Annotated in this window: 49 protein-coding genes; 33 read left to right on the plus strand and 16 right to left on the minus strand. The window is 70.2% G+C overall.

Features of this window, described 5'->3' with window-relative positions:
• A partial coding sequence (locus tag QR77_RS15685; RefSeq protein ID WP_040022408.1) for an FAD-binding oxidoreductase occupies positions 1-924 on the minus strand: 924 nt, incomplete at its 3' end.
• A 269-nt stretch (positions 925-1,193) separates the two neighbouring features.
• Between QR77_RS15685 and QR77_RS15690 the strand changes: the two genes are divergently transcribed.
• The 7 genes from QR77_RS15690 to QR77_RS15720 all read left to right on the plus strand — a co-directional run bounded on the left by QR77_RS15690 (position 1,194) and on the right by QR77_RS15720 (position 7,325).
• On the plus strand, positions 1,194-2,804 hold the full coding sequence (locus tag QR77_RS15690) for an ATP-binding protein (RefSeq protein WP_063798036.1): 1,611 nt from the start codon (positions 1,194-1,196) through the stop codon (positions 2,802-2,804).
• On the plus strand, positions 2,801-3,232 hold the full coding sequence (locus QR77_RS15695) for a roadblock/LC7 domain-containing protein (RefSeq protein ID WP_040022409.1): 432 nt from the start codon (positions 2,801-2,803) through the stop codon (positions 3,230-3,232). The genes QR77_RS15690 and QR77_RS15695 overlap by 4 nt, the downstream gene beginning before the upstream one ends.
• Before the next feature lie 77 nt (positions 3,233-3,309).
• The gene (locus QR77_RS15700; RefSeq protein ID WP_040028040.1) at positions 3,310-3,666 is read left to right on the plus strand and encodes a DUF742 domain-containing protein; all 357 of its coding nucleotides are present in this window, start codon (positions 3,310-3,312) and stop codon (positions 3,664-3,666) included.
• Positions 3,667-3,736: 70 nt separating this feature from the next.
• Positions 3,737-4,285 (plus strand): ATP/GTP-binding protein, encoded by a 549-nt coding sequence (locus QR77_RS15705; protein ID WP_236711115.1) that lies wholly within the window; start codon positions 3,737-3,739, stop codon positions 4,283-4,285.
• Between the two features lie 86 nt (positions 4,286-4,371).
• Positions 4,372-5,568, plus strand: coding sequence for a cytochrome P450 (locus QR77_RS15710; RefSeq protein WP_052488783.1), 1,197 nt, complete (start codon positions 4,372-4,374; stop codon positions 5,566-5,568).
• Between the two features lie 79 nt (positions 5,569-5,647).
• A complete protein-coding gene (gene serC, locus QR77_RS15715) occupies positions 5,648-6,766 on the plus strand; it encodes a phosphoserine transaminase (protein WP_040022413.1) in 1,119 nt (372 codons plus the stop codon).
• A gap of 121 nt (positions 6,767-6,887) precedes the next feature.
• A complete protein-coding gene (locus QR77_RS15720) occupies positions 6,888-7,325 on the plus strand; it encodes a nitroreductase/quinone reductase family protein (protein ID WP_063798037.1) in 438 nt (145 codons plus the stop codon).
• Between the two features lie 30 nt (positions 7,326-7,355).
• Here QR77_RS15720 and QR77_RS15725 read toward each other — a convergent pair whose 3' ends face one another.
• A complete protein-coding gene (locus tag QR77_RS15725; protein WP_040022415.1) occupies positions 7,356-8,381 on the minus strand; it encodes a hypothetical protein in 1,026 nt (341 codons plus the stop codon).
• Positions 8,382-8,527: 146 nt separating this feature from the next.
• Here QR77_RS15725 and QR77_RS15730 point away from each other — a divergent pair, with 146 nt between their 5' ends.
• Together QR77_RS15730 and QR77_RS15735 are read left to right on the plus strand one after the other, a co-directional pair.
• Positions 8,528-8,743, plus strand: a complete 216-nt coding sequence (locus QR77_RS15730; protein WP_040022416.1) for a type II toxin-antitoxin system VapB family antitoxin — start codon at positions 8,528-8,530, stop codon at positions 8,741-8,743.
• Positions 8,740-9,162, plus strand: a complete 423-nt coding sequence (locus tag QR77_RS15735; RefSeq protein WP_040022418.1) for a PIN domain nuclease — start codon at positions 8,740-8,742, stop codon at positions 9,160-9,162. The genes QR77_RS15730 and QR77_RS15735 overlap by 4 nt, the downstream gene beginning before the upstream one ends.
• A gap of 35 nt (positions 9,163-9,197) precedes the next feature.
• Here QR77_RS15735 and hypB read toward each other — a convergent pair whose 3' ends face one another.
• Both hypB and QR77_RS15745 read right to left on the minus strand, forming a co-directional pair.
• Positions 9,198-9,989 carry a hydrogenase nickel incorporation protein HypB gene (gene hypB / locus QR77_RS15740; protein WP_078876717.1) on the minus strand — a complete coding sequence of 264 codons (792 nt, stop codon included), beginning with the start codon at positions 9,987-9,989 and terminating at the stop codon, positions 9,198-9,200.
• Positions 9,990-9,992: 3 nt separating this feature from the next.
• Positions 9,993-10,322, minus strand: coding sequence for a hydrogenase maturation nickel metallochaperone HypA (locus QR77_RS15745; protein WP_040022420.1), 330 nt, complete (start codon positions 10,320-10,322; stop codon positions 9,993-9,995).
• A gap of 161 nt (positions 10,323-10,483) precedes the next feature.
• Here QR77_RS15745 and QR77_RS15750 point away from each other — a divergent pair, with 161 nt between their 5' ends.
• The 13 genes from QR77_RS15750 (at position 10,484) to QR77_RS15810 (ending at position 24,442) form a co-directional block, all read left to right on the plus strand.
• Positions 10,484-11,539, plus strand: a complete 1,056-nt coding sequence (locus tag QR77_RS15750) for a hydrogenase expression protein HypE (protein WP_040022422.1) — start codon at positions 10,484-10,486, stop codon at positions 11,537-11,539.
• Positions 11,540-11,646: 107 nt separating this feature from the next.
• A complete protein-coding gene (locus QR77_RS15755) occupies positions 11,647-13,440 on the plus strand; it encodes a nickel-dependent hydrogenase large subunit (protein WP_040022424.1) in 1,794 nt (597 codons plus the stop codon).
• Between the two features lie 16 nt (positions 13,441-13,456).
• Positions 13,457-14,512, plus strand: coding sequence for a NifU family protein (locus tag QR77_RS15760; protein ID WP_201778807.1), 1,056 nt, complete (start codon positions 13,457-13,459; stop codon positions 14,510-14,512).
• Positions 14,509-15,210 carry a DUF5947 family protein gene (locus QR77_RS15765; RefSeq protein ID WP_052488785.1) on the plus strand — a complete coding sequence of 234 codons (702 nt, stop codon included), beginning with the start codon at positions 14,509-14,511 and terminating at the stop codon, positions 15,208-15,210. The genes QR77_RS15760 and QR77_RS15765 overlap by 4 nt, the downstream gene beginning before the upstream one ends.
• Positions 15,207-15,854 carry a DUF6084 family protein gene (locus QR77_RS15770; RefSeq protein WP_040022426.1) on the plus strand — a complete coding sequence of 216 codons (648 nt, stop codon included), beginning with the start codon at positions 15,207-15,209 and terminating at the stop codon, positions 15,852-15,854. The genes QR77_RS15765 and QR77_RS15770 overlap by 4 nt, the downstream gene beginning before the upstream one ends.
• Positions 15,855-15,895: 41 nt before the next feature.
• Complete coding sequence (locus QR77_RS15775; RefSeq protein ID WP_063798174.1) at positions 15,896-17,353, plus strand: hypothetical protein; 1,458 nt, start codon at positions 15,896-15,898, stop codon at positions 17,351-17,353.
• A gap of 133 nt (positions 17,354-17,486) precedes the next feature.
• On the plus strand, positions 17,487-17,756 hold the full coding sequence (locus tag QR77_RS15780; protein ID WP_150130383.1) for a hypothetical protein: 270 nt from the start codon (positions 17,487-17,489) through the stop codon (positions 17,754-17,756).
• Positions 17,757-17,881: 125 nt separating this feature from the next.
• The gene (locus QR77_RS15785) at positions 17,882-18,502 is read left to right on the plus strand and encodes a hydrogenase maturation protease (RefSeq protein WP_063798038.1); all 621 of its coding nucleotides are present in this window, start codon (positions 17,882-17,884) and stop codon (positions 18,500-18,502) included.
• Positions 18,503-18,504: 2 nt separating this feature from the next.
• Entirely contained in the window at positions 18,505-21,126 is a 2,622-nt protein-coding gene (gene hypF / locus QR77_RS15790; protein WP_078876719.1) for a carbamoyltransferase HypF, read from the plus strand.
• A gap of 48 nt (positions 21,127-21,174) precedes the next feature.
• The gene (locus QR77_RS15795) at positions 21,175-21,489 is read left to right on the plus strand and encodes a HypC/HybG/HupF family hydrogenase formation chaperone (protein WP_040022430.1); all 315 of its coding nucleotides are present in this window, start codon (positions 21,175-21,177) and stop codon (positions 21,487-21,489) included.
• The gene (gene hypD / locus QR77_RS15800) at positions 21,486-22,589 is read left to right on the plus strand and encodes a hydrogenase formation protein HypD (RefSeq protein WP_040022431.1); all 1,104 of its coding nucleotides are present in this window, start codon (positions 21,486-21,488) and stop codon (positions 22,587-22,589) included. Before QR77_RS15795 ends, hypD begins: the two co-directional genes overlap by 4 nt.
• 125 nt (positions 22,590-22,714) lie before the next feature.
• Positions 22,715-23,707: a hydrogenase expression/formation protein HypE gene (gene hypE / locus QR77_RS15805; RefSeq protein ID WP_078877817.1), complete on the plus strand. Its 993-nt coding sequence runs from the start codon at positions 22,715-22,717 to the stop codon at positions 23,705-23,707.
• A complete protein-coding gene (locus QR77_RS15810) occupies positions 23,708-24,442 on the plus strand; it encodes a DUF6390 family protein (protein WP_052488787.1) in 735 nt (244 codons plus the stop codon).
• Positions 24,443-24,452: 10 nt separating this feature from the next.
• Here the strand turns inward: QR77_RS15810 and QR77_RS15815 are convergent, their stop codons facing one another.
• Together QR77_RS15815 and QR77_RS46660 are read right to left on the minus strand one after the other, a co-directional pair.
• Positions 24,453-25,052, minus strand: coding sequence for a hypothetical protein (locus QR77_RS15815; RefSeq protein ID WP_040028053.1), 600 nt, complete (start codon positions 25,050-25,052; stop codon positions 24,453-24,455).
• Between the two features lie 103 nt (positions 25,053-25,155).
• Positions 25,156-26,295, minus strand: coding sequence for a hypothetical protein (locus tag QR77_RS46660; RefSeq protein WP_040022433.1), 1,140 nt, complete (start codon positions 26,293-26,295; stop codon positions 25,156-25,158).
• 98 nt (positions 26,296-26,393) lie between these two features.
• Here QR77_RS46660 and QR77_RS15825 point away from each other — a divergent pair, with 98 nt between their 5' ends.
• Positions 26,394-26,837 (plus strand): MarR family transcriptional regulator, encoded by a 444-nt coding sequence (locus QR77_RS15825; protein WP_040028054.1) that lies wholly within the window; start codon positions 26,394-26,396, stop codon positions 26,835-26,837.
• Positions 26,838-26,908: 71 nt separating this feature from the next.
• On the opposite strand, the gene QR77_RS15830 is transcribed toward QR77_RS15825, so the two are convergent.
• From QR77_RS15830 to QR77_RS15840, 3 genes are all read right to left on the minus strand, one after another.
• A complete protein-coding gene (locus QR77_RS15830) occupies positions 26,909-27,655 on the minus strand; it encodes a Clp protease N-terminal domain-containing protein (RefSeq protein ID WP_236710672.1) in 747 nt (248 codons plus the stop codon).
• 85 nt (positions 27,656-27,740) lie between these two features.
• Complete coding sequence (locus tag QR77_RS15835; RefSeq protein ID WP_040022434.1) at positions 27,741-28,973, minus strand: cytochrome P450; 1,233 nt, start codon at positions 28,971-28,973, stop codon at positions 27,741-27,743.
• A 122-nt stretch (positions 28,974-29,095) separates the two neighbouring features.
• Complete coding sequence (locus tag QR77_RS15840) at positions 29,096-29,683, minus strand: NAD(P)H-dependent oxidoreductase (protein WP_236710673.1); 588 nt, start codon at positions 29,681-29,683, stop codon at positions 29,096-29,098.
• A gap of 165 nt (positions 29,684-29,848) precedes the next feature.
• Between QR77_RS15840 and QR77_RS15845 the strand changes: the two genes are divergently transcribed.
• Positions 29,849-30,517 carry a TetR/AcrR family transcriptional regulator gene (locus QR77_RS15845; RefSeq protein ID WP_052488788.1) on the plus strand — a complete coding sequence of 223 codons (669 nt, stop codon included), beginning with the start codon at positions 29,849-29,851 and terminating at the stop codon, positions 30,515-30,517.
• 38 nt (positions 30,518-30,555) lie between these two features.
• On the opposite strand, the gene QR77_RS15850 is transcribed toward QR77_RS15845, so the two are convergent.
• Together QR77_RS15850 and QR77_RS15855 are read right to left on the minus strand one after the other, a co-directional pair.
• On the minus strand, positions 30,556-30,783 hold the full coding sequence (locus QR77_RS15850) for a ferredoxin (protein ID WP_040028058.1): 228 nt from the start codon (positions 30,781-30,783) through the stop codon (positions 30,556-30,558).
• Positions 30,784-30,883: 100 nt separating this feature from the next.
• The gene (locus tag QR77_RS15855; protein ID WP_052489612.1) at positions 30,884-32,014 is read right to left on the minus strand and encodes a cytochrome P450; all 1,131 of its coding nucleotides are present in this window, start codon (positions 32,012-32,014) and stop codon (positions 30,884-30,886) included.
• A 216-nt stretch (positions 32,015-32,230) separates the two neighbouring features.
• Here QR77_RS15855 and QR77_RS15860 point away from each other — a divergent pair, with 216 nt between their 5' ends.
• The 3 genes from QR77_RS15860 to QR77_RS15870 all read left to right on the plus strand — a co-directional run bounded on the left by QR77_RS15860 (position 32,231) and on the right by QR77_RS15870 (position 33,958).
• Entirely contained in the window at positions 32,231-32,830 is a 600-nt protein-coding gene (locus QR77_RS15860; protein ID WP_040022437.1) for a TetR/AcrR family transcriptional regulator, read from the plus strand.
• Between the two features lie 76 nt (positions 32,831-32,906).
• Positions 32,907-33,566: a GNAT family N-acetyltransferase gene (locus QR77_RS15865; protein ID WP_040022438.1), complete on the plus strand. Its 660-nt coding sequence runs from the start codon at positions 32,907-32,909 to the stop codon at positions 33,564-33,566.
• Positions 33,563-33,958 carry a VOC family protein gene (locus tag QR77_RS15870; protein WP_040022440.1) on the plus strand — a complete coding sequence of 132 codons (396 nt, stop codon included), beginning with the start codon at positions 33,563-33,565 and terminating at the stop codon, positions 33,956-33,958. Before QR77_RS15865 ends, QR77_RS15870 begins: the two co-directional genes overlap by 4 nt.
• Before the next feature lie 28 nt (positions 33,959-33,986).
• Here QR77_RS15870 and QR77_RS15875 read toward each other — a convergent pair whose 3' ends face one another.
• A complete protein-coding gene (locus QR77_RS15875; protein ID WP_063798039.1) occupies positions 33,987-34,652 on the minus strand; it encodes a helix-turn-helix domain-containing protein in 666 nt (221 codons plus the stop codon).
• A gap of 76 nt (positions 34,653-34,728) precedes the next feature.
• On the opposite strand from QR77_RS15875, the gene pip reads away from it, so the two are divergent.
• Both pip and QR77_RS15885 read left to right on the plus strand, forming a co-directional pair.
• A complete protein-coding gene (pip, locus tag QR77_RS15880; RefSeq protein WP_052488789.1) occupies positions 34,729-35,790 on the plus strand; it encodes a prolyl aminopeptidase in 1,062 nt (353 codons plus the stop codon).
• Positions 35,791-35,855: 65 nt separating this feature from the next.
• Positions 35,856-36,839 (plus strand): aldo/keto reductase, encoded by a 984-nt coding sequence (locus QR77_RS15885; protein WP_040022445.1) that lies wholly within the window; start codon positions 35,856-35,858, stop codon positions 36,837-36,839.
• Positions 36,840-37,051: 212 nt separating this feature from the next.
• On the opposite strand, the gene thpR is transcribed toward QR77_RS15885, so the two are convergent.
• Positions 37,052-37,645 carry an RNA 2',3'-cyclic phosphodiesterase gene (thpR, locus tag QR77_RS15890; RefSeq protein WP_040022447.1) on the minus strand — a complete coding sequence of 198 codons (594 nt, stop codon included), beginning with the start codon at positions 37,643-37,645 and terminating at the stop codon, positions 37,052-37,054.
• 110 nt (positions 37,646-37,755) lie between these two features.
• On the opposite strand from thpR, the gene QR77_RS15895 reads away from it, so the two are divergent.
• Entirely contained in the window at positions 37,756-38,355 is a 600-nt protein-coding gene (locus QR77_RS15895) for a Uma2 family endonuclease (RefSeq protein WP_040022449.1), read from the plus strand.
• Positions 38,356-38,438: 83 nt separating this feature from the next.
• Here QR77_RS15895 and QR77_RS15900 read toward each other — a convergent pair whose 3' ends face one another.
• A complete protein-coding gene (locus QR77_RS15900) occupies positions 38,439-39,914 on the minus strand; it encodes an MFS transporter (protein ID WP_347359779.1) in 1,476 nt (491 codons plus the stop codon).
• Positions 39,915-39,943: 29 nt separating this feature from the next.
• A complete protein-coding gene (locus tag QR77_RS15905) occupies positions 39,944-40,384 on the minus strand; it encodes a MarR family transcriptional regulator (RefSeq protein ID WP_040022451.1) in 441 nt (146 codons plus the stop codon).
• Between the two features lie 126 nt (positions 40,385-40,510).
• Between QR77_RS15905 and QR77_RS15910 the strand changes: the two genes are divergently transcribed.
• A complete protein-coding gene (locus tag QR77_RS15910; protein WP_040022452.1) occupies positions 40,511-40,693 on the plus strand; it encodes a hypothetical protein in 183 nt (60 codons plus the stop codon).
• Between the two features lie 106 nt (positions 40,694-40,799).
• On the opposite strand, the gene QR77_RS15915 is transcribed toward QR77_RS15910, so the two are convergent.
• Positions 40,800-42,206, minus strand: coding sequence for an NCS2 family permease (locus tag QR77_RS15915; RefSeq protein WP_052488790.1), 1,407 nt, complete (start codon positions 42,204-42,206; stop codon positions 40,800-40,802).
• A gap of 220 nt (positions 42,207-42,426) precedes the next feature.
• On the opposite strand from QR77_RS15915, the gene QR77_RS15920 reads away from it, so the two are divergent.
• Both QR77_RS15920 and QR77_RS15925 read left to right on the plus strand, forming a co-directional pair.
• The gene (locus QR77_RS15920) at positions 42,427-42,762 is read left to right on the plus strand and encodes a DUF2530 domain-containing protein (RefSeq protein WP_040028065.1); all 336 of its coding nucleotides are present in this window, start codon (positions 42,427-42,429) and stop codon (positions 42,760-42,762) included.
• A gap of 94 nt (positions 42,763-42,856) precedes the next feature.
• The gene (locus tag QR77_RS15925; RefSeq protein WP_040022453.1) at positions 42,857-45,361 is read left to right on the plus strand and encodes an HAD-IC family P-type ATPase; all 2,505 of its coding nucleotides are present in this window, start codon (positions 42,857-42,859) and stop codon (positions 45,359-45,361) included.
• The last annotated feature ends 60 nt before the right edge of the window (positions 45,362-45,421 follow it).

Raw genomic sequence — 45,421 nt, forward strand, 5'->3', positions numbered from 1 at the left:
CGGGCCGTACGGCAGCAGCCCGGCGGCGGCCTCGGCGGCCGCGCTCTCGTCCGCGTACCCGAGGATGGCGAGCGCGCGGGCCGGCGGGGACTCGACCAGCCGTACGGTCGCCTCGGTCAGCACGCCCAGCGTGCCCTCGCTGCCGCAGAAGGCGCGGGCGAGGTCGGTGCCGGACTCGGGGAGCAGCGCGTCCAGCGCGTATCCGGAGATGAGCCGCGGCAGCCCGGCGGGGAAGCCGGTGCGCAGCAACGCGAGGTTCGCGTCGATGAGTTCGCGCAGTCCCCGGGGAGCCTCGCCCCAGCCCCGGCCGAGCCGCAGTGGCGCGCCGCCGCCGTACCTGACGACCGACACCTGCGACACGTTGTCGGCCGTCGTGCCCCACGCCACCGAGTGCGAGCCGCACGAGTTGTTGCCGATCATGCCGCCCATCGTGCAGCGGTTGTGCGTGGAGGGGTCCGGGCCGAAGGTCAGCCCGTGGGGGCGTACGGCGTCGCGCAGGTCGTCCAGTACGACGCCCGGCTGGACGACGGCCGTCCGCGCCTCGGCGTCCACGGAGACGATCGAGCGCATATGGCGCGTGAGATCGAACACAACACCCACACCGGTCGCCTGTCCGGCGATCGACGTCCCGGCGCCGCGCGCCAGCACCGGCACCCGGTGGTCCCGGCACACCGCCAGCCCCGCCGCCACGTCTCTGGCGTCGCGCGGCGCGAAGACACCGACCGGTACGCGCCGGTAGTTGGACGCGTCCATCGTGTTCAGGGCGCGCGCCGCCGCGCTGAAGTCGACCTCACCGCGCACGGCGGTCGCGAGCGCGCGCGCCAGCTCCGTCGTCTCCCGCCGCGTGCCGCCGGGACCGCCACCCCGCGGGCCGCCGGGCCTCTCGCTCCGCACGTCCCGCTTCTGCTCTCGCTGCTCAGCCATACGTCCAGGATGCATCCGCACCACGCGCCGCTCCGGTTCGGCGCGTTCACAACGGATCCTCGTATGAAACGGCGGATTGTGATGTGTGACCGACCTCGGAAAAAAAGGAACAAGAACCTCACAAACGGTTCGCCAACTCTCCTATAGTGTCGACCGTTTGAGTCAGGAAGCAACAAAATTAGCGCGTGTCTGCCATTAACCCTTTCGGGGATATTCGCCCCACTCGTCCACTGTTCCACTCTTCCACTAGTCAGCCTAGGTAGCCGAATTTGCGCCTCTCACTCCGGCCGACCGCACCGGCCCTGCTGATATCGGCCGCCGTGAGCGGTCTCCTGTGCGGCTGGGCGGTGTCCAGCGCCCCGTCCTCCGTACGTACCCCGCTGGCCTGGGGCTCGGGCGCCGGAGCCGTGCTGCTGACGGCGGCCGTCACCCTCGCCGCGAGCGCGCTGTGGAGCAACCGGCAGCTCCGCAGGCAGAACGACCTCCTCACCGAGCGCGCCGGGAAACTCTCCGCCGAGGTACTGCGCGCGGCGGAGAACGTCAGGACCGCCACCACCGAGGCGCAGCGCGCCCACGAGGCCGCCGCCCGCTCCGACATCGTCCGCGCCTCGGCCGCCGCGGCCAACGCCAACGCGGCCGGGCGGATGCAGGCCCTCATGACGGGCATGCTCGCCGACCTGCGTGACATGGAGGACCGGCACGCCGACGAGGAGGTCCTCGGCGACCTGCTGCACCTCGACCACCGCACCGCCCAGGCGGGACGGCTGGCCGACTCCTTCGCCGTACTGACCGGGGCACGTTCGGGCAGGCGCTGGGCGAGGCCGATCGTGATGGAGTCGATCCTGCGCGGCGCGATGGGCCGGATCAGCGGCTACCAGCGCGTACGGCTCCACTCGACCAGCGAGGTCGCGGTGGCCGGCCACGCCGCCGAGGGCGTGATGCACGCGCTCGCCGAACTCCTCGACAACGCCGCGAACTTCTCGCCGCTGACCGCCGAAGTGCATGTGTACGTCGAGGAGGTCCCGGCCGGGGTCGTCATCACCGTCGAGGACAGCGGGCTGGTGATGAGCGAGGTCCAACTGCGCCGCGCCGAGCAGGCGGTGACGGCCGAGGAGGAGGGCTTTGCCTCCGCCTACGGCTCGCGTCTCGGGCTGTCGGTCGTCGGACGCCTCGCGCGGAAGCACGGCCTGACGGTCTCCTTCCGGCCGTCGGCGCGCGGCGGCACCGGCGCGTTGATGATGCTGCCGCAGGAGGTGCTGACGCGGGCGGGCACGGACGTGGCGACACCGGCGGCGGTGCATCCGCCGGTGGCGGAGGTGGCGGTGGCGGTTACGGCAGTGGCGGTTGCCGAGCCTGCCGTTGCCGAAGAGCCGATCTCCGAGCCCGCCGCGCCCGAGCCCGCCGCGGCCGGGGCGGTACGTGAGACAGCCCCGGCGCTCTCCCCCGCACGCGCCGAACTCCCGCCGGAGACGCCCGGGGCCGCCGACGCGGCAGACAGCGCGGACCCCACAGACGGCACAGACAGCGCCGACGGCGCCGACACCACCGCCGAGCACCCCGAGTTCGGCGAGTCCGGGCTTCCCAAGCGCCGCCGTGGCCGTACGCTCGCCGCCGCCCGGCGCCGGATGGGCGAGACCAGGAAACGCAAGGCCGAAGCCACCACAGCGACCGCGACAGCCTCGTCGCCCGCGACCGTGCCCGCCGCTCCCGCCACCCGGCCGCTCAGGTTCGCCGACTTCCGCCAGGCCGTACGCGCCACCTCCCCGCAGGGGGCCGCCTCCACGCAACCGGCAGGCTCCCCGCAAGAGGCCGCCTCCCCGCGACCGGCCGGCCCCGCCGACTCCGCCAACTCCACAGCCCCGGAGGGCAAGACCAGATGACCGGCATTTCCACCGCCACCGACGAGAAGCTGAACTGGCTGCTGGAGAGCCTGCTCCAGCGCACCCCCGGTGCCCGCCACGCGCTCGTGCTGTCCAGGGACGGCCTCAAGCTCTGCCGTACGCCCGAACTCAGCATCGACCAGGCCGACCAACTCGCCGCCATAGCCGCCGGTATCCAGAGCCTCGCGCACGGCGCCTCCGTCGAGTTCGGCGACGGCCGGGGCGGCGTACGGTCCGCCATGGCCGAGTTCTACGGCGGGCTGCTGCTGATCGTCGAGGCGGGCCACGGCGCGCACCTCGCCCTGGTCGCCTCCGAGGACTCCGACGTCGGCCTCGTCGGGCACAACATGACCGAACTCGTCGAGCAGTTGGGAGACCACCTCAGCGCGCCACCCCGTACGCCAGAAGAAGGCGACGTACGGGTATGAGCCTGCCGGGCGGGCCGGGCACCCCCGACCGACCAGGCACCCCCGGCGGGCCGGGCACCCCCGACCGCCCGCACGCCCTGGGCGGCCCCGGCCGCGACGACAGTCCGGACAGGCTGTACACCCTCACCGGCGGCCGCAGCCGGTCCGACTCCGCCACCTTCGACCTGGTGACCCTGATCGTGGCGGAGTGCGACCCCACCCCCGGCATGCAGTCGGAGCACGCGGCGATCCTGCGTATGTGCGTCCGCCCGACGGCCGTGGTCGAGATCGCCGCCGAGCTGGGGCTGCCCGGCAGCATCGTGCGCATCATGCTCGGCGACCTGCTCGACACCGGCCGGATCAGCGCCCGCCACCCCCGTACGGCCCGCGCGGCCGACGGGCTTCCCCATCCCGACATCCTGGAGCAGGTGCTCGTTGGACTCCGTAACCTTTGAACGGCGGGCCGCACCGCACCCCCGCCCCGGCTCCGGCGGGCCGTCGCTCGCCAGTACGGCCGACAACGGCCTGAAGATCGTCATCGTCGGCGGCTTCGGCGTCGGCAAGACGACCATGGTCCGCTCCGTCAGCGAGATCCGTCCCCTCAACACCGAGGAGACGATGACCCAGGCCGGCGAGGGCATCGACGAACTCGGCGACCACGACGGGCTCCGTACGAAGACGTCGACGACCGTCGCGTTCGACTTCGGCCGAATCTCGCTCGACGAGCGCTCGGTGCTCTACCTGTTCGGGGCGCCCGGCCAGGAGCGCTTCTGGTTCCTCTGGGAGCGGCTCTTCTCCGGCACGCTCGGCGCCGTCGTCCTGGTCGACACCCGGCGGCTCTCCGACTCCTGGTACGCCATCGACCGGCTCGAGCAGCACGGCACCCCGTTCATCGTGGCCTGCAACGACTTCGGCGGGCCCGTCCACACCGAGCAGCAGATCCGCGAGGCGCTCGACCTGTCACCGGAGGTCCCGCTGATGGAGTGCGACGCGCGGGACCGGTCGTCCAGCAAGTACGTACTGATCACGCTGGTCGAGTACCTCCACACCCTGTCCTCGGAGAGCACACAGTGACACCGCCGATTCCCACACCCGCCCCCGCACCCACGCCGGTCCCCGCACCCGGTGAGCAGAACGGCTGCCCGGTGGGCGCCATATCCATGGCAGGCCCGTACTTCAGGGGCGAGCCCCACCAGCTCTACCGGGACATCCGGCGCGACCACGGCGCCGTGGCCCCCGTACTCCTCGACGGTGACATCCCGGCCTGGCTGGTCGTCGGCTACCGCGAGGTGCTCCAGATCACCGCCGACCCGGCGCTCTTCAGCCGCGACCCCGACATCTGGAACCAGTGGGACTCCATCCCCGACGACTGGCCGCTGCTGCCGATGTTCCCGCACCGGCAGCAGTGCATCCTCAACACCGTCGGCGAGCGGCACCGGGAGCGCGCCGCGATGGTCAGTGACGCGCTGGAGGTCATGGAGCCGTTCACGATCAAGCAGTACGCCGAGCGATACGCGGACGAGCTGATCGACGCGTTCTGCACCCAGGGCGGCACGGACATCGTCGGCGAGTACGCGATGCGTCTCCCCGTACGGGTCCTCGCCAGGCTCTTCGGCTTCCCCGACGCGCAGGGCCCCGGCATCGTCGCCGCGCTCAACGACATCGTCGACGGCGGTGAGCCGGCCCTCGCCGGTCTCGGCCACCTCGCCGGCATGCGGAGCCTGCTCGCCGAGCGGCGCGCCGTACCCGGCCAGGACGTCGTCTCCCGGATGCTGCGGAACACCGCGGGCTTCTCGGACGAGGAGGTCTTCCAGGACATGATGGTGATCGTGGCTGCGGGGCACGGCTCCACCGCCGACTGGATCGGCAATTCGCTGCGGCTGATGCTCACCGACGAACGGTTCGCCGCCTCCCTGTCCGGCGGCCGGCACAGCGTCGCCGAGGCGATGAACGAGGTCCTCTGGGAGGACACCCCCAACCAGAACGTGGCGGGCCGCTGGGCCACCCGCGACACCCGGCTCGGCGACCGCGACATCCGGGCCGGGGACCTGCTCGTACTGAGCCTCGCCGGTGCCAACTACGACCCCCAGGTCCGTACGGACGGCTCGGCGCTCACCGGCGGCAACCACGCCCACCTCTCCTTCGGCCACGGCGAGCACCGCTGCCCCTTCCCCGCCCAGGAGATCGCCGAGATCATCGCCCGCGCCGCCATCGAGGTGCTGCTCGACCGGCTGCCCGACCTCGATCTGGCCGTGCCCGCCGATCAGCTCACCAGGCGCCCGTCCCCCTGGCTGCGCGGCCTCTCGGAACTGCCGGTGGTCTTCACGCCGACGCCCGCGCTGGGCACCGCGGGCTGAGATTCCGGCCGTCCGCCCGGGCATCTCATCCGACGGACGCGCTTCCGCCGAACTCCATGGAACGGATAGGCTCCGCTCCGTGGCCGATATCCAGATTCCTCTCGACATCAAGCCCGCCGACGGCCGTTTCGGCGCGGGCCCCTCCAAGGTTCGTACGGAGGCGGTGGACGCCCTCGCGGCGACCGGCACGTCTCTCCTCGGTACGTCGCACCGCCAGGCCCCGGTCAAGAACCTGGTCGGCGCCGTACGTGACGGCGTACGGGACCTCTTCCAGCTCCCCGAGGGTTACGAGGTGATTCTCGGCAACGGCGGCTCCACCGCCTTCTGGGACGTCGCGACCCACGGTCTGATCGAGAACAAGTCGCAGCACCTCACCTTCGGTGAGTTCTCGTCGAAGTTCGCCAAGGCCGCGAAGCTCGCCCCCTGGCTGGCCGACCCGACCGTGATCTCCGCCGACCCGGGCTCGCACCCCGACCCGGTGGCCGAGTCAGGCGTCGACGTCTACGCGCTCACCCACAACGAGACGTCGACGGGCGTGGCCGCGCCGGTCAAGCGCGTCGCGGGCGCCGACGAAGGCTCCCTGGTCGTCGTGGACGCCACCTCCGGCGCCGGCGGCCTGCCGGTCGACATCGCCGAGACGGACGTCTACTACTTCGCCCCGCAGAAGTCCTTCGCCTCCGACGGCGGCCTGTGGGTGGCGGTCTTCTCGCCGACCGCGCTCGAACGCGCGGCGCGCGTGCACGCCTCGGGGCGCCACGTACCCGAGTTCTTCTCGCTGCCGACCGCGATCGACAACTCGGTGAAGAACCAGACGTACAACACCCCCGCGCTGGCCACGCTGTTCCTGCTGAACGAGCAGCTCACCTGGTTCAACTCGCAGGGCGGCCTGGACTGGGCGGTACAGCGTACGGCCACCTCGTCCGGGACGCTGTACGGCTGGGCCGAGGCGTCCAAGCACGCGACGCCGTTCGTCACCGACCCGGCGAAGCGCTCGCAGGTCATCGGGACGATCGACTTCTCGGACGAGATCGACGCGGCGGCCGTCGCCAAGGTGCTGCGCGCGAACGGCATCGTGGACACCGAGCCGTACCGCAAGCTGGGCCGCAACCAGCTCCGTGTCGCGATGTTCCCGGCGGTCGACCCGGCGGACATCGAGGCGCTGACGGCGTGCGTCGACTACGTGATCGATCACCTCTGACAGATTCAGGGATTTCAGAGGCTTCAAGAACTTCTTGATCTCACCGCGGGCCCGGAGCGCACTGCGCTCCGGGCCCGCGCGAGCGCGCGCAGCCATCGCCGGCGCGGCTTAGCATGGCCATATGAGTGATATGAACGCACCTGTCATCGCGGAGTTCCGCGCGAACGGCGGAGTCGTCGGCGGTCACTTCGAAGGCAAGCACCTGCTGCTCCTGCACACCGTCGGCAGGCGCTCGGGCAAGGAGTACATCAATCCGATGGTGTACACGACCGACAGCGGCAGCTTCCTCACGAGCGCATCGAACGGCGGCGCCGACAAGGAACCGCTGCTCGTGTCGAACCTGGAGGCCATGTCCGAGGTCACCATCGAGGTCGGCGAACGCACACTGAGGGCGAAGCCCACGGTGTGGCGCGAAGGCCCGGAGCGGGACCGGCTGTACGCCGTGATGGTGGACTACTGGCCGGACTTCCGGGAGTACGAGACACACACGTCCCGCGCCTTCCCGGTCATCCAACTGGACGCCACAGAAGCCACGGCCACCACCCGCACCGGCGAATAGGCGTGCGCGGCGCCCTACTTGCGGGCGGGGTCACTTCTTCTTGCGCAGCCCCTTGAAGCCGAAGAACAGCACGGCGGCGCCGACCAGTACGACGGCACCGAGCGACATGCCCCCGTTCCCGCCACTGTCCCCGCCGTCGGCCGACCCACTCGCCCCGGACGCCGAACTCCCTTTGTCCGACGGGGCTTTGGCACCCGGTTCCGGCTCCACGTCCAGCCGCTCGACCTGGCTCTCCTTGCCCTCGGAGCCGAACATCAGCGCCCTGCCGTCCGCCGTGTACGTCACCGACTCGGACTGCCCCTGGAACGGCGCGCCCACCGCCTCGCTCGCCCCCAGCTCGCCGTTCTTCCACACGTACGACGTGGCGCCCAAGTACGAGCGCAGGACGAGGTGCTTGCCGTCCGGCGAGAACGCGCCGTCGGTCACCCACGGCACGTCCCCGATCCGCCGGAAGACGTTCGTCCCTGACGAGGTGAGCGTCGCCGGGCCTTCGTAGAGCCCGCCGCCGTCCTCGTTCTTCGAGGCGATGTAGACCCGCCCGGTCTTCGGGTCGACCATCAACGACTCGGCGTTACGCGGCCCGTCGGCGTACTTCACCGTGTACTGCGTCGCCCGCACCGTCGCGTCCTTGAGCCGCGCGGGCTCGGGGAACCGGTAGATCCACACGTGGTCCCAGCTACCGCCGAGGTTGTCGCCGATGTCACCGACGTACACATCACCGTCGGGCCCGATGGAGATGGCCTCCACGTCCCGGGGCTCGCCGACGCCCGTCATGGTGATCGTCGCGACGGTCTCACCGGTACGCGAGTCGACGGCGTAGACGTACGGCCCGTCGTCGCTGTCGTTGTGCGTCCAGTAGATCCCCGGATGCAGATGGCTGGCGGCCAGCCCACTGGACTCCGTTATCCGGGGGTCCTTGATGGTGAAGGTCTGATCGGCCTTGCCCCCGTCGGCGAAAGCGCCGGAGACAGGCCCGGCCACCGCGAGAAACGCGGCGCCGACCACCGCGAGGACACCGAGGGAACGCGAACCAGGATGACGCGAAGACAAACGCATCCCCCCACCCTGCCAGCCCGCGCCGCTCCCGTGTCCCGGAGGCTGAACAGTCCGCCGGCGCCGGACGGAGTCCCCGTCGACGGTGAGCCAGGTCCCGTAGCCGAGATATACTTTCTACACGAGTTGATATCATCGGAGGTGCATGCATGAGCCGGACCGTGATCGATCTTGACGACGAACTGCTCGCCGACGTGGCACAGGCGCTCGGCACGGGCACGAAGAAGGAGACGGTCAACACCGCGCTGCGCGAGGTTCTGGACAACCGGCGCCGCGCAATGGCACTGACTCGTCTGCGGGCCACGGCCAACGACGGCGCGTTCGATCTTGAACTGCTTGAAGACAAGAGGAACTACCGTCGGTGAGTGCCGCACAATTTCTGATCGACACCAGCGCACTCGCGCGATTCATGCATCCTGGCGCCGAGCAGTATGGCTGGGACCAGGCGGCAACGGCGGGGCTCATCGCGACATGCCCCGTCACCGAACTCGAATTCTTCTACAGCGCGCGCTCCTCAGAAGACCGCGAGCGCGGCATCGACGACATGCGGATGCTCTTCGGATGGGTGCCTGTGGACGACCGCGCCTACGACCAGGCATGGCGCGTCCAGGAAGCACTGACCGCACGGGGCCTGCACCGGAGCGCCGGTCCTGTTGATCTCGTCGTCGCGGCGACGGCCGAACTACAGGGCCTGACCCTGCTGCATCACGATCACGACTTCGAATGCATCGCGGCTGTGACCGGGCAGGCCCTCCAGTGGTACGGACCCGAGACCGGGAAGTGACCGCGCCGGTAGGCCGGTGATCCGGACGGGATGAGTCAGTACTGGTCGGCCACCCAGTCGTACCAGTCGTTCATGCCCTCGCCCGTCGTCGCCGATACGGTCAGGACCCGGACGTCCGGGTTCACCGAGCGTGCGTACTTCTCGCAGCCGTCGGGGTCGAAGTCGACGTACGGCAGCAGGTCGATCTTGTTGATGACCACCAGGTCGGCCGCGGCGAACATGTAGGGGTACTTCAGCGGCTTGTCCGTGCCCTCGGTGACCGAGATGATCACTACCTTGCTGCGCTCCCCCAGGTCGAAGAGGGCCGGGCACACCAGGTTGCCGACGTTCTCGACCAGGATCAGCGAGCCCGGCTCCGGGGACAGGGTGGTGAGGGCGCCCTGCATCATCTCCGCGTCCAGATGGCAGCCCGCACCGGTGTTCACCTGTACCACCGCGCAGCCGGCCCGCTTGATCCGCTCGGCGTCGAGCATCGTCTCCTGGTCGCCCTCGATGACCGCGACCGGGCGGCGGCCGCCGAGGTCTCTGATGGTGCGTTCGAGCAGCGTGGTCTTGCCAGCGCCCGGGGAGCTCATCATGTTCACCGCGACGATGCCCCGGTCGGCCAGCCAGACGCGGTTGTGCGCGGCCACGGTCTCGTTCTTGGCCAGCACTCGCTGTTCCAGCGTGATCGTCTCGGTGGCTTCGCCCGGGCGCGCGTGCGGGTGCGGGTGCGTATGGGGGTGGGGGTGGCCCTCCGTTAGCCCGGACGGCGGCTTCGCGATCCTCGTTCCCGCGCCCGCTCCGCCCGCGCCGCCCGCTTCGTCACAACCGCACGTACCGCACATACGTCAACCCACTCTCATCGAAATGATCTGTAGCTCCCGTCCCGACGTGATGTCCACGTCGGCGCTGCCGCACGGACACAGCAATACGGGATCGGTCAGGGTGAAATCGGTGTCGCATTCACGGCAGTGACCGTTTCCCGGCGGCTGGTCGATTTCGAGTCGTGCGCCCTCGGCCACCGTTCCCTCGGTGATCAGGTCGAAGCAGAATCGCATGGAGTCGGCCACTACCGCCGTAAGCATGCCGACCCGCACGCTGACCGTATGAACCGGCCGTCCCGCGGCACGTTCGCACACCGCGTCCACGACGCTCTGCGTGATCGACAATTCATGCATCACTGCCTCGTTCCCACATCGGTTTCCGCTCCGCCGAATCACCCGGCCGGTCCAGTGCGCACCTGTCAGCGCACACCTTTTCCTCGTGTTGACAGAGCACTGAGGCGGCGCCTAGATGGTAGCAATGTGAGCGACACCACACTCATGAAGGCGGCGGCGCTATGCCGACAAAGGAAGCAGTAAAGGCCGAGGACACGCTTATCCACGTGCTGTGGATCAATGCGGGTCTCAGTTGTGACGGCGATTCGGTCTCACTGACCGCAGCCACCCAGCCCAGCATCGAGGAGATCGCGCTCGGCGCGTTGCCCGGACTTCCCCAGGTGGCCGTGCATTGGCCCCTCATCGATTTCGAGTGCGGCCCGAACGGCGGCGCCGACGACTTCCTTGAGTGGTTCTTCAAGGCGGACAGAGGCGAACTGGAACCGTTCGTCCTCGTCGTCGAGGGGTCGATCCCCAACGAGAAACTGCACGAAGAGGGCTACTGGTGCGGCTTCGGGAACGACCCGGCCACCGGCCAGCCGATGACCACCAGCGAGTGGCTCGACCGGCTCGCGCCCAAGGCCACCGCGGTCGTCGCGGTCGGCACCTGTGCCACGTACGGCGGTATCCACGCCATGGCCGGCAACCCGACCGGCGCCATGGGTGTGCCCGACTACCTGGGCTGGGACTGGAAGTCCAAGGCCGGCATCCCGATCGTGTGCGTCCCCGGCTGCCCGATCCAGCCCGACAACCTGTCGGAGACCCTCACGTACCTGCTCTACATGGCCACCGACCAGGCCCCGATGATCCCGCTCGACGACGCGCTGCGGCCGACCTGGCTGTTCGGCCAGACCGTCCACGAGGGCTGCGACCGGGCCGGCTACTACGAGCAGGGCGACTTCGCGACGGAGTACGGCTCGCCCAAATGCATCGTCAAACTGGGCTGCTGGGGTCCCACCGTCAAATGCAATGTGCCGAAACGCGGCTGGATGAACGGAATCGGCGGCTGCCCCAACGTCGGCGGAATCTGTATCGGCTGCACCATGCCCGGATTCCCGGACAAGTTCATGCCCTTCATGGACGAGCCCCCCGGCGGGAAACTCTCCACCAACTCGGTCGGCGTGTACGGATCGACGATGCGGCGGCTGCGCCACATCACCACGCACACTCTCGACCGCGAGCCCAAGTGGCGTAAACCCGGAAATCGTCTCACCACCGGCGCCGCCCGCACCTGGTAGACCGGCGCGCGACTCACCGCGTATCTCTACGCGCGACTCACCGCGTATCTCGACGCGCACTCGACGAGCAACTCACGGCGACAAAAGAAAGATGAGGGAGCGGCGCAATGACCGCGACGCAGCACAAGGGTGCCGGCGGGAAACAGGGCAAAGACGAACTGGTGGAGATGGCCTGGGACCCCATCACCCGTATCGTCGGCAGCCTCGGCATCTACACAAAGATCGACTTCAAGCAGAAGGTGGTCGCCGAGTGCCACAGCACCAGCTCCATCTTCCGCGGCTATTCGGTCTTCATGAAGGGCAAGGACCCGCGGGACGCGCACTTCATCACCAGCCGGATCTGCGGTATCTGCGGTGACAACCACGCCACCTGTTCCTGCTACGCGCAGAACATGGCCTACGGTGTGAAGCCGCCGCACCTCGGCGAATGGATCGTCAATCTCGGTGAGGCCGCCGAGTACATGTTCGACCACAACATCTTCCAGGAGAATCTGGTCGGGGTCGACTACTGCGAGAAAATGGTCGCCGAGACCAATCCCGGGGTGCTGGAGCAGGCCAACCGGACGTCCTCCCCGCACGCCGAGGCCCATGGGTACAAGACCATCGGCGACATCATGCGCTCGCTGAACCCCTTCACCGGTGAGTTCTACCGTGAGGCGCTCCAGGTCAGCCGTATGACGCGGGAGATGTTCTGCCTGATGGAGGGGCGCCATGTGCACCCCTCCACGCTCTACCCGGGCGGCGTCGGCACCGTGGCCACCATCCAGCTCATGACCGACTACATCACCCGGCTCCAGCGCTACGTGGAGTTCATGAAGAAGGTCGTGCCGATGCACGACGACCTCTTCGACTTCTTCTACGAGGCGCTGCCCGGCTACGAGCAGGTCGGCAACCGGCGCATCCTGCTGGGCTGTTGGGGCTCGTTCCAGGACCCCGAGCACTGCAACTTCGAGTACAAGGACATGACCGACTGGGGTCGGAAGATGTACGTGACCCCCGGCGTGGTCGTGGACGGGAAACTCGTCACCACCGACCTCGTGAAGATCAACCTCGGCATCCGCATCCTGCTCGGCTCGTCGTACTACAACGACTGGGACGAGCAGGAGATGTTCGTGACCCACGACCCGCTCGGCAACCCGGTCGACCGGCGGCACCCGTGGAACCAGCACACGAACCCGCAGCCGCAGAAGCGCGACCTGGACGACAAATACAGCTGGGTGATGTCCCCCCGCTGGTTCGACGGCAAGGACTACCTGGCCCTCGACACCGGCGGCGGCCCGCTGGCCCGGCTCTGGGTCACGGCGCTGGCCGGTCTGGTCGACATCGGCTACATCCAGGCCACCGGCAACAGCGTGAAGATCAACCTCCCCAAGACCGCCCTCAAGGGCCCGGTCGAGCTGGAGTGGCACGTCCCTCAGTGGAGCAACACCATCGAACGCAACCGGGCACGCACCTACTTCCAGGCCTACGCCGCCGCCTGCGCGCTGCACTTCGCCGAGAAGGCGCTCGTGGAGATCCGGGCCGGGCGGACCAAGACCTGGGAGAAGTTCGAGGTCCCCGAGGAGGGCGTGGGCTGCGGCTTCACCGAGGCCGTACGCGGTGTCCTCTCGCACCACATGGTGATCAGGGACGGCAAGATCGCCAACTACCACCCGTACCCGCCGACCCCGTGGAACGCGAGCCCGCGCGACACGTACGGGACGCCGGGGCCCTACGAGGACGCGGTGCAGGGCCAGCCGATCTTCGAGGAGAACGACCGGGAGCACTTCAAGGGCATCGACATCATGCGTACGGTGCGCAGCTTCGACCCCTGTCTGCCCTGCGGCGTGCACATGTATCTCGGCGAGGGCAAGAAGCTGGAACTGCTCCACTCGCCCACTCAGTCCGCCGGCAGTGAATGACGTGGCGGAGAGTGATGTGGCAATCAGCGAGACAGTCATGGACACGGCAGGACGTACGGCGGGCGCTGCGGCCGGCGGGTCCGACTGGCGTGCGACCGGGGAGCGTATCGACACCCTGATCGCCGCCAGCGCCTCGGGCGGCGCGATCGCCCGCGAGCGGAGCGAGGAGCTGGTCAGGCTCGTCACCGATTTCTACGGTGCCGGTCTCGAACGGCTGCTGGACCTCCTCTACGAGCAGGGCCGCCTGGGCGACGACCTGCTCGCCGCCATCGCCGCCGACGACCTGGTCGCCAGCCTGCTGCTGGTGCACGGGCTGCATCCGTACAGCGTCGAGACCCGGGTCGAGAAGGCGCTGGAGAGCGTCCGGCCCTACCTCGGCTCGCACGGCGGCGATGTGGAGCTGCTCGGCGTCAGCGACGACGGTGTCGTCGGGCTACGGCTGCTGGGGAGCTGCGACGGCTGCCCCTCGTCGTCGGCCACGCTCAAGCTCGCCGTCCAGGGCGCCGTCGAGGCGGCGGCCCCGGAGATCACCACGATCGAGGTCGAGACCCCGGGCGAGGACGCGTCGGGGACGGCGGGGGCGTCCGGGCCGATGGTCCCGGTGGACGCGCTGTTCTCGCGGCTTCATGAGACCGCGCAAGCCGCCGGCGCCGGCGATGGCGTCGGCGACGGCCCGGCGGGCTCCTCCTGGCAGCCGTTCCCCGACCCCGCGGGCCTGGAGTCCGGCGCCGTCACGCACTTCACCGCGGGTGAAGTGCCGGTGCTGGCCTGCCGGATCGGCGCCGACCTGTTCGCCTTCCTGGACCGGTGCGCCCGCTGCGACCGTTCGCTGAAGGGCGCGGCGCTTGCCAGGCGGCTCGGCGGCGCCTCCGGTGACGCGGTGCTGCGGTGCCCCGGTTGCCACGCGCACTACGACGTACGTCGGGCGGGCGCCTGCCTCGACGAGGACGGGCTGCACCTGGATCCGCTGCCCGTGCTCGCCGACGGGGTCACGGCCTCGGTCGCCGTACCCACCCCGGCGACGGCGACGGCGACGGCGACCGCTGCGGCAGCGGTGGCGGTGGCGACATGAGCACCGGTCGGCATGCGGCCTCCCCGGTGGCGGCGCTGCTGCGGGTCACCCGTAACCGTCCGGCGCCGGTCGTCGGGGAGCGCTGCGAGATGTGCGCCGAGCAGATCGGCGGCGAGCACGCGCATGTGGTGAATCTGGACAGCCGCGCCCTGATGTGCAGTTGCCGGGCCTGCTATCTGCTGTTCACCGACGAGGGCGCGAACCTCCACTACCGGGCGGTCCCGGAGCGGTATCTGCACTTCTCGGGCCTCGCCCTCGACGAACGGACCTGGGACGAGTTGCAGATCCCGGTGGGACTCGCTTTCCTGTTCCGCAACTCGGTGCAGGACCGCACCATCGCGTTCTATCCGGGCCCGGCCGGTGCCACCGAGTCCGAACTGCCTCTTGATGCCTGGGACACCATCGTCACCGCCCACCCCGAACTCGGCGTCCTGCGGGCCGATGTGGAGGCGCTGCTCGTACGGCGTACTCGGGAGGCCGGAGCCACCGAGAGCACGGACGAGGTGTGTCACCTGGTTCCCATCGACGCCTGTTACGAACTGGTGGGCAGGCTACGGACGTTGTGGCGCGGCTTCGACGGCGGCCGGGAGGCGCACGCCGCGATGGACGCCTTCTTCGCGCAGGTCAAGGAGCGCAGCCGGCCGGCGGCGAAGGTTGCCGGCGTGGGTGGCGTAAGCGGCGTGGGCGGGTCCTGGTGAGCGACGACCTCAGCTTCTCCGTACTCGACGTGTTCGCCGAGCCGTACACCGTGGCACCGCAGTTGACCGCCCGGCTGCGGATCGAGGACGGCTCCGGCGAACGCGTCCACGCGATCGTGCTGCGCTGTCAGGTCCGTATCGAACCGCAGCGCAGACACTACGACGACACCGAACGGGACGGCCTGCGCGGCCTGTTCGGCGAGCGCGACCGGTGGTCCGACACCCTGAAGCCGTTCCTCTGGATGCAGTGCAACGCCACGGTCCAGGGCTTCACCGGTGCCACCGAGGTGAGCCTCGCGCTGCCCTGCACCTACGACTTCGACGTGATTGGCTCCCGCTATCTGCACGCGCTCGGCGACGGCCATGTGCCGCTCACACTGCTGTTCTCGGGGACGGTGTTCACCAAGGGCAGCGCGGGCTTCGGGGTGCGCCAGGTGCCCTGGGACTGCGAGGCCCGGCATCTGATGCCGGTCGCCGTCTGGCGACGGATGATCGAGTCCCACTTCCCCAACTCCGGCTGGATCAGGCTGGATCAGGACGTGCTCGACCAGATCGCCGACTTCCGGTCGCGGCGCGGGCTGATCGGCTGGGACGAGACGGTACGTACCCTGCTGGCCGACATCGGTGAGGTGGTGGTCCCGTGAGTTCCGTCGATTCGGTGGGTTCGGTGGGTTCGGTGGGTTCCGTGAGTCCCATCGACCACGTCCGTACGATCGCCGACGCCGTGCTGTACGAGGGGTACCTGCTCTACCCCTACCGGGCCAGCTCGCACAAGAACCAGTCACGCTGGCAGTTCGGCGTCCTCGGTCCGCCCGCCGCCTCGCCCGCGAGCTTCGGCGAGGAGCCCGGCATGGCGATGCGGTGCCTGCTCACGGCCACCCCGTCCGACACCCCGGCGGCGGTCACGATCCATCTGCGCTTCCTCCAGCTCCAGGTCCGCGAGGTACGGCGGCGGAACGAGGACGGCACCGACACCCCGGTCGACAGCCTCACCGTGTCCGGCGTATCCGTGCTGAGCTGGGACGAGGCGGTGGAGCAGGAGATCGTGCTGCCCTCCGTCTCGCTGGCCGGGCCGACCGACACACTGCACCACATCCCCGGCAGCGAGGAGATCGAGCCGCTGACGGACGCGGAGGGCGCCCCGGTGGGCCGTATCGTGCGCCGCCGCGAGCCGCTGGCGGCGCGTATCCGTACGCGTACGGACCTCGACGACGGCTTCCTCCGGCTGACCGTGTCCGTCGACAACGAACACGCCGGGACGGCCGCCGACAAGGACGCGGCGATCCGCGTCTCGCTGATCGGCTCGCACCTCATCCTCCAGGCGCACGGGGCGGACTTCGTCTCGCTCCTCGACCCTCCCGAGGGCGCGGAGGGAGCGGCCGGCCGCTGCCGGCAGCGGCGCTGCTGGCCCGTACTGGCCGGTGCGAAGGGGACGACCGACACCGTGCTCGGCGCGCCGATCATCCTGTACGACCATCCGGAGATCTCCGAGCAGAGCCCGGGCGCCCTCTTCGACTCCACCGAGATCGACGAGATCCTGACGCTGCGGGTGATGACGATGACGGAGGAGGAGAAGGCGGAGGCGCGGGCCACCGATCCACGGGCCCGGGAGATCATCGACCGCTGCGACCAGATGTCGGCCGCCGATCTGCAACAGCTCCACGGCCTCCTCCGCGACCCGCACGCGCCGTCGCCGTCGCCGTCACTCTCGCCACCCATGACCGCGCCACTGCCGTCGGCCGCTCCCGGTTACGCCGATCTGCGCGACGCCGAGCCCCCCGCCTTCGACACGGGCGGCGCGCCCTGGTGGGACCCGGCGGCAGACGCGAGTGTGCGCCCGGAGTCCGACGCCGTCGTGATCGGCGGTGTCAGCGTGTCCAAGGGAAGCCTGGTCCGCGTACATCCGTCCCGCCGCGCCGACGCGCAGGACATCTTCTTCGCCGGCCAGGTGGCGCGGGTGACGGCCGTGCTCTCGGACGTCGACGGCGGGACACATGTGGCGCTGGTCCTCGTCGACGACCCGGCGTCCGACATGCACGACTGGTACGGCCGCTACTTCTACTTCGCGCCCGACGAGCTGGAACCCCTGCCCGTCGAGGACCCCCGACCCCCGGAACAGCACCGAGAGGAGAACCCATCGTGAGGACTCTGGGAATGATCACCACAGGAGTCGCAGCGGCAGTGGCGGCGGTCGCCGTGGTCGTCGGCGTGATGTCGATCCCCGACATCCGCCGGTATCTGAAGATCCGTTCGATGTGAGCGAGGGAGTCAATCACATGTCCAGCAGACCAGATAAGTCAGACAGGTCAGGGGCGTCACGCGTATCGGGCTCCTCGGGCATGCGGGCCCGCTCGGGCGACGACATCGAGGAGGAGCCGCAGGCGGTACGGGGTCCCAAGGGCTCCCGCGACACCGGCTCGGACAAGCCCTCGGGCGGCCCGGCCGGCCGCCCCGCCGGCGGTGCCCATCCCACGTCCGACACCTCGATCAAGCCCGGCAAGCCCCAGGACCCGGACGCGCCCGACCTCCAGTCCGGCGGCGGCTGAGCCGCACCCGGCGCCCGCCATCCCCACCTCCCCACTTCTCCACTTCCCCACCGCAGGAGCACGATGACGAACGCCCCGAACCGGCGCCACGCCGGCGCCCCCACGCGCCGAGGACCAGTCCTGACGTGACCGCTGAAGTGACCGCCGGCCCGCCGGCTGACGTGACCGGTCGCGTGCTCGTGGCGGGCATCGGCAATCTCTTCCTCGGCGACGACGGCTTCGGCCCCGAAGTCGTCCGCCGGCTCGCCGCGTCCGGCGACCTGCCACCGCCGGTCCGGCTGACCGACTACGGCATCCGGGGCATGCACCTCGCGTACGACCTGCTCGACGGGTACGAGGCGCTGGTGCTGGTCGACGCGTACCCCGGCGGCGGCCCGCCCGGTGAGCTGACCGTGCTCGAAGTCGGCGCCGACGACCTCGGCACGGGTGAATTCGACGCACACGGGATGAATCCGGTGGCAGTACTCGCAAATCTGGACCAACTGGGCGGTACTCTTCCGCTCACCTACGTCGTCGGCTGCACCCCGGCCGACGTCGAGGAGGGCATCGGGCTCAGCGAAGCGGTTCTGGCCGCCGTACCTGAGGCGATGGAAGCGGTGCGCGCGCTGGTCCGGCGAATCCTGCCGGAGGGGCCGCCCCGGCCCGTGGGCCCTCAGCCCGTACAGCACGAACAGCCCGAACAGCCCGTAGAACCAAGACCGGTAGAACCACACCCCGTACAGCCCGCCCGCATCCGGAGGACCTGACCATGTGCCTTGGCATTCCGGGGCGAGTCGTGGAGATCGTGGACGGGTACGCCGGCCAGCTCGCCCTCGTCGATGTCGAGGGCGCGCGGCGGCGCGTCAACATCGGCATGCTCGACGCGCCGCCCGCCCCGGACGACTGGGTGCTGCTCCATATGGGCTTCGCCGTGGAGATCATCGACGCGGCCAAGGCGCGCGAGGCGCTGTCGGGTCTGGAGATGATGGGGCGCGGGCGCCCGGAGCGTATCCGGCGGCGGTACGAGGTGTCCGGCGTCGTCCAGGGCGTGGGGTTCCGCCCGTTCGTCTATGTCACTGCCTCGGAGCTGGCGCTCACGGGGTCGGTCGTGAACACCGGCGCCGGTGTGATCGCCGAGGTCGAGGGCGAGAGCGACGCCGTCGAGGAGTTCGGACGGCGGCTGCGCGCCGAGGCCCCGCCGCTCGCGGTGCTGGAAGACGTGCGGGAGAGCGACCGGCCGACCCTGGGCGGTACGGAGTTCACCATCGAGGTCTCCAGCGCCGGGGGCCGGGCCCGTACGCTCGTCTCGCCCGACGTCGCGACCTGCGCGGACTGCCTGGCCGAGATGTGCGACCCGGGCGACCGCCGCTATCGCCACCCCTTCATCACCTGCACCCACTGCGGCCCGCGCTTCACCATCGTCACCGGTATGCCCTACGACAGGGCGGCCACCACCATGGCGGCGTTCGAGATGTGCGACGCGTGCCGGGCGGAGTACGAGGATCCGCGCGACCGGCGCTTCCACGCCCAGCCGATCGCCTGTCACGCCTGTGGACCGCGGCTCGAACTGATCCTGGCCGGGACGGACGCGGGGACGGCCGCCGCCCCTGCGAGCGGCGCCGAGGCGCTGCGTGCGGCGCGCGAGATGCTCGCCGAAGGACGCATCCTCGCCGTCAAGGGGCTCGGCGGCTACCACCTGATGTGCGACGCCCGTAACCTCGCCGCCGTCGCCGAGCTGCGGCGGCGCAAGCGGCGCGGTGGGAAACCCTTCGCCGTGATGGTCTCCGACCTCGGTGTGGCCAGGGAACTCGTGACGATGACCGCCGACGAGGAGGCGCTGCTCACCGGCGCCCGTAAGCCGATCGTGCTCCTGCCGCGCCGCGCGGGAGCACCGGCCGGAGCACCGGCCGTGGCATCGGCCGTCGCGTCGGCCGTCGCGCCCGGGAACCCCGATCTCGGGGTGATGCTCCCCTACACCCCGCTGCACGTCCTGCTCTTCGGGATCGGGGACGATCTGCCGGGGCCCGACGCGCTGGTGGCGACCTCTGCCAACGCGTCCGGTGAGCCGATCGTGACCGACGACGCCCTCGCCCTGACCGAGTTGGCGCCGCTGGTCGACGGCTGGCTGCGGCACGACCGTACGATCCAGGTGCCGTGCGACGACTCGGTCAGCCGGTTCGTCGCGGGCGCCGAGCTGCCGATCCGCAGGTCACGCGGGTACGCGCCGCTGCCGCTCGCGCTGCCCTTCGACGTACCGCCGATGCTCGCAGTCGGCGCCGATCTGAAGAACACCTTCGCGCTGGGCGAGGGCCGGTACGCCTGGCTCAGCCAGCACATCGGCGACATGGACGGCCTGTCCACCGTCGAGGCGCTGACCCGGACCGAGGAACACCTTGAGCGCCTCACCGGCGTCGAGCCCGCCCAGTTGGTGGGAGACAGGCACCCCGGCTACCGCTCGGCCGGCTGGGCCCGTACCCATGCGCGCGGACGCGCGGTGCGGACCGTGCAGCACCACCACGCCCATATCGCCTCGGTCATGGGGGAGCACGGGCTCGCCCCCGGCGAGAGCGTGATCGGGGTCGCCTTCGACGGCACCGGTTACGGCGCCGACGGCGCGGCGTGGGGCGGCGAGGTGCTGATCGCCGGGTACAAGTCCTTCGAGCGGGCCGCGCATCTCGGGTACGTGCCGCTGGCCGGCGGCGACGCGAGTGTGCTCCGTCCGTACCGGATGGCGCTCGCCCATCTCCACGCGGCCGGGGTCGCCTGGGACGACGACCTGCCGCCGGTGCGGGCCTGCCCGCCCAAGGAACAGGGCGTGCTGCGCCACCAGTTCGGGACGGGGTTCGGCTGTGTGCCGACGTCCAGCATGGGACGGCTCTTCGACGCGGTCGCCTCGCTGATCGGGGTCCGGCACCAGGTGGACTACGAGGCGGAGGCGGCCATCGAACTGGAGGGGCTGGCCCGGTCGGCGGCGCCGGCGGGAGCCGCGGAGTCCGCGGGGCCGGAAGGCGCTGACGGCGGCGCGTACGCCTTCGGTGTGCGACTGCCGGACGAGCGGGGCGACGTGGAGGCACCCGTGGTCGCCGATCCCGGTCCTGTCATCCGCGCCGTGGTGGCCGATCTGCGCGCGGGTGTCGTCAAGGAAGTGATCGCCGCCCGCTTCCACGCCTGCGTCGCCGCGCTCGTCGCCGACCTCGCCGAGATCGCCAGGGGGCGGACCGGCCTCGACGTGGTCGCGCTCGGCGGCGGCGTCTTCCAGAACGCCGTACTGCTCGGGGCCGGCCAACGCGCCCTGACCGAGCGCGGTTTCACCGTCCTGCGGCCGAGGCTGCTCCCGCCGAACGACGGCGGGATCGCCCTCGGCCAGCTCCTGATCGCCGCCTCGGGCTGACCGTCCGGGGATGCACCGAGAAGGAACCCGAAAAAAGGAAGAGGGACCATGTGTCTGGCAGTTCCGGGACGTGTCCTCAGCACCGTCGCAGTCGACGGCACCTTGATGGCCGATGTGGACTTCGGCGGAGTGCGCAAGGAGGTGTGCCTCCAGTACATCCCCGACGTGAGAAAAGGTGAATACGTCGTCGTGCACGTCGGATTCGCCATCCAGCGGCTCGACGAACGGTCGGCGCTGGAGACACTGGCCAACTTCGAGAAGCTCGGCATCCTGGAGGAGGAGTTCGGGGACGGGTTCGAGCGCGCGGCCAAGGCCAAGCAGGAAGATCACGCCGACGAGTTGCCCGAAGGAGCCACACGATGAAGTACCTCGACGAGTTCAGCGACCCCGACCTGGCGAAGAAGCTGATCGACCAGATCCACGCCGCCACCACCCGGCCGTGGGCCATGATGGAGGTCTGCGGCGGTCAGACGCATTCGATCATCCGGCACGGCATCGACCAACTGCTGCCCGACGGCGTGGAGATGATCCACGGTCCCGGGTGTCCGGTCTGTGTGACACCGCTGGAGATCATCGACCGCGCGCTGGCGATCGCGGCCCGTCCCGGGGTGATCTTCTGCTCCTTCGGGGACATGCTGCGGGTGCCCGGCAGCAGCCAGGACCTGTTCTCCGTCAAGAGCGCCGGCGGCGATGTGCGGGTGGTGTACTCGCCGCTCGACGCGCTGAAGGTGGCAAGGCAGAACCCGGACAAGGAAGTTGTCTTCTTCGGCATCGGGTTCGAGACGACGGCGCCCGCCAACGCGATGACCGTCCACCAGGCCAAGCGCCTCGGCGTACGGAACTTCTCCCTGCTGGTGTCGCACGTCCTGGTGCCGCCCGCGATGGCCGCCATCATGGAGTCGTCCACCTGCCGGGTGCAGGCGTTCCTCGCCGCCGGGCATGTGTGCAGCGTGATGGGCACCTCCGAATACCCGCCGCTGGCCGAGAAGTACAAGGTGCCGATCGTTGTCACCGGCTTCGAGCCGCTGGACATCCTGGAGGGCGTGCGCCGGACGGTCATCCAACTCGAAGAGGGGCGCCACGAGTTGGAGAACGCCTATCCGCGCGCCGTACGCGACGAGGGCAACGTCCCCGCCATGGAGATGCTGCGCGACGTCTTCGAGGTGACCGACCGGACCTGGCGCGGCATCGGGATGATCCCGCTGAGCGGCTGGCGGCTCTCCGAGGCGTACGCGGAGTTCGACGCCGAGCTGCGGTTCGACGTGACCGGCATCCGGACGGCGGAATCGGCGCTGTGCAGATCGGGCGAGGTGCTCCAGGGGCTGATCAAGCCGCACGAGTGCGCCGCGTTCGGCAAGGAGTGCACGCCGCGCAATCCGCTGGGCGCGACGATGGTGTCCTCCGAGGGCGCGTGCGCCGCATACCACACGTATCGACGGCTCGAACTGGTCGGTGCGAAGTGACCGACCTGACTCATGCGACTGATGTGACCGACACGGTCCCCGCGACCCGCGCCGCCGGCCTGGCCGGTCTCGACTTCGAGAGCTGGGTCTGTCCGGTGCCGCTGCGGGAGACCCCGTCCATCGTGATGGGCCACGGCGGCGGCGGCGCGATGTCCGGTGAACTCGTCGAGCATCTCTTCCTGCCCGCTTACGGCGCCGCCGCGTCGGCCGAGTTGGGCGATTCGGCGGTACTCACCGTCGGTGAGGGGACCCGGCTCGCCTTCTCCACCGACTCGTTCGTGGTGAAGCCGATGTTCTTCCCCGGCGGGTCGATCGGCGATCTGGCGGTGAACGGAACGGTCAACGACCTCGCGATGTCCGGCGCGGCGCCGCTCTTCCTCTCCACCGCCTTCATCCTTCAGGAAGGCACCGAGCTTTCCCAACTCGGCCGGATCGCGGAGGCGTTGGGTGCCGCTGCGCGGGCCGCCGGCGTACGGCTGGTCACCGGGGACACCAAGGTCGTCGACCGTGAGAGCGGCGACGGCGTCTACATCAACACCTCCGGCATCGGGGTGATCCCCGACGGCGTCGACATCGGCCCGCGCCGCGCCCGCCCCGGTGACGCCGTGCTGATCAGCGGCGACATCGGGGTGCACGGGGTCGCCGTGATGAGCTGCCGGGAAGGCCTGGAGTTCGGCACGACGGTCGAGAGCGACACGGCCCCCCTCCATGGGCTGGTCGCCGGCATGCTCGCCACCGGCGCCGACGTGCGCGTCCTGCGCGACCCGACCCGAGGCGGGGTCTCGGCGTCGCTCAACGAGATCGCCCGCGCCTCCGACGTCGGGATCGAGCTGGTGGAGCGGGAGTTGCCGGTGCCCGAGACCGTACGGGACGCGTGCAGCCTGCTCGGGCTCGATCCCCTCCAGGTGGCGAACGAGGGCAAGCTGCTCGCGATCGTGCCGGAGGAAGCGGCTGACCAGGTGCTGGCCGCCCTCCAGGCCCATCCGCTCGGGCGGGCGGCGCGCAGGATCGGCACCTGCGTACCCGACCACCGAGGAATGGTCGTCGCCAGGACCGGACTTGGCGGGACCCGGGTGGTCGGCCTCCCCATCGGCGAACAACTACCGAGGATCTGCTGAGTGAGCGAACAAGGCGCCCTCCTCTTCGCGCGCTACGCCTACCCGCCCAACGAACTGGGTTACTGCGGCCCCGCCGACGCCTCCGCGCTGCTCACGGCCGGCACGGCGGACGGCGTCGAGCGCCGGGCCCGGCAGTTTGAGGGCGCCTGGTGCTACCTCGAATTCCTCGCGGAGTCGGCCGGGCTCCCCGACCCGCTCGACGAGCGGGTGGTCGAGGCGTACTGGATCGGCAGCGACCTCCTGGACCGGGTCGATCCCGCCGCCCTGCTGGACAGGATGCGGGACCGCTTCCGGGGCCAGCTCGGCGGCACCTGGCGGGAGGCGGGGAGCAGGGCGGTCGCCCACCACAGCTTCCAGGTCTTCGACGTGTACCCGTGGGCCGCGATGCTGCGGACGACCGGCAACCCGACGGCCCTGTCGGTGCTCGACCGGTGCCGTATCCGGACGGGCCTGGTCCTCGGGGTCGACGGGGAGTCTGCGACGGTCGAATCCCGTCCGCTGCGGTGGGACGGGCGGGAGATGGTGCCCGGGGAGCCCGGCCAGGAGTTGGTCCGCTGGTCGACCGGCGGCAGGTCGCTGATCGACGGGGTACGGCCGGGTGACCGGGTGGCGCTGCACTGGGACTGGGTCTGTGACGTGCTGACCGAGGACCAGGCGGCGCGCGTGGAGTCGCTGGAGGCACGGCAGCGGGCCGGGGCGGGCGGCCTCGTACCCGCAGCCGCTCCCCCGGCTTGACCGGTCGGGATCAGGCGGACGCGGAGACGGGACCAGAGGGGGAGGCGGAGGCAGAACCGGCGACGGCGGCGAGGCGGGCCTGCACGCGGGCCGGGTAGCGCGCGGTGAAGACCATCGGGGCGGCGAGGCCGACGACATGGCAGGCGATGGTGAGCCAGACCGGTGCGCCGGTCAGGACGCAGACGGCGAGCGCGAGGCCGAGCAGGGTGAACGAACTCGCCCAGGCGGCCGTGATGATGGCGTTGATCCGCAGGAACTCGGGCCGTTCCCAGTACTCGGGCGGGGTCCGGCGCCGCGCTATCCCGAGCGTGAAGGGCCTGCCCCCGGCGAGGCTCCCCCAGGCGGTCAGTGCGAGCCAGCCGAAGGACGCGACGTCGTCGTACGTCTTCAGCGGCGACTGCGGGAAGGCGAAGGCGAGGACGGCGAGCCCGGCGAAGTACACCACGGTGCTGACCTCAAGGACCTGGGCGTCGGCGGGGATTCCGGCTCTGCGGTCCTGGAGCAGCAGAGCGGCACCGGTCAGGAGCGCGGCGACGGCAGCCCAACGCCAGTCCCAGGACCCGGCGACCGCGAAAACGATCCAGGGGATGAAGCCACGCAGATAGCTCACGCCGATCTCCTCCACAGGAGCCTGGACACGCACCAGGCTCGACATGTCGAAGTTAGAACCTCCGGGCAAGACATGTCAACAATGGAATGTCGCGGGAACGTAGTCAGACGCCGGCCATGTCCAGGAGTTCCAGCCACAGTTCCAGCTCGGGCGCCTTCGCCTTGTACGAACGGTCGCCCTTGCCGTCCTTGGGGCGGCCGAGGCGGTAGTACTCCACCAGACGCTCTGCCATGCGCACGGTCTCGCCCGGGAGTTGGTGGCGGATGACCTGGTCCCACGCGTAGCCGGACCGCTGATCGTGCAGTTCGGCGAGGGGGAAGAGCTTCCGGCAGGCCGCCCAGCAGATCAACTCGGGTGCGTACGCGATGAGATGGCCGTGCCGCTCACTGCACCGCTTCGGCATGGCGGACAGGGCGTCGCGGGCCGCCCGCCACGCCTCCAGCGCGCGCATCACACCGACGGGAGCCATCGTGCCGTGGAAGAGGCCCTTGTAGTGCGGGGAGCTGAAATCGCTCCACAGGGCGTCCAACCCCTCCTCCGTGGAAGCGAGATGGGCGGCGTACGGGCGGGGTGCGACCGACAGACAGGCGAGCGCGCGCGTCACGTCGGCCATGGAGAAGAGCGGTCCGCCCGGCCCCGTCGCCATCCCCCGGCGCGGGCAGAAGAAGCCGTCCCCCTCCCAGTCGCAGTCCATGAGCCGGACGATGTGGCGGCACCGGATGAGCTTGTCCTGCGCCGTGGACGCGTTGACGTAGCGCTCGGCGACGTCGTACACGCGGCGCGCCCGCTCGCGCTCAGGACCACAGACGATCTCCAGCCGTACGACGGAGCGGTCGAGGTGCTCGCGCGACAGTTCCCCCGCGACATGGGCGATGACCTTCAGGCGCTGCATGCCGTCGATGCATTCGGGGCCGATGATGTGCACGAGATCGGCGAACGTGCCCGGTTCCGTGAAGAGTTCCACCTCGTCGGCGCCGAGGACGATATGGCTCGCGGCGCCGAAGTCCTCGGGCCGCTCCCGCAGCATCCGGGCGAGCCCGTGGTTCTGCTCGCTGTCGTGGAGGTATCCCCGGCCGGCCCCGAGGTGGCGCGCGGCGTCGGCCGAAGCGGCGAGCGGCGCGAGGTCGGAGGCGCGCACATCGACGGCCCAGCCACGGGAGAGCTGTGCGACGTGGAGGGGACGGAAGCTGAACACCGGCTCGGCCGACAGAGCCAGCTCGGCGGAGGAGAAATTCGCATGCATGGCTGTCCAACGCGTAAGGGGACGAAGCGTGACGGTCCACGAGCCGCCAATGATCAATCCCCGGGAGGAACCGCCCCGCACGACCTAAGGTGAAGACGATGGCTGACGACACAGGGCACACGGCCGGCTACGAGCTGCCGCTGCTCCTCTTCGCGGGGTTCCGGTCCCTCATGGACCAGTCGTGCGCCGAGCTGGCGCGGCTCGGCCATCCCGGCATCCGCCCCCTGTACGGCTTCGCCCTGCGGGCCATCGGCCCCGGCGGCGCGACAGCGGCCGGCATCGCGCGGCGCCTCGGGGTCTCCCATCAGGCGGCGGCCAAGGCGGTCGGCCGCCTGGAGTCCCTGGGGTACGTGGAACGCACCGCGGACCCCGCCGACGCCCGCCGCAAACTGGTCCTCCTCACGCCCAGGGGGCTGGACGCGCTCGACCGTTCAACGGCGGTCTTCGAGCAGGCGCGCGCCGGCTGGGCCTCCGCGCTGGGGGCGGAGCGCCTGCACGCCCTGGAGTCGGACCTGCGGACGATGGCACCGCCCGGCCGCTGATCACAGGTGGCAGGAACGGCAAGCGTGGTACGGCAGGCACCGCACCACCCCCCGGAGGCCCCCCTCGCCGGCTACTTCCCCTGGTGTTCGGCGACCAGTTCAGCGATCAGGACGCTGATGTGCGCCTCGGCGGCCGCCTTGTCGATGCCGAGGCCGGTCAGCACCCCCGTACCGTCCTCCAACTCCAGGAGCGCGAGAAGCAGATGCTCCGTCCCGACGTAGTTGTGGCCGAGCCGCAGCGCCTCCCGGAAGGTCAGCTCCAGCGCCTTCTTCGCCGCCGCGTCGAAGGGGATGAGGTCTGCGACCGAGTCGGCGGCGGGCGGCAGGACCGCCGTCGCCGCCTGCCTGACGGCCGCCAACTCCACTCCCTGCGCGACGATTTCCTTGGCCGCCAGGCCCTCGGGCTCGGAGAGGAGTCCGAGCACCAGGTGCTCGGGGCGGATCTCGGCGTTGCTCGCCGCGCGGGCCTCGTTCTGCGCGGACATGACGACGTTGCGGGCCCGGTGCGTGTAGCGGCTGAACCCCTGGTTGGGATCGAGGTCGGGCTGCTGCCCGTCCTTGATGACGAAGCGTTTCTGGGCCGCCTGCTTGCTGACGCCCATGCTCTTGCCGATGTCCGTCCAGGAGGCGCCGGAGCGCCTCGCCTGGTCCACGAAGTGGCCGATGAGATGGTCGGCGACGTCGCCCAGGTGGTCGGCGGCGAGCATCGCGTCGGTGAGCTGGTCGAGGGCGTCCGTATGGGCCTTCTTGATGGCCTCGATCAGGTCGTCGAGGCGTACGGGATTGGTCATGCGCGTCGGTTCGGTCGCGTCACTCATGCGTCAACCATAGGTTGACGATAGGGAATCGTCAACCCGTCGTTGACGATCAACGCGGCCTCATCGGACCTCGCTCAGCCCTCGCTCAGACCTCGACCCGCAGTTCGCGCGGCCCCCTGATCACGTACCCCTCGTTCCACTCCGGCTCCTCCGTCAGCCGCAGCTCCGGCGCACGGCGCAGCAACGCCCCGAAGGACGCGCCGAGTTCGAGCCGGGCGAGCGGTGCGCCCAGGCAGTAGTGGATGCCCGCGCCGAACGCCAGATGCGGGTTCTCCGGGCGCCCGAGGTCCAGCAGGTCGGGACGGTCGAAGCGGGCCGGGTCCCGGTGCGCCGAGCCGAAGAGCAGGGCCACCTCGCTGCCGCGCGGGATGACCGTACCGCCGACCTCGATGTCGTCGAGCACCCAGCGCTCGAACATCTGGAGCGGGGTGTCGAAGCGCAGCAACTCCTCGACGGCCGTGGGCAGAAGCGCCTCGGGCGCGGCGCGCAGCCTCGCCAGTTCGGCGGGGTGGCGGAAGAGGGTCAGCCAGCCGTTGGAGGTGGTGTTGACGGTGGCCTCGTGCCCCGCGTTGAGCAGCAGCACGCAGGTGGAGATCATCTCCTGCTCGGTCAGCCGGTCCTCGTCGTCGTGGGCGATCGTCAGCGCGGTGATCAGGTCGTCGCCCGGCGACCGGCGGCGCTCCTCGATCAGCCCGCGCAGATACGCGCTGAACTCCACCGAGGCCTCGACCGCACGGCGGGCCGCCTCCTCCCCCGGGTTCAGCTCGAACATCCCGACGATCGCCGACGACCAGGGCCGCAGCAGCGCGCGGTCCGCCTCGGGGACACCCAGCATCTCGGCGATCACGGCGACGGGCAGCGGCTCGGCCACCGAGGCGACGAGGTCGCCGCCCCCGTCGGCGACGAAGCGCTCCACCAGGTCCTCGGCGAGCCGGGTGACCGTCGGGGCCAGCCGCTCGACCGTGCGCGGCGTGAACGCCATGGAGACCAGGCGGCGGATACGGGTGTGGTCGGGCGCTTCGAGGTCGAGCAGACCGTGACCGTTGAGGGTGGTGAACGGCTCGTGCGCGGGCGGCGGCGCCGGGCGCCCGAACTCCTCGTGGCTGAAGCGGTGCAGGTACGTACGGCCGAGGCGGCGGTCGCGCAGCAGGGCGCGGACGTCCTCGTAGTGCGGGACGAGCCACTGGTCGGACCGGTCGAAATAGAGCGCGCGCCCGTGCGAGCGCAGCTCCGCGTAGGCCGGGTACGGGTCGGCCACGAAGGACGGCAGCCACGGGTCGAAGGCGTCGGTGGGGAGGGGAACGGGCGCGGGGCTCATACCTGCGAGCGTAACGGGGCCCCGCGAGCCGCCCTCCGTGCGTACCGGCGTACGGGCTTGCTCAGCGCGTAGCGGCTTGCCTCAGCGCGACCGGCCCCCGGCGTACGGGCTTACCGGCTTGCTCAGCCCTTCAGCTCCGCACCCTTCGCCACCAGCTCGTCCAGCATGACGACAACGCTCTTCTCCTGGGAGTCGCGCGGGGTGAACCGGGTCATCTCCTCGAAGTCGCCGTTGAAGTTCAGCTCGACCGCCGAGGGCACGCCCGTGATCTCGACACTGGTCAGGACCTGCCGGAGGTGCGCGACGGAGCGGGCGCCGCCGCCGAAGCCGTAACCGACGAAGCCCGCGGCCTTGCCGCTCCACTCGGTGAAGAGGAAGTCCACGGCGTCCTTGAGCACACCGGGGAACGATCCGTTGTACTCCGGGGTGACGAAGACGTACGCGTCGAACGAGCCGATCTTCTCGGCCCACGCGCGGGTGTGCGGCTGGCTGTACCCCTGGGCGCCGCGCGGCGGTACGGGCTCGTCCATGTGGGGCAGCGCGTAGTCGGCGATGTCCACGACCTCGAAGGCCGCGTCCGTGCGCGCTTCGGCTATGCCCTTGACCCACTGGGCCACGGCGTCGGCCTTCCGGCCGGGACGTGTGGTGCCCACGATGATCGCCACCTTCAACACGGCGGTGCTGGTGGCCTGTTCGGCTGCGAGACTCATGCGAGTGGTGCCTTTCGGGAAGCGCCTACGTCAGGGAGGCCGGGCGGCGTCGCCGACGGACGGCGTGGTCACAGCGGGGGGACTGACCGGCGTGGGGACCGCGTCATTCGCGGAGTCAGCCTGTATTTCAGACTTCAGTCTGTCAAACGAAATAGGATGCGACGCATGGCCCCCCGTAAATACGAGCAGAGGCGCCGCGCCGAAGCGGCGGGAGAGACCCGGCGCCGCATTCTCGACGCGGTCTACGACCGGATCGGCGAGGCGCCGTCGGAGCCGGTCAGCATCGACCACATCGCCCGGCAGGCCTGCGTGGCCCGCCCCACCGTCTACCTGGTCTTCGGCTCACGCGCCGGGCTGTTCGACGCGGTCGGGGCCGATCTCCTGGATCGCGGCGGCTTCGCACGCGTGCTGGAGTCGGCGTACGCCTCCGACGCCCGGGACAGCCTGCGCCGCGGCATCCGGGGAGTGGTCGAGATGTACGCGGCGCACCGGGACGTGCTGCGCGTACTGACCTCGATGGCGCTCCTCGACGCGGCCGCGGTGGGAGGGGCGGTCCAGCGGATGGAGGAGGGCAGGTCGTGCGGGATGACCGGGCTCGCCCAACGCCTCGCCGACCAGGGCCTGTTGCTCCCGGAGGTCAGCAAGGGGCAAGCGGCGGACCTGCTCTGGCTGCTGACGAGCTTCGACAGCTTCGACCTGCTGTACACGGGGAAGGCCCGGCCGGCCGACAGCGTCGCGCTGACGCTGATCACGACCGCCGAGCGGACTCTGTGCCGGGGTGCCGACGGTGATGCCCCGGAGAAGAACGGCGGTACGGACGCGGCGCGGCCCTGACCCCGGCGTGCGCCGGGGTCAGGGCCGCTGCCGGGTGGTCAGGGGCGGGGCCCCAGCACCTTCCCCGATGACGCGTCCGTCACCGTGATGGCCTCGGCGGGACACGAGTCGGCGGCGTCGAGCAGTACCTCCTGAGGCTCGGAGTCCTCCGCCCCCGGGACCACGTTCGCCGTGGCGCGGTCGAGCGCGAACCGCTCGGGCGCCAGCGCGACGCACATGCCGGAGCCGATACAGGCGTGCTCGTCCACTTCCAGATGCCAGGTCATACCGTTGATCCCCATTCGCCGTTCACGGAACGTCGTTCACGAACGCCGTTCACCGTGCGTCACTCGTCACTCGTCACCCGCCGGGCCGTCGCGCACCCGTTCACCAGGTGACGGGCATCCTGCTGGGCGCCCGTACGAGCATCTCGTCCTTCCACTCGACCTCTCCGGCGACCCGCAGCTCCGGCATCTTCGTCACCAGAGCGCGCAGCGCCTCATGCAGTTCGAGCCGGGCCAACTGCGCGCCCAGACAGTGGTGTACACCATGCCCGAAGCCGAGATGCTGGTTGGCCTCGCGGTCGAAACGGATCTCGTCCGGGTCGTCGAACTTGCGCGGGTCCCGGTTGGCGGCTCCGACGGCGACGAGCACCGGCTCGCCCTTCTTGACGAGTACGCCGCCGACCTCCACGTCCTCCGTGGCGTACCGGGCGAATCCGCCGCCCACGCCCAGCGGGACGAACCGCGTCAACTCCTCGACCGCGCTGGGGATCAGCTCGGGGTCGTCCACCAACCGCTGCCACTCGTCGGGGTGTTCGAGGAGGACCGTGACGAAGTTCGGGATCTGGGAGGCCGTTGTCTCGTGTCCGGCGATGAGGATGGCGATGCACAGGTTCACGAGCTCCAGCTCGGTGAGCCTGTCCTTGGCGTCCCTGGCCTCGATCAGCGCCGACATCAGGTCGTCCTGCGGCTCGGCCCTGCGTACGGCGACATGCTCCGCGATGTACGAGCGCAGCCCCTCGACGTTGTCCCGCTGCTGCTCCGGGGTGAGGTTGCTGGTCGACATGGCCGCGTCGCTCCAGACCCGGAACTTCGGCCGGTCGCCGGCCGGGACACCGAGCAGTTCGCAGATGACGGCGACGGGGAGCGGCAGCGCGAAGTCCTCGACGAGGTCGGCCGGACCGCCCTTCGCGATCAGCCCGTCGACCAGATCCTCGGTCAACTTCCGTACCCAGGGCTGCAATCCGTTCACCTGGTGCTTGGTGAACGCGCGCGAGACCAGCGTGCGCAGCCGGGTGTGGTGGGGCGGGTCCATGGAGAGGATGCTCTCGCTGTTGGGCATCGACCGGTGGCGGGGTTCGTCCTTCTGCAACGCCATCGCCCGGGAGAAGCGGAGGTCGCCGAGGACGAGGCGGACATCGGCGTAGCGCGTGGCGAGCCAGGCGGGTTCGCCGTGCGGCATCTGGACGCGGATCATGCCTTCGGCGTCCTGTGAGGCCGCGTACGCCTCGTGCATGTCGAGGCCGACCTGGTTGTTGAAGGGGTAGGCGACGGGTGCGGGGGGTGTGGTGCTCGTCAAGGTGACTCCCACTCAGATGGTGCGTGTGGTGCGCGCGGGGAAGCAGCGCCCGGAGTATGCAAGCAGGCGCTTACAACGCTAGGCAGAGCCTCAGAAGGCGTCAAGACGGCCGGGTCCCCGGCTCCGGGCGCTACGGTGTGCGCGGGAGGGAACATGGCCGAAATCCGTCAGCCGCACGAGCCCCGCCGCGCCGGGGAACCCCGGCGCAGGGACTCGGCCGCGACGAGGCTGGCGCTGCTCGACGCCGCCGCTGATCTGTTCGCCGAGCGCGGCTTCGCTCGTACCACCGTGCGGGACATCGCCGACCGGGCCGGGGCGAACCAGTCGTTGCTTTTCCGCTACTTCGGCTCGAAAGCGGCCGTCTTCGAAGCGGTCGCGGCCCGGGAGGGGCGCGAGCAGCTCGACTGCACCCCGATGGAGAAACTGCTGGACTCCTCGCTGCGCGCGATACTCCGCGAGGAGCCGGGGCACCGCCGCGACCACACGATGGTGACCCTGCTGCGCTCGCTGGGCAGCGAGGGGCCCGCCGCCGACATCGCCCATCAGCTCGGCGACGAGTACGCGAGCGCGCTCGCCACGCTCACGGACTCGCCCGACGCCGCGCTCCGCGCGCAACTGGTCCTGGCGTGGCTGGTCGGGATCGGTGTCGTACGCGATGTGAGCCGGATGGAACCGCTCGCGGGAGCGGCGGCCGACGACGTCTGCGCACTATTCTTGACGGCGGCCCGCACGCTCCTCGAGCGTACGGAGTGATCACGGCAAGGCCATGGCGGGACCACGCCGGAACGTCGGCGCGTCCATGGCGGGACCACGGACAGCGGGGACGCGGATGACGGCTGTACCGACCACAACTCTGCGCGCGGAGGCGACAGCCGCCGAGCCCGCTCTGCTGCTACGGCCCTGGGAGCGGCGGGACGCCGAGGCGCTGATCGAGGTGTACCGCGATCCGCTGCTGCGCGAGCAGACCAGGATGCCGGTGGCCAGCCCCGAGGACGCCGCGCGGTGGGTGGATGTGCACGAGCGCGGATGGGCGAGCGGGGACCGGGTGTCCTTCGCGGTCTTCGAGGAGCCGGCGGAGATCCGTTCGGCGGGCGGTTCGGGGACCGGCTCGGGGAACGCTTCGGCGGACGGCTCGGGGAAGGCTTCGACCGACGGCGGGCTGGTGGGTCATGTCGTGCTCAAGCGCGACGACCCCGGGGCGCCGACGGCCGAGGTCGGCTACTGGACGGCTGCCGCCGCGCGCGGCCACGGGGTGGCACCGCGCGCCCTGGAGGTGCTCACGACGTGGGCCTTCGAGACGTTCGGCGGCTCCGGCGGTGTCGGCCGTGTCGGCGGTGTCGACCGGCTGGAACTGCTGCACCAGGTGGACAACCCCGCCTCGTGCCGGGTCGCCGAGAAGACCGGCTACGTCTTCGAGGCGCTGCTGCCCGCGGCGCCGCCCTCGTACCCCGTGGACGGACACCTCCACGTACGAAGGAGCCACCGATGAGCGTCCGGCGCGTCGTCCCCAACATCCGGACGGGCACGGCCGAACAGAGCGGGCGGAGCGCCGAGTTCTACGGCCTGCTGGGTTTCGAGGAGGTCATGAACCTCGGCTGGATCACCACCGTCGCCTCGCCCTCCCACCCCGCGTCCGCGCAGGTCAGCTTTCTGACCGCCGACCTGACCGCGCCCGTCGTCGCCGACATCAGCGTGGAGGTGGACGACGTGGACGCGGTCCACGCTGCCGTCCTGGCGAGCGGTGCGCAGATCGTGTATCCGCTGCGGGACGAGGAGTGGGGCGTACGGCGCTTCTTCGTACGCGACCCGAACGGCCGCGTGGTCAATGTCCTCAGCCACCGCGCCGGCGAGTCCGGTACCGGCGCTCAGGAGACCCGCTGAGGCCCCGGCGCCGCCCGGCCGGCGCCACTCACGCGGCGGGAAACGCCTCGCCGCAGTGCCCGCAGCGCGCGGGATCCTGGCTCTCGCCGATACGGCCGCAGGCCGGGCAGACCTGGTCCAGCATGCAGGGCGGTTCGCCACCCTCGTCCCGCCCCCGCGCGGGCGCCACCACCCGCGACTCGGGGGCCACATCCGCGATGCGCTGCCGCATCGGACGGCGGTCCAGCGCGGCCAGCGTCTCGCCGACCAGCCGGCTCAGCGAGTACGGCAGCTCAGCCTCCAGCGCCCGCGCCGCCGCCAGCGTCGCCCGCCACTCGGTGTCGACCGCCGGGAGCAGCTCCTCCGCCTTCGGGGTCAGGCGCACCACCCGACGCCGCGCGTCGTCCTCGTCGGGGGCCAGGACGACCAGGCCGTCCCTGGTCATCCGGGCCACGGTCTGGCTCGCCGCCGAGTGCGTGACCCCGGTCGCCAGCGCCAGGTCGCTGATCGAGGCGCGGCGGCCCGGGGCGGCGGCGATCTCCCGTACGACCGGGGCGTAGCGGGGGCGGAAACCGGTCAGGCCGAGGTCCGCGTAGACAGCGGCGACGTCCGTGTCCAGCCGGTCGAGGAGATGGCGCAGCCGCGTACCGAGCAGTTCGGGGCCGGGCGCCGCCGCCGCGTCCCCGCCCGCGTCCTCGCCCTCATCAGATGTCATGCGATCCAATGTAACAGCGCTGTTGTATTGCTAGGGTCGGGCCTCCCGCATCCCTCAACTCACCCCAGGGGCCCCGATGAACCACGCGACCACCGCCGCCACGAGCGCCGCGCCGCGCACCTCGTACCCGCCCGTCGAGCCGTACGAGCAGGGCATGCTCGACGTCGGGGACGGCGATCTCGTCCACTGGGAGGTCTGCGGCAATCCGGACGGCAAACCCGCCCTCGTCGTCCACGGCGGTCCAGGATCCGGGTGCCATCCGCGCATGCGGGAGGCCTTCGACCCGGCGCGCTACCGCACCGTCCTCTTCGACCAGCGCAACTGCGGGCGCAGCACCCCGCACGCGAGCGACCCGGCCGTCGACCTACGGCACAACACCACCCACCACCTCATCGCCGACATGGAGCGGCTGCGCGTCCATCTCGGCATCGACCGCTGGCTGCTGTACGGCGGGTCCTGGGGCTCGACGCTGATCCTCGCGTACGCCGAGACCCATCCGGAGCGGGTCTCCGAGATCGTCGTCCCGTCCGTCACCATGACCCGGCGCTCGGAGACCGACTGGCTCTACCGAGGCGTCGGCCGGATCTTCCCCGAGGAGTGGGAGCGCTTCCGCGACGGCGTTCCCGTAGCCGAGCGCCCGGCCGAACTGAACAGCGCCGAGGACCTGTTGGCGCTGCTGGCGGCCTACTCCCGGCTGACGGAGAGCCCCGATCCCGCCGTACGGGAACGGGCCACGGCCGACTGGTGCGCGTGGGAGGACGCCGTACTCTCCGCCGAACCGAACGGCTCGGCCCATCCGTACGGCGACCGCCCCTCGGCCGCCCGCCGGGCGCTCGTACGCATCTGCGCGCACTACTTCTCGCACGGTGCCTGGCTGGAGGAGGGCGCGCTGCTGCGGGACGCGGGGCGGCTGGCCGGGATCCCGGCGGTCCTGATCCACGGCCGGCACGACCTGGGCGGCCCGCTCATCACCCCCTGGGAGCTCGCGCGCGTCTGGAAGGCCGCCCGGCTGGTCGTGGTCGAGGACGCGGGCCACAAGGGCAGCGCGACGGTGAGTGCGGAGGTGGTCGCGGCCCTGGACGGTTTCGCCGCCGCCCACACCGGCACCGAAGCCCAGCCCGGCCGACAGGACGGCTGATAACACCGGTCGGCCGCCGAGGGGGGCTTGCTTCGAGTGCGCTCCAACGCGTTGGGTGGGGAGTCATGAAGTACACACAGCTCGGACGCACCGGACTCAAGGTCAGCCGAATCGTGCTCGGGACGATGAACTTCGGTCCCCTCACCAACGAGGCCGACAGCCACACCATCATGGACGCCGCGCTCGACGCGGGAGTCAACTTCTTCGACACGGCGAATGTGTACGGCCGTGACGCGGGCAAGGGCCGTACCGAGGAGATCCTCGGCACCTGGTTCGCGAAGGGCGGCGAGCGGCGCGACAAGGTCGTCCTCGCCACCAAGGTCAACGGAAACATGGGCGGCGACGGCCAGGCGTGGCCCAACCACGACAAGCTGTCCGCACTCAACATCCGCCGTGGGGTCGAGGCCAGCCTCAAGCGCCTCCAGACGGACTACATCGACCTCTACCAGTTCCACCACATCGACCGCGCCACCCCGGTCGAGGAGATCTGGCAGGCGATCGACACCCTGATCGCACAGGGCAAGATCCTTTACGCGGGCTCGTCCAACTTCCCCGGCTGGAAGATCGCCCAGACCAACGAGAACGCGCGCCGCGTCGGCTCGTACGGCCTGGTCAGCGAGCAGTGCCTGTACAACCTGGCCGAGCGCCGGGCCGAGATGGAGGTCATCCCTGCCGCGCAGGAGTACGGCCTCGGTGTGATCCCGTGGTCGCCGCTCCAGGGCGGTCTGCTGGGCGGCGCGATCCGCAAGGAGCGCGAGGGCGCGACCGGCGGCCGCACCACCGAGCGCCTCGCCAACACGGCGCTCCGGACGCAGATCCAGTCGTACGAGGACCTGCTCGACAAGCACGGCATCGACCCGGGCGAGGCAGCGCTCGCCTGGCTGCTCACCCGCCCCGGGGTGACCGGCCCGATCACCGGACCCCGGACGATCGAGCAGCTCGAATCGGCGCTGCGGGCGGTGGAGCTGGAGCTCTCGGACGAGGTTCTGGCGTCGCTCGACGAGATCTTCCCGGGCACGGGTCCCTCGCCGGAGGCTTTCGCCTGGTGACCAGGTGACCGGGTGACCGGGTGACCGGGTTACATCGGCCCGAGCCGCTGTCCCCGCCGCTGCCGGGGGCGCGATCCGCGCCTCCGGCGGCCGGCCGGGGCCTGTCGCCGGCCGGCCTATCCGACCGCGGCCGCCACGGCCACGATCACGAACATCAGCACAAGCACACCGGCCATGATCCGGTTCCGGGTCTTAGGGTCCACCTCTGGAGGTTAACGGCCGGGCTTGGGGTGGCCCGGCGCGGGGCCGCCCAGCGGGGAGCGGGCGATCACCTCGTAGCGGGGCTGTTCGGCGGGGACACCGTCCACCGGCAGGTTGCTGCGTACGAGCGCCAGATCGGCCACCTCCCACGGCGTACCGACGAAGCCGTCCAGCGCCTTCACATACGGACTGAGGTCCATCCGGGGGCGCGCGCCGCTGCGGGCGAGCGTGAGATGCGCCTGATACGGGTGGTGCTGGTCGAGCGGCACCCCGGCACGGCGCACGGTGGCGTTGACGCGCTCGGCGAAGATCCGCAGCTCGTCCACCCCGCCGGCGGCCCCCGCCCACAGCGCGGCGCCGGCGAACTGCCCGGCGCTCTGGATCCGGAGCGGAAACGGTTCCGTACGGTGAGCGGCCTGATCCAGCCGTTCGGTCAGCTCCGGAAGCAGCGCTTCCTCGACCTCGCCCATGAAGGCGAGGGTGAAATGCCACCCGTCGCGGTCGGTCCAGCGCAGGTCACGGGACCCGTCGCGCAGCCCGACGACGGCCCGGCTCAGTTCATCGGCGGCTTGCTCGGGCGGCAGAACGGCGGCGAACAGTCTCATACTCATGCTGTGGAGTCTGCCCCAGATACCCAGCGTGACCGGGGCGCCGTGCGTATCGTTGTACCGCTTCGGCCGCCGAAATGACCACGGCGGCGGGGAGGAGCGCCACGATGACCGTCATGGAGACCGACGGGATCGACATGGCCGGCGAGAGCGACGAGAGCCTAGAGCTGACTCTGGACAGGATGTTCGAGTGGCTTGAGGAGTTGCCCGTCCCCGAGGGGTTCAAGGCTGAGATCGTCGGGGGGAACGTCTTCATGTCGCCGCAACGGGACACGCACTGGGAGATCATCCGGCGGATCGTACGAGCGCTGCAAGACAGGTTCGGCATGGACGTACGGGTCCTGTCAGATGTGAGGATCGACTTTCCCGGCCAGTTGAACGGGTTCGCGCCGGATGTGGTCAAGTTGAGCGCCAACGCCAACAAGGCCGACGGGCGCTGGCGGTACGAGGACGTGGAGTTCATCGCCGAGGTGATCGCCAAGACCACGGCCACCAACGACTACGGCCCGAAGAAGGCCGCCTACGCGATCGCCGACGTTCCCGTCTACCTGATCGTGGACCCGTACACCGGCCGGTGCCGCGTCTTCTCCGAACCGAAGAACGGCGAGTACACGGTCGACCGGACCGTCGCCTTCGGCGAGGAGATCGATCTGACCGGTACCGAGGCAGGGCTGACCATCAAGACCGACGAGTTCCCCCGCGGCTGACGCGGCACGCGGCATACCGCACACACCGGTGGCCCCGCCCCGCGGTCTCCGCCGCCGGGCAGGGCCACCGCCCCCGCAGTCGCTTACGCGGCCGTCGTGAGCTGTGCCTCTCGCGGCACGAACTCCATCCGGGGCCGCCCGTCACGTATCCCGATCCTGAGCCGTACGCCGACCACCCGGGACAGGACGAACGCGATCACCGCCGCGGCGATCAGCGACACGGCGCCTCCCGCCGCGAAGCCGATCCGGGCCCCGAAGGTGTCGGTGACCCAGCCGAGCAGTGGGCCGCCGACCGGGGTGCCGCCGACGAAGACCATCATGTAGAGGCTCATCACCCGGCCGCGCATGGCCGGTTCCGCCCCCATCTGGACGCTCGTGTTCGCGCTGATGTTGGTCGTCATGCCCAGCACGCCGATCGGCAGGAGCAGCAGCGAGAACAGCCAGACGGACGGTGCGAACGACACCAGCACCTCCAGCAGACCGAACCCCATCGCCGCGACGAGCAGCAGCCGCAGCCGCGTGGAGCGGCGCCGGGCGGCGAGCAGCGCGCCCGCCAGGGAGCCGGCCGCCATCAGGATGTTGAAGAAGGCGTACATCCCGGCGCCGCCGTGGAAGACGCCGTTCGCGAAGGCCGTCAGCCAGATCGGGAAGTTGAACCCGAACGTGCCGATGAAGCCGACCAGGACGATCGGGCCGATCAGCTCGGGCTTGCCGCGTACGTACCGCAGCCCCTCCCTGAGCTGGCCCTTGGCGCGCGGCACGAGCACACCCTTGTGCAGGTCGCTGACGCGCACCATCAACAGGCCGGTGAGCGGCGCCAGGAACGACAGACCGTTCAGCAGGAACGCCCAGCCGCTGCCGACCGAGGTGATCAGAACACCCGCGACGGCGGGGCCGACGAGCCGGGCGGTCTGGAAGTTGGCCGAGTTGAGGCTGACCGCGTTGCGGAGCTGGTCGCGTCCGACGATCTCGGAGACGAAGGACTGACGGGTCGGGTTGTCGACGACCGTCACCATGCCGAGCAGGAAGGCGATCAGGTAGACGTGCCAGACCTCCACGTGCCCGCTGAGCGTCAGCACGGCGAGGGCCAGCCCGCACATGCCCATCAGGCTCTGGCTGATCAGCAGGATCTGCCGCTTGGGATAGCGGTCGGCTATGACTCCGCCGTACAGCCCGAAGAGCAGCATGGGCAGGAACTGGAGGGCCGTCGTGATGCCGACGGCCGCCGAAGAGTGGGTGAGGCTGAGGACCAGCCAGTCCTGGGTGACCCGGGACATCCACGTACCGATGTTGGAGACGACGGCACCCGTCGCGAACAACCGGTAGTTGCGGATCTTCAGCGACGCGAACATCCCGCCGCCGGTGGTTTCTGTCTTGTCAGACTTGTCGATCCCGTTACGTGTCGTGTCTTCCGGTATGGCTTCCGGTACGACTTCGGACATGGCCTCCGGTATGACGTCCGGGGCCTCTGGCTCATCCGCTGTGCCGGTGTCGCCGGCCGTGCTGTCGTGGGTGGATATAGGTGCGGGGGCGGAGTCTGCTCCGGATCCCGTACTCAAAGTGGGTTCGCCTCCTTACGGCGCGCGGATTACAGGTGGGCGAGCTTCTCCAGCACGGGGGCGGCAGCGCGCAGCTTCGCCCACTCGTCCTCGTCCAGGCCCTCGGCGAGGGACGTCAGCCAGACGTTGCGCTTGCGGCGGCTCTCTTCGAGCATCGCCTCCGCTTGTTCTGTCTGGCTGACCACCTTCTGCCGACGGTCGTCGGGGTGCGGCTCGAGTCTGACCAGCCCCTTGGCTTCGAGCAGCGCCACGATGCGGGTCATCGACGGCGGCTGCACATGCTCCTTGCGCGCGAGTTCGCCCGGGGTGGCGTGGCCACAGCGGGCGAGCGTGCCCAGCACCGACATCTCGGTGGGGCTCAGCGACTCGTCGACACGTTGGTGCTTCAGACGCCGGCCCAGCCGCATGACGGCGGATCGGAGAGCATTCACGGCGGCGTCGTTCTCGTCGCCGTGGGACAGGTCAGGCATGTATTTAGCGTAACTCATTACTCTACCTAAATACACCAGGTAGCGAGACGGATAGATCACTCGTACGAGTGAGAATGCCCCGAAAAGCCTTCCGGCGCGCGGCGTACGCCCGCGACCCTGAACGGCATGGGATCGACAGTGCTCAGCCTGCGGATAGACGGTGAGCTGCTCGACCGGCTCAGGCGGCATGCCGCCATACGAGGGATGAGCGTCCAGGACTACGTCGTCCAGACGCTCGTACGCGACGACTTCGACGAGCGGTTCAAGTCGGCGGTGGACGCCACGGAGAAGTTCTACGGCGTGCAGTAGGCGCGGAGCCCGCGCGCGGGGGCGCGTACCCGTACCGCACGCGTCCGCGTACGTGCGTACGTGCGTACGTGCTGCGTGCGTACGTGCTGCGTGCGTACCGCGTCGCCTACCTGGCGAGGCCCAGCGCCGGCATCGCGTAGTAGAAGACGAACACCGCCGACACCGCGTACATCGGCACCGGGACCTGGCGGCCCCTCCCCGCCGCCAGCCGCAGCACGCAGAAGCTGATGAAGCCGATGCCGATGCCGTTCGTGATCGAGTAGGTGAAGGGCATCAGCACCATCGCCAGGAAGGCCGGCACGGCGACGGTGTAGTCGCTCCAGTCGATGTCACGCACCGAGCCCGCCAGGATCATGAAGCCGACCGCGAGCAGCGCCGGCGTCGCGGCCTGGGACGGGACCATCGTCGCGAGCGGCGTGAGGAACAGCGCCACAGCGAAGAGGACGCCCGTCACGATCGAGGCCAGACCGGTCCTCGCGCCCTCGCCGACGCCGGCCGTGGACTCCACGAAGCACGTGCTCGCGGACGACGAGCTGGCGCCGCCCGCCGCCACCGCTATGCCGTCGACGAAGAGGACCTTGTTGATCCCGGGGAACTTGCCCTCGGCGTCCATCAGCCCGGCCTCGTCGCCGACGCCGAGGATCGTGCCCATCGCGTCGAAGAAGCAGGACAGCAGCACGGTGAAGACGAAGAGGACCCCGGTCAGTATCCCGACCTTGTGGAAGCCGCCGAAGAGACTGAAGTGGCCGATGAGCCCGAAGTCGGGGGTCGCGACCGGGTTGCCGGGCCACTTCGGGGTGGTCAGGCCCCAGCTCGGCACGTGCGCCACCAGGTTGATGATGATCGCGACGACCGTCATCACCACGATGGAGATCAGGATCGCGCCCGGCACCTTACGTATGATCAGTATGAGCGTGAGAAGGGCGCCGAGGGCGAAGACCAGGACCGGCCAGCCGTCGAGATGGCCGTTCGCGCCGAGCTGGAGCGGCACCGTGGTCTGGGCCGCGTCCGGGATGCGCGAGACAAAGCCCGAGTCGACCAGGCCGATCAGCAGGATGAAGAGGCCGATCCCGATGGCGATGCCCTTGCGGAGACCGGTCGGCACCGCGTTCATCACCCGCTCCCGCAGCCCCGTCGCCACCAGCAGCATCACCACGAGCCCGGCGAGTACGACCATGCCCATCGCGTCGGGCCAGCTCATCCTGGGGGCGAGCTGGAGCGCGACGACGCTGTTGACACCGAGGCCGGCCGCCAGCGCGATCGGCACATTGCCGATGACGCCCATCAGGAGGGTGGTGAAGGCGGCGCTCAGCACGGTGGCGGTGACGAGCTGGCCACTGTTGAGGTGGTGACCGTAGATGTCCTTCGCGCTGCCGAGGATGATCGGGTTCAGCACGATGATGTAGGCCATCGCGAAGAAGGTGGCGAAGCCGCCGCGCACCTCACGGGCGACCGAGGAGCCGCGCTCCGAGATCTTGAAGTAGCGGTCCAGGCCGGTGGCCGAGGAGGGCATGCGGAACCTCAGTCGTCGTACGAGGGGTGAGGTCCGGTCAGATTCGGACCCTTGATCGAACAAAACCAGTCAGACAGAAACCGTTTCAGTATGAACAGATCGGTCCGAGAACGCTATCTCCGCGCGTAGACCCCTGGGCGGACTGCCCTCGCGCACTCCCGGGACCTCTCACCCGTCCCCCTCACCGCCCCCGCATAGACTGAGCCCCATGACCGGATCCCTGACGAAAACCCCCCAGCGAGAGGCGCCCCAGCCCCTGGAGGGGCCGGTCGTCGGCACCATCGTGGGCGGCACCATCCTCTGGTTCGTCCTCTTCTTCGTACAGCTTCCGTTCTACGGCTGGTTCAGCGACCACGGACACACCTGGTGGATCTGGACCTGCCTGGCCGGCGGCGGACTCGGTCTGATCGGCATCTGGTACGTACGGGGCAGGGACGCGGCACTCAAGCGCGCGGCCGCGGCGAAGGAGGCCGGGACCGACGGCGGGGACGACACCGGCAGCGGAACTGGCACCGGCAGCGGCAGCGGCTCGTCGGGCGACGCGCCCACCGTCTGATCCCGCCGCCCCTCCCCCTCGGCCATCCGCCCGACCACTCGCTCAACCGCCTGCTCAGCGGGTGAAGTCGCCCTGCCGCGCTTACCGTCGGACCATGACTCAGTGGCCGAAGCTCGACGCCGCCGGTCGGGCCGAGGCCGGCCGTGGCCGTGCCACCGGGCTGACCGCCACCGAGGTGGCGGAACGGGTCGCGCGCGGTGAGGTCAACGACGTACCCGTCCGCAGCAGCCGCTCCGGCGCCGAGATCGTCCGCAGCAACGTCTTCACCCGCTTCAACGCGATCATCGGAATCCTCTGGCTGATCGTGCTCTTCGTCGCCCCGGTCCAGGACAGCCTCTTCGGCTACGTGATCATCGCCAACACCGGCATCGGCATCGTCCAGGAGCTGCGCGCCAAGAGGACCCTCGACGGTCTCGCCGTGATCGGGGAGGCGAGGCCGACCGTACGGCGGGACGGCGCCGCCACCGCCGTCCCCACCGCCGAGATCGTCCTCGGCGACCTCATCGAACTCGGCCCCGGCGACAAGGTCGTGGTCGACGGCGAGATGGTCGAGGCCGAGAACCTGGAGATGGACGAGTCGCTGCTCACCGGCGAGGCCGACCCGGTGCTGAAGCACCCCGGCGACGCGCTGATGTCGGGGAGCTTCGTGGTCGCGGGCAGCGGCGCGTTCCGGGCGACGAAGGTCGGCCGCGAGGCGTACGCCGCGCGGCTCGCCGAGGAGGCGGCACGCTTCACGCTCGTCGACTCGGAGCTGCGCAACGGCATCAGCACCATCCTCAAGTACGTGACCTGGATGATGATCCCGACCGCTGTCGGCCTGATCATCAGCCAGCTCGTCGTCAAGAACAACGACTTCAAGGACTCGGTCGCCCGGACCATCGGCGGCATCACCCCGATGATCCCCGAGGGCCTGGTGCTGCTGACGTCCGTCGCCTTCGCGATCGGTGTCATCAGGCTCGGGAGCCGGCAGTGTCTGGTGCAGGAGCTGCCGGCCATCGAGGGCCTCGCCCGGGTGGATGTGGTCTGCCTCGACAAGACGGGCACGCTGACGGAGGGCGGGATGGACGTCAGCGAGCTGCGGACGCTGGGCGGTGCTGACGAGCCGTACGTACGGAGGGTCCTCGCCGCGATCGGGTCGTCGGACCCGCGCCCGAACGCGAGCCTCCGGGCGGTCATCGACGCGTACGGCACCGGCGCGACAGGGCCGGGTGCGGAAGCCGCCCCCGCCGCCGGGGCCTGGCGGATCACGGACGCGCTCCCCTTCTCCTCGGCGCGCAAGTACAGCGGCGCGGCGTTCGCCGAGGACGGCGGCGAGGTCGCAGGCGAAGTCGCAGGCAAGGACGCCGGCAAGGGGGAAGCCGGCGGGGGCGAGGGCGGTCGGACCAGCTCCTCCGGCTGGCTGCTCGGAGCGCCGGACGTGCTGCTGCCGGAGGATCATCCGGTGCTCGCCGAGATCGACCGGCTCAACGAGCAGGGCCTGCGCGTCCTGCTGCTCGCGCGGGTGAGCGGTGCTCTCGGCGCGCCCGACGCCGCTGAGGGAGCGGAGGCCACGGCCCTCGTCGTCCTGGAACAGCGGCTGCGGCCAGACGCCGCCGACACCCTCGCGTACTTCGCCGCCCAGGGCGTCGCCGCCAAGGTCATCTCCGGCGACAACGCCGTATCGGTCGGTGCCGTCGCCGCGAAACTGGGCCTCGCCGGAGCCGACCGTACGATCGACGCGCGCCGGCTCCCCACCGACCCCGGCGAGCTGGCTGAAGCACTCGACAACGGCTCCGTCTTCGGCCGGGTCACCCCCCGGCAGAAGCGCCAGATGGTCGCAGCGCTCCAGTCGCGCGGGCACACGGTCGCGATGACGGGGGACGGCGTCAACGACGTACTGGCGCTGAAGGACGCCGACATCGGCGTCTCGATGGGCTCAGGCTCGGAGGCGACCCGGGCCGTCGCCCAGATCGTCCTGCTCGACAACAGCTTCGCCACCCTGCCGTACGTGGTGGCCGAGGGCCGCAGGGTCATCGGCAACATCACGCGCGTGGCGACGCTCTTCCTGACGAAGACGGTCTACTCGGTGCTGCTGGCGATCCTGGTGGTGTGCTTCCAGGTGGAGTACCCGTTCCTGCCGAGGCACCTCACGCTGCTGTCGACGCTGACGATCGGCATCCCGGCGTTCTTCCTGGCCCTCGCGCCGAACAAGGAGCGCGCCCGCCCGCACTTCGTGCACCGGGTGATGCGCTACTCGATCCCGAGCGGGATCATCGCGGGCGCCGCGACGTTCGTCACGTATCTGCTCGCCCGCCACCACTACAGCGGCCCGGGGGCGCTGGGCGCGGAGACGAGCGCGGCGACGCTGACCCTGTTCCTGGTCTCGATCTGGGTCCTGGCGATCATCGCCCGCCCCTACACCTGGTGGCGTCTTCTGCTGGTCGTGGCGATGGCGGCGGCGTTCCTGGTCGTGCTGGGGGTGCCCGCGCTCCAGACCTTCTTCGCGCTGCGGCTGGAGGGCACGATGATGCCGTGGACGGCGGTGGCGATCGCCGCGGCCGCCTCGGTGCTGGTGGAGGTGGCGTGGCGGTGGGTGGACCGGCACGTCGCGAGGACGTGACGGCCCGACTCCGCCCGACTCGACCCGACCAAGCCGCCCGACCAGCCGCGCGCCCAGCCG

The organism is Streptomyces sp. 150FB (genome assembly GCF_000818195.1).
GTDB lineage: Bacteria > Actinomycetota > Actinomycetes > Streptomycetales > Streptomycetaceae > Streptomyces.

Coding starts and splice junctions, on each gene's coding strand:
- QR77_RS15905 (WP_040022451.1), bottom strand. CDS start 40,384: ATGCCTGACCTGTCCCACGGCGACGAGAACGACGCCGCCGTGAATGCT.
- QR77_RS15835 (WP_040022434.1), bottom strand. CDS start 28,973: ATGAGCCCCGCGCCCGTTCCCCTCCCCACCGACGCCTTCGACCCGTGG.
- QR77_RS15875 (WP_063798039.1), bottom strand. CDS start 34,652: ATGACATCTGATGAGGGCGAGGACGCGGGCGGGGACGCGGCGGCGGCG.
- QR77_RS15860 (WP_040022437.1), top strand. CDS start 32,231: ATGGCCGAAATCCGTCAGCCGCACGAGCCCCGCCGCGCCGGGGAACCC.
- QR77_RS15695 (WP_040022409.1), top strand. CDS start 2,801: ATGACCGGCATTTCCACCGCCACCGACGAGAAGCTGAACTGGCTGCTG.
- pip (WP_052488789.1), top strand. CDS start 34,729: ATGAACCACGCGACCACCGCCGCCACGAGCGCCGCGCCGCGCACCTCG.
- QR77_RS15915 (WP_052488790.1), bottom strand. CDS start 42,206: ATGCCCTCCTCGGCCACCGGCCTGGACCGCTACTTCAAGATCTCGGAG.
- QR77_RS46660 (WP_040022433.1), bottom strand. CDS start 26,295: ATGCATGCGAATTTCTCCTCCGCCGAGCTGGCTCTGTCGGCCGAGCCG.
- QR77_RS15855 (WP_052489612.1), bottom strand. CDS start 32,014: ATGCACGAGGCGTACGCGGCCTCACAGGACGCCGAAGGCATGATCCGC.
- QR77_RS15720 (WP_063798037.1), top strand. CDS start 6,888: ATGAGTGATATGAACGCACCTGTCATCGCGGAGTTCCGCGCGAACGGC.
- QR77_RS15865 (WP_040022438.1), top strand. CDS start 32,907: ATGACGGCTGTACCGACCACAACTCTGCGCGCGGAGGCGACAGCCGCC.
- QR77_RS15750 (WP_040022422.1), top strand. CDS start 10,484: ATGCCGACAAAGGAAGCAGTAAAGGCCGAGGACACGCTTATCCACGTG.
- hypB (WP_078876717.1), bottom strand. CDS start 9,989: ATGTGCGGTACGTGCGGTTGTGACGAAGCGGGCGGCGCGGGCGGAGCG.
- QR77_RS15755 (WP_040022424.1), top strand. CDS start 11,647: ATGACCGCGACGCAGCACAAGGGTGCCGGCGGGAAACAGGGCAAAGAC.
- QR77_RS15725 (WP_040022415.1), bottom strand. CDS start 8,381: ATGCGTTTGTCTTCGCGTCATCCTGGTTCGCGTTCCCTCGGTGTCCTC.
- thpR (WP_040022447.1), bottom strand. CDS start 37,645: ATGAGACTGTTCGCCGCCGTTCTGCCGCCCGAGCAAGCCGCCGATGAA.
- QR77_RS15840 (WP_236710673.1), bottom strand. CDS start 29,683: ATGAGTCTCGCAGCCGAACAGGCCACCAGCACCGCCGTGTTGAAGGTG.
- QR77_RS15795 (WP_040022430.1), top strand. CDS start 21,175: ATGTGTCTGGCAGTTCCGGGACGTGTCCTCAGCACCGTCGCAGTCGAC.
- QR77_RS15825 (WP_040028054.1), top strand. CDS start 26,394: ATGGCTGACGACACAGGGCACACGGCCGGCTACGAGCTGCCGCTGCTC.
- QR77_RS15780 (WP_150130383.1), top strand. CDS start 17,487: ATGTCCAGCAGACCAGATAAGTCAGACAGGTCAGGGGCGTCACGCGTA.
- QR77_RS15765 (WP_052488785.1), top strand. CDS start 14,509: ATGAGCACCGGTCGGCATGCGGCCTCCCCGGTGGCGGCGCTGCTGCGG.
- hypD (WP_040022431.1), top strand. CDS start 21,486: ATGAAGTACCTCGACGAGTTCAGCGACCCCGACCTGGCGAAGAAGCTG.
- QR77_RS15830 (WP_236710672.1), bottom strand. CDS start 27,655: ATGAGTGACGCGACCGAACCGACGCGCATGACCAATCCCGTACGCCTC.
- QR77_RS15910 (WP_040022452.1), top strand. CDS start 40,511: ATGGGATCGACAGTGCTCAGCCTGCGGATAGACGGTGAGCTGCTCGAC.
- QR77_RS15730 (WP_040022416.1), top strand. CDS start 8,528: ATGAGCCGGACCGTGATCGATCTTGACGACGAACTGCTCGCCGACGTG.
- hypF (WP_078876719.1), top strand. CDS start 18,505: ATGTGCCTTGGCATTCCGGGGCGAGTCGTGGAGATCGTGGACGGGTAC.
- QR77_RS15895 (WP_040022449.1), top strand. CDS start 37,756: ATGACCGTCATGGAGACCGACGGGATCGACATGGCCGGCGAGAGCGAC.
- QR77_RS15885 (WP_040022445.1), top strand. CDS start 35,856: ATGAAGTACACACAGCTCGGACGCACCGGACTCAAGGTCAGCCGAATC.
- hypE (WP_078877817.1), top strand. CDS start 22,715: ATGGGCCACGGCGGCGGCGGCGCGATGTCCGGTGAACTCGTCGAGCAT.
- QR77_RS15845 (WP_052488788.1), top strand. CDS start 29,849: ATGGCCCCCCGTAAATACGAGCAGAGGCGCCGCGCCGAAGCGGCGGGA.
- QR77_RS15850 (WP_040028058.1), bottom strand. CDS start 30,783: ATGACCTGGCATCTGGAAGTGGACGAGCACGCCTGTATCGGCTCCGGC.
- QR77_RS15925 (WP_040022453.1), top strand. CDS start 42,857: ATGACTCAGTGGCCGAAGCTCGACGCCGCCGGTCGGGCCGAGGCCGGC.
- QR77_RS15745 (WP_040022420.1), bottom strand. CDS start 10,322: ATGCATGAATTGTCGATCACGCAGAGCGTCGTGGACGCGGTGTGCGAA.
- QR77_RS15710 (WP_052488783.1), top strand. CDS start 4,372: ATGGCAGGCCCGTACTTCAGGGGCGAGCCCCACCAGCTCTACCGGGAC.
- QR77_RS15870 (WP_040022440.1), top strand. CDS start 33,563: ATGAGCGTCCGGCGCGTCGTCCCCAACATCCGGACGGGCACGGCCGAA.